Raw genomic sequence first — 56,257 nt, 5'->3', positions numbered from 1 at the left:
AATGGGCGTCGACGAGATCGTGGCGCGTGGCCACGACCGTGACACCGTCCACCGTATCGAGCATCTGCTCTACATCGCCGAATACAAGCGTCGGCAAGCGGCACCGGGCGTGAAGATCACCAAGAAGAATTTCGGTCGCGACCGGCGCTACCCGATCACGAACAGATTCAGGGATCGCGGATAAGACTCTGAGCCAGCATCGTGCGGTAGCGTCCGCCGGAAGGAACGGCCTATGACTGCGGTCGAGATCAGCTTTGACCTGTCGCGTATCGATTTCGGCAGGACGTCAGAAGTCATCAAGGCGAGCTATTGGGGGGCGCAGCGGAACGACGATCTCAATCGCCGCGCCTTTGAAAACTCGCTCTGCTTGGGTGCCTATTTAGACGGGCTGCAAGTAGGCTTTGCCCGCGCGGTCACCGACTATGCCTGCTTTGCCTATGTGTGCGACGTCATCGTCTGGCCGGAACATCGCGGTTCGGGCATCGGCAAGAAGCTGATGCAGGCGCTGCTCGATCACCCCGACCTTGCGACTGTCACAGGCTGGAGCCTGCGCACCAGCGACGCGCATACTTTGTACAACAAGTTCGGATTCGAGGTTTCGAGCGACGGCATGTACATGCGCCTGGCGCGGCAGCCGGCCACCCGCGAATAAAGCACATGTCGTACGTAGCCTTCGTCCGCGACAATCCGCGCTGGCTCGCCAGCGGGTTTTTGCTCACCTTCTTTTCGACGTTCGGCATGACATCGTTCATCGCGCTGTCGGCCGGCGACATCCGCCGCGATTATGGGCTGTCGCATGGCGAATTCGGCACGCTTTACATGTTCGCGACGCTCGCCAGCGCGTTGAGCTTGCCTCGGCTTGGCCAGATCGTCGACCGCTACAGCGTGCAGAAGGTGGTGCTGTTCGTTGTTCCGATGCTGGCGCTTGCAAGCGCGTCAATGGCGCTGTCCCAGCACCTCGTCCTGCTGTTTGTGACCATCTATCTCCTGCGCCTGTTTGGCCAGGGCATGATGGTGCATTCAGCCTACACCGCGACCTCGCGCTGGTTTTCGGCCCAAAGGGGGCGGGCGCTTTCGACAGTCATTCTTGGGCATAACGCGGGCGATGCGATCATCCCGATGGGTTTTGTGCTGCTCGCCACCTCGGTTGGCTGGCGCAACGGCTGGCTGCTGGCGGCCGCAGCTCTGGCGTTGATCGCGGTGCCGGCAATCGCGTTGCTGGTGGCTACAGACCGAAAGCCGCGCTCGTCGGATCCTGTGGCGCGCCGGATCGATGCGCGCGACTGGACGCGGGCCGAAGTGGTCCGCGATCCAATTTTCTACCTGTTGCTGCTCGGCGTCATGGTGCCAGGCTTGATCGTGACGACCTTGTTTTTCCATCAGGTCTATTTGGTGGAACTGCGGGGCTGGTCGCTCGAAGTCTTTGCTTCGTCCTTTGTGGTGACGGCGGTGGTCAATGCCGCCTTCACGCTGATCGTCGGCCAGCTGATCGACCGTTTTTCCGGCGTATCGCTGCTGCCTTTCGTATTGCTGCCCTTGGGCTTCGCCTGCTTGTTGCTGGGCCTCGTCGACGAGCAATGGGGTGCCTTTGGCTTCATGGCGCTGCTCGGCGTTTCGAACGGTCTGTCGACGACGTTGTTCGGTGTGGTCTGGCCCGAAGTCTATGGCCTCAAGCACCTTGGCTCGATCAGGGCGCTGATCGTCGCCGCTGGGGTGTTCGCCTCTGCAATCGGGCCGGGCCTGACCGGGTTCCTGATCGACGGCGGAACGAGCTATCCCGGCCAGATCGTGGCCATGGGGCTTTACTGCTTTGCCATTTCATTTGTCCTGCTGCTGGCTTCGCGCCGGGTGCGCGCGCGAAGCCAGGTCTCGGCTGTGCCTGTCGAAGCTTGAGGGGAACCAGCTTACTTTGCCGAAAAGCTTTCGACGGTCTTGCGGCGGTCATAGACGTGGTCGACCAGTCCCCACTCCTTGGCTTCGTCTGCGGTGAAGAAGAAATCGCGGTCGAGCACGCGTGTCACTTCCTCCTCCGTCCGGCCGCAATGCTCGGCGTAAAGGCGCGTCATCCGACGCTTGAGCTTGATGATGTCCTCGGCGTGGCGTTCGATGTCGGAAGCCTGGCCGCGAAAGCCGCCTAGTGGCTGGTGCAGGACTACACTCGCATTGGGCAAAGCGATGCGTCGGCCCGGCTCGCCGGCTGCGAGCAGGAAGGAAGCCATGGACCCCGCCGTGCCCATGCACAGCGTGGAAACCGGGCTGCTGATGAAGCGCATCGTGTCGTAGATGGCAAAGCCGCTCGTCACCATACCGCCGGGCGAGTTGATGTAGAACGAGATTTCGCGGTTCGGGTTTTCGGATTCCAGAAACAGAAATTGGGCGCAGATGAGCGAAGCCGAGTTGTCATCGACCTCGCCGTTGAGGAAGACAATCCGCTCACGCAAAAGCCGGGAAAAGATGTCGAATGAGCGTTCGCCGCGTGGCGACTGCTCCACCACCATAGGGACGAGTTGCATCGTGTCGCGCATGCGCGAAATCCTTTCCATCATTGGTGTGTTTTTGGGCTTAGGCGGCGAGGCGCATCAGCGGTGGGCTGTTCGAATTTGCAGGAGCCATGACGCTTCGCCCAGCGTCAACGCTGTGGGTCAGGCGGAACGAGGTTCCGCCATCAGGGTTCAGCGACAGGTCGAAGGTGACGAAGCTTTCCGGTTCGGTCGTTGCCTTATCGCTCCAGGCGTAGCGCACGCGGGAATAGGGCAGGGCCTCGACGATCCGATAGGCCGGTCCAGCCTCGTCACGGTCACCGATTTCAACTGCCGGAACATCCAGCCATGTCGCGACAAGCTCAGGCACGGTCAGCGCCCGCCAGACCTTTTCCGGAGCGGCCTCGAGTTCGCATTCGACGACGATGTCTTCGTCGCTTCCGTCCTGCTGCCGGGCGTCCATCATTGGTCCATCTCCTTGAGCAGCGTCTTCAGCCTCTCGACACGCTCCGGCCAGAAGGCGCGGTAGCGGGTCAGCCAGTCGAACAGCGGCCGCAATCCGTCGGGATTGACGGAGTAGTTCACATGCCTGCCGGCACGTTCCTCGTTGACCAGGCCCGCACTACGCAGCACGGCGATGTGCTGTGAAACGGCCGGCTGGGAAATCTCCAAGCCTTCCCGCAACTCGGTGGCATTTCTTGCCCCAGCGATCAGACGATCGAGAACTGCGCGGCGAGTCGGGTCGGACAGGGCTCGGAAAACATCGAATTCATTCATGTTTGTGAGATAAGCACGGACTTATCTGTTGTGCAAGTGGCCCGTTTTTTCGTTTCGTTTCTGGCACAACAGGCTTCGGTCCAGAGTGGGGCTTGGCTAAGCAAAAATGCTCGGTTATAAGCAACCTCTTCGCGGCCACTAGCAGGGAGGTCTGAATGCCAGAATATGACATGTCCTCCCGAGGTTCGAACCGGGGTCACTGACCCGGCGAACAGCTTCCGGCGTTCTGTATTTCCGACGCCCCGCATCGCGACTTCCTGATTCAGCAAGAATTATTCGTCGCACCTTTGAACATCTTTCTTTAGGGACGGCGTCGGCTTCCGGCGCCTCAATGGCATCATGGCTCGTTTTCGTATTGATCTGCGCGGCGGTGCTTTTCGCAGCGTATTAGGCTTCACTTTCAAGCACTGGCGCCGTCAGCCGGTGCGGATCGTCTTGATTTCGGCGACCGTGCTCATCTCGACCATGGCCGACGTCTTGACGCCGCTCTTCGCGGGCCGGCTGATTGACGCTGTCGCAAGTGGTGCGGCGACAAACGAGGTGGCCTGGAACGCCGCCCTGTCGGCGTTCTTCACGCTGCTCGCATTGGCGACCGGTTCGCTGGTGTTTCGCCACATCACCTTCATCGCCATCATCGACCTGACATTGAAGATGATGTCCGACATCGCCCAGAACGCGTTCCATCGCGTTCAGCGCTTTTCGACCGACTGGCACGCCAACAGCTTTGCCGGATCGACGGTGCGCAAGGTGACGCGGGGCATGTGGGCGCTCGACCTGCTCAATGACACCCTTTTGCTGGCGCTTCTGCCGTCCATCGCGATGCTGGTTGGCTCGACAATCCTGCTTGGCTGGCACTGGCCGATGATGGGTCTTATCATCGCCGCTGGCTCGATCATCTTCATCGTCCAGACGGTGGTGATGTCGTTGGGCTTTGTCGCGCCGGCCGCAAGCCTTGCCAACCGTTGGGACACGCGCCTTGGCGGTTCCTTGGCCGATGCCGTCAGCTGTAATCAGGTGGTCAAGGCTTTTGGCGCCGAGGAGCGCGAGGAAGGGCGGCTCGCCAAGGTGATCGCCAAGTGGCGCAACCGCACGGCGCGCACCTGGGCGCGTGGTACGATCAACGGCACGGCGCAAAACGTCACTCTGGTTCTGCTGCGGGCTGCAATCATCGGCTTTGCGCTGATGTTGTGGTCCAACGGGCAGGCAACTGCCGGCGATATCGCTTTCGTCTTGACCTCGTTCTTCCTGCTACAGGGCTATCTGCGCGATGTCGGCATGCACATCCGCAACCTGCAGCGCTCGGTCAACGACATGGAGGAGCTTGTCGACATCCAGGGGCAGCCGCTCGGCGTTGCTGATCGTCCTGGCGCCAAGCCGATCCAGATCCGCGATGGCGGCATTGAGTTCGACAATGTGACGTTCCACTATGGCACGCACGCGCTGCCGCTCTACCGGGACTTCTCGGTGTCGATCAAGCCGGGCGAGCGCGTCGGTCTTGTCGGTCACTCCGGCTCGGGCAAGACGACGTTCGTCAAATTGATCGAGCGGCTCTACGATGTCGGCGGAGGCCGGATCACGATCGATGGGCAGGACATCGCCAAGGCGACACAATCGTCTTTGCGTTCGCAGATCGCGATCGTCCAGCAGGAACCTATCCTGTTTCACCGTTCGTTGGCCGAAAACATCGCCTATGCCCGGCCAGGCGCGACGCAGGCCGAGATCGAGCATGCGGCAAAGCTTGCCAGTGCGCATGATTTCATCCAGCGCCTGCCCAAGGGTTACGGCACGCTGGTCGGCGAGCGCGGCGTCAAGCTGTCGGGTGGCGAGCGCCAGCGTGTTGCGATTGCCCGCGCCTTCCTGGCCGATGCGCCGATCCTGATTCTCGATGAGGCGACGTCGAGCCTTGATTCGGAATCGGAGGTGCTGATCCAGGAGGCCATGGAACGGCTGATGGTCGGTCGCACGACGCTGGTCATCGCGCATCGGCTGTCGACCGTGCGTTCGCTCGACCGCCTTCTGGTCTTCGATCGCGGCGAGATCGTCGAGGAAGGCCGCCACGAAGCGCTGGTCCGGCGCGACGGCGGCATCTACCGCCGCCTGTTCGAACGTCAGGCGCTCGAGCTGACCAAAGGGCTCGTCTGAGTAGTTATGGGCCGCGAGAAATCGCGGCCCATTCGTCAGTTTCGGGCAGCTGTGGCCCTCATTGGTAGGCTCATATTCAAGCTGAGCTTGCGTTGTTTCTGAAAGGCGGGTCCGGTGGCGCTGACTTGTCAACAAACGAGCCTTCCGCTACGCCCCAATGATGACAGTTACAGTTCGCTTCGCTCCTTCGCCAACCGGCCGCATCCACATCGGCAATACGCGCACGGCCCTGTTCAATTGGCTGTTCGCCCTCAAGCACAAGGGGCGCTTCGTCCAGCGCTTCGACGACACCGACGCCGAGCGTTCGCGTCAGGAATTCGCCGACTCGATTTTGTACGACCTGCATTGGCTTGGCATCTTCCCGGACCAGACCGAATACCAGTCGCGCCGCTTTGCCAGCTATGATGCTGCGGTCGACAAGCTCAGGGCGGCTGGTGTGCTCTATCCGTGTTACGAAACGCCAGAGGAGCTTGATCTGCGCCGCAAGGTCCGCCGCACACGCGGCCTGCCGCCGGTCTATGGCCGCGAGGCGTTGAAGCTGACCAATGAGGAGCGTGCTGCCTATGTGCAGGACGGCCGCAAGGCGCATTGGCGGTTCATGCTGCCGAACTTCAAGTCCAACCCGTTTGAAACCGAGCGTACCGAGGTCCACTGGAGCGATCTGGTTCGCGGCGAAGAGACCGTCGACCTGGCGTCGCTCTCCGACCCGGTTCTGGTGCGCGAAGACGGCACATATCTCTATACGCTGCCATCCGTGGTGGATGACATCGAGATGGAGATCAGCCATGTCATTCGCGGCGACGACCATGTCACCAATACCGGCGTGCAGATCGCTCTATTCCGCGCGCTCGGTGCTGAGCCGCCGGTGTTCGGCCACCACAATTTGTTGACGACCGCCTCTGGCGAGGGCCTCTCCAAGCGCACCGGCGCATTGTCGATCGAAAGCCTGCGCGAGAGCGGCATCGAGCCGATGTCGGTCGCTTCGCTGGCGGTGCTGGTCGGCACATCCGAAAATGTGACGGCGGTTACCAATCTTGGCGACCTTGCCGAAAAGTTCGATCCGGCGGCGACTTCCAAATCGGCCTCCAAATTCGATCCTGACGAACTGGTAGTCCTCAACCGCGCGCTGCTGCACCACATGTCATTTGCCGAGGTGCGCGATAGGCTTCTGTTACTGGGCGTCAGTGGCGAGCATGCCGAGGCATTCTGGATGGCTGTGCGCGGCAATCTCGATCGGCTGTCAGACGCAGCATCGTGGTGGCGCATTCTGCGCGAGGGGCCACAGCCGGTGGCCGAGCTCGCCGACGAGGACCGCGAATTCGTCGGTCAGGCGCTGGACCTTTTGCCGGAAGAGCCATGGGACGCCAATGTCTGGAAGGACTGGACAGGTGCGGTGAAGAAAGCAACGGGCCGCAAGGGCAAGGCGTTGTTCATGCCGCTCAGGCTTGCGCTCACCGGGCTGGAGTCGGGCCCGGAACTCGCAGACCTGTTGCCGCTTGTGGGTCGGGAAGGAACGTTGGCCCGACGGCCCTGACCTTGCGGTCGGGATCGGGCGCCGGCCGAGGCGCGATCGTCGCGGGGACTTCCTCCACTGGCTTTGCCTGTGGGGCGCTCGGGACCGGGCGTCCTTCACCGGCGATGACGGAAAAGTTCCTGTTCTGGCTCACATTGCAGCCGCATGCCGGCACACGCGGCAGATCGACCCGTTTGTAGCGGTAAGCCGTGGACAGGTTTCGATAGGGCTGGCCGGAACGGGCCGAAACCATGCTGTCTTGTGGCTGGCCTTCGTTCAGGTGATAGAAAAGCTCGATCTCAGTTCCCGGGCAGCTCGCTTCGCAGTTCTTCTCATCACGCTGGAAATCCTGGAGACCGGCAGCGTTGGACATGGGAAAGAAGTATCCGTCGCAAGTTCGCACACACAACGTGCGGTACTCGCCGATGGCTTGTTCCTGGCTTCGGCTGATCACGATGTGCTGCGGATAGCTCTCGGTGGGGCTCAGGCTTTGCGCACTGCCGCCGCGAATGATCGTACCACCGATCTGGTCGTCGAGCGGTTCAGTGTCGGTGGCAGCATCTTCTTGCCCGTCGTCCTGGTCGTTGCAGCCAGCCAGCTGCATCGCATCGAGAATGCGGATGCGTTCGCGCCGCGTGCTTTTGTTCGGCCGCGCCGGCTGTCGGTCGAGATTGCCGAGATTGTTTTCCATCTCGGCGATTTTGGCGTTGAGGGCGGCGCATTCGGCAATCATGTCGCCCGCAATGGCACGGCCGCAGCCGAGATCCGAGGCCTTAATGCGGGCAAGGTCGATCTGGTCTTCCTGGGTGTTAGCGGCAGCCGCGAATTCGTCCGACTGCACGAAACTGCCGGGAGGCTGCAGGCGGGCGAGTTCCGTCTCCAGTTGGAGGCATTGCGGCGAGGCGACGAACGAGGTTCCGCTCGTCAGGATTGCCAGGGCGACCGCAGCCAACCAGGTCGAGCCTGCCCGCCTTACTTCGCTTCCGYCGCGCCTGAACATGCCTCTCCCTAGCGAGTCGACTCAACTCTGGCGACGACGAGGTTAACCGTTTGCCTGGAAGCGGCTAACCTCGATTTAGATCAGGCCGTCGCGTGCGCCCGCTGCGACGCCTCGACTACGGCCAATGCCGTCATGTTGACGATCCCGCGCGAGGTGACGGAAGGCGTCAGGATATGGGCTGGCTGGGCGGTGCCGAGCAGGATCGGGCCGACATGCAGCGCGTCCATCATCGTCTTGACCGTGGTCAGCGCGATGTTGGCGGCGTCGAGATTGGGGAAGACCAGCAGATTGGCTTCACCCTTCAGCGTCGAATGTGGATAGACGCGCTGGCGCAACACCTCGGAGAGTGCGGAGTCACCGTGCATTTCGCCGTCGCTGGCCAACTCAGGGGCGATGCGCTTCAGGATAGCTGCTGCTTCGCGCATCTTTTGAGCGCTCAGCGAATCGCGCGAGCCGAAGTTCGAGTGCGACAAGAGCGCGGCCTTGGGTTCGATGCCGAAGCGGCGGATTTCGTCGGCCGCCAGCATCGTCATCTCGGCGATCTCTTCGGCTGTCGGGTCGACAGTCACATAGGTGTCGGTGAAGAACAGCACGCCGCGTTGCGTGATCAGCATGGACAGTGCGGACAGGTCGCGGTCCTTGACGCCGTCGCGGGCGCCCACGATCAGCGTGACGTTGCGCAGGTGGCGCTCGAAACGGCCCTCCAGCCCGCAGATCATGGCGTCGGCGTCGCCGCGCTTGAGCGCGATCGCCGCAATTACCGTGTTGTTGGTGCGCACCATGGTGCGTGCAGCCTCAGGCGTGATGCCCTGGCGGCCACCAAGGTCGATCAGATGGTCGACATAGTGGCGGTAGCGCGGGTCGTCCTCGGGGTTGATGACCTCGAAGTCGATCCCTGGACGGATACGCAGGCCGTAGCGCTTGAGCCGCACTTCGATGACGTGCGGACGGCCGATCAGGATCGGCTTGGCCAAACCTTCCTCCAGCACCACCTGGGCAGCGCGCAGCACGCGCTCGTCTTCGCCGTCGGCGTAGATGACGCGCTTGGAGGTTGCCTGCTTGGCATTGGAGAAGATCGGCTTCATCACCAGGCCGGAGCGGAAGACGAAGCGGCTGAGCTTGTCGACATAGGCGGTGAAGTCGGTGATCGGGCGGGTCGCCACGCCGGTTTCGCAGGCAGCCTTGGCCACGGCCGGCGCGATCCGCAGGATCAACCGGGGATCGAATGGCGAGGGGATCAGGAAATCAGGGCCGAAGGTCGGCGTTTCGCCGGAATAGGCGCGCGCGGCGACGTCGGAGGGTTCTTCCCGCGCCAGCGCCGCGATCGCGCGCACGGCGGCCATCTTCATTTCTTCGTTGATTGCGCGCGCGCCACAGTCGAGCGCGCCACGGAAGATGTAGGGGAAGCACAGCACGTTGTTGACCTGGTTCGGGAAGTCCGACCGGCCAGTACAGATCATCGCGTCGGGACGGGCGGCTCGCGCCTCTTCCGGCATGATCTCAGGCTTTGGATTGGCGAGTGCCAGGATCAGCGGCTTCTCGGCCATCTGGCTGAGCAGTTCGGGCTTCAGCACGCCGGCGGCGGACAGGCCCAGGAATACGTCGGCACCGCCGATGACATCGCCCAGCACGCGGGCGTTGGTGTCCTTGACGTAAGGGTCCTTCCAGCGGTCCATTTCCTCGACACGGCCCTTGTGGGCGACGCCGAAGCGGTCGGTGACCCAGATATTCTCGACCTTGGCGCCAAGCGATACCAGGAGGTTGAGGCAGGCAAGCGCCGCCGCACCCGCGCCGGACGTCACGATCTTGATATCCTCGATGTTCTTGCCGGCAAGCTCCAGGCCGTTCAGCACCGCGGCCGCGACAATGATCGCGGTGCCGTGCTGGTCGTCATGGAAGACCGGGATGCTCATCTTGGCCTTGAGCTGCTCTTCGACGTCGAAGCACTCAGGCGCCTTGATGTCTTCGAGGTTGATGCCGCCGAAGGTCGGCTCCAGTGCCGAGATGGTGTTGACCATCTGGTCGATCTCGGGCGCGTCGATCTCGATGTCGAAGACGTCGATGCCGGCGAACTTCTTGAACAGGACGGCCTTGCCTTCCATCACCGGCTTGGATGCCAGCGGGCCGATATTGCCGAGACCGAGCACGGCGGTGCCGTTGGAGATCACAGCAACGAGATTGGCACGGCCGGTATAGTCGGCGGCGGTTTCGGGATCGTCCTTGATGGCGAGGCAGGGCGCGGCGACGCCGGGCGAATAGGCAAGCGCCAGGTCGCGCTGGTTGCCGAGCGGCTTGGTCGCCTGGATTTCGAGCTTACCGGGAACCGGGTACTTGTGGAAAAAGAGCGCGGCCTGATCGAGATCGGAGAGCGCTTCCTTCTTCTTGTCGTCCCCGGCCATTTTTCGCTCCTTACAGATTCCGCTTCAAAGGCCGTTATTAGCACGACCCTGGCATTTTTCGAGGTGTCAACGGCTAGATGGCAGTTGAATCACTTTCAATTGTTGGAATGGCAATCATTCCAACCGCTTGACGTAATTTGCTGAGATGTCGTTTCAGCTTTGGTGGTGCTCAGAACGAGCTGACATAGAGCCCGCCGTCGACCGGAATGTTCTGGCCGGTCATGTATCCGGCATGAACCGAGCACAGGAAGGCGCAGATCTGGCCGAATTCCTCCGGCGTGCCAAGCCGGCCAGCCGGAATTTCAGCGCTCAATCTAGCGCGTCTCGCCGCCCCTTGCGCCGGGTCTTCGATGCTGCCCGGCTCATGCGGTCCGCGCAGGCGGTCGGTGTCGAGCTTGCCCGGCAGCATGTTGTTGATCGTCACGTTGCGGTCGGCGACAGTTCGCGCCACACCCGCCAGGAAGGCGGTGAGACCGGCGCGCGCCCCCGACGACAGGTCGAGGCCGGGGATTGGCGTGTAGACCGACAGCGATGTGATGTTGACGATGCGCCCGAAGCCGCGCTCGGCCATGCCGTCGATCACCGCTTTGACCAGCTCGATCGGGGTGACCATGTTGTTGGTCACGCCTTCGAGGATCTTGGCGCGGTCGAGTTGGCGGAAATCGCGGTAGGGCGGCCCGCCATTGTTGTTGACCAGGATGTCGGGAGACGGGCAGGCGGTGAACAGCGCCTTCTGCACCTCGGGATCGGACACGTCGCCGACGATTTCCGTCACCTTCACGCCGAATCGCTGGCGGATCTCCGTCGCCGTGCGGCTGAGCGCTGCGGCGTCGCGGCCATTGACGAAGAGCTCGCAGCCCGCTTCGGCGAGTGCGATCGCGCATCCCTTGCCGAGCCCACGGCTCGACGCGCACACGATGGCCTTCTTGCCCCGGATTCCGAGATCCATGATGTCTGTCTCCTGTCGGTGATGGCGCACCCTATGTCCAAGGGGCGGCTGCCGCAACCGTCATACGCCTGTTGCATGAATCTGGGCATAGCCAGCGCGACAGCAACGGGTCAAATGCCATGTCCGGCACCAGCACACGCAGATTCCGAGCGCTTTTCATCTCCGACGTCCATCTCGGTTCGAAGGCGGCGAAGGCCGAGTATCTGATCGACTTCCTGCGCCATCACGAAGCCGAAAGCATCTATCTCGTCGGCGACATCGTTGACGGCTGGCGTCTGCGCCGCGCATGGCATTGGCCGCAGGCGCACAACGATGTCGTGCAGAAACTGCTGCGCCAGGCCCGCAAGGGCACTGCGATCACCTATATCGCCGGCAATCACGACGAGTTCGCCCGCATGTTCCAGGGCGTGCATTTCGGTGGCATCGTCGTTGCCGACCGCGCCATCCATGAGGCCGCCGACGGAAAGCGCTTCCTGGTCATCCATGGCGATCAGTTCGATGCCGTGGTGCAGAACGCGCGCTGGCTCGCTTATCTCGGCGACTTTGCCTACGACGCGGCCATGGCGCTCAACCGCCTGGTGGCACGCTTCCGCCGCACCTTTGGCATGCCCTACTGGTCGTTCTCGGCCTGGGCCAAGGTCAAGGTCAAGAAGGCGGTCAACTTCATCGGCGCCTTCCAGGATGTGCTGACTGACGAGGCGCGGCGTTCGGAGGTCGACGGCGTCATCTGCGGCCACATTCACCACCCAGTGATCGAAAAATTTGGCGGCATCGACTACATCAACACCGGCGACTGGGTCGAAAACTGCACGGCGGTGGCCGAAAACTTCGACGGCACCTTCGTCATCCTGCGCTGGCCGCATGTCCTGGCCGGCAAGCTCGTCAACGAACCCTTCGTTCCCATGGTCGTCGACCAGCGGGTCGACAAGGCCGCCTGAGCGGACACTGGCCATGTGTGTTTCCAATTACGTCTCGCGCCACCGCCGAGAGGGCCCAGGTCACGCTGAAATCGATTCGCTTGGCGGAGCGCAGCCTGTGCATAAGCGGGCGCAACGTCTCGGCGCAGACGAACGTCCGGTGGTCGGGGTGATGGCGCATGGCAGACACAGCATCAGGCGCGTGGTCCAACCTTTGCTCTGTTCGACAGACCCGGCGGCTTTCGTGCGGCTGGCACCCATGGTAATGGGTCAGGCAAATCGGTGAGGCTTGTTTGGTTCGGGTCGCGCCCGGACCCGCATATCTGCCATGAAGCTTCCCCCACTCACGCCAGAACAGCAGATCAAGCCGCAGCGCTTCGAACTGCGTATCTCACTGCTTTTCGCGGCACTTTTCGTGCCGATGGGCGTGCACCTGCCATATTTCCCGCTGTGGCTCGAAGCCAAAGGGTTCGACCCCGAGCAGATCGCCATCGTTTTGTCGGCGCCTATGTTCCTGCGCGTCATCACCACGCCGCTGATCGCTGCTATGGCTGATCGCGCCAAGGATCGCGCCAACGTCTTCATCTTCCTCGCGGCGTCGGCTTTGCTGCTGTCACTCGGCTACTTCCTGGAGCCGACCTATCTCGTCGTGCTCGCGGTTTCGCTCGCACTTTCGGTGGTGTGGACGCCGCATTCGCCGATCGCCGATTCGCTGGCGCTCTCGGGTGTTCGCCGCTTCGGTTCGGATTATGCCGCGATGCGCATCTGGGGCTCGATCGCCTTTCTGGCCGGCAGTCTTGGCGCGGGTTTTGTCCTGTCGCTGACAGGGGCCGATGCCGTGCCGGCAATTATCTCCATCGGCCTGCTCGGCTGCTTCCTGATGTCGTTCATCACGCCGCGCCTCGGCCGGCCGAGACTTGCCTCGCCGCTGTCGGCGACCGACATGCAGCAGGCCGCGCCCAAGCTGTTCAACCGTTACTTCCTGCTAATGGCCGGCGGCACCGGCGTCATCATCGGCAGCCACGGCTTTCTCTACGGCTTCGTGTCGATCTACTGGAAATCGCTCGGCATCAACGAAACCGTCGTCGGCCTGCTCTGGAGCTGGGGCGTGGTCACCGAGATCGTGATGTTCATGTTCTTCACGCGCCTGTTCGGCTCCAAATCCACAGCCTCGGTACTGATTTTGGCCGGCATCGGCGCGATCGTGCGCTGGGTCGCCTATCCGTTGATCTGGCCGCTCGGGCTAGGTGTCCCTGGCTTCTTCGCCGTGCAGAGCCTGCATTCGGTATCGACAGCTCTGGTGCTGATCGGTGTGCAGAAGCTGATTGCCGAGTCGGTGCCTGAAGAGCGTACCGGAGCGGCCCAAGGCGTCGCCTATTTCGCCAATGGCATGTCGATGGCGATCGTGACGCTGCTTTCAGGCCCGCTCTACCAGCGGTTCGGCGTCGACGGGTTTTATTTCATGGCCGTCGTTGCTGCGTGCGCGATCGTGCTTGTGGTTCTGGCGTCCCGCTCAGCCCCAAAGCTCGGGCAGGGGCGGCGACACCGTTGAGCCCTCGTAGATAAGCCGCGGCGAGCGGTCGCGCGCCAGAAGCAGCGGGCCGTCGAGGTCGACGAATTCGGCGTCCTGGGCAAGCAGCACAGCAGGCGCCATGGCGAGCGACGTGCCGACCATGCAGCCGACCATCACCTTGAAGCCAAGGGCGCGCGCTTGATCGCGCAGTTCAAGCGCGGCCGTCAGCCCGCCCGATTTGTCGAGCTTGATGTTGACCGCATCGTAGAGGCCCTTGAGCTTGCCAAGATCGGCCGCGATGTGAACGCTCTCGTCAGCGCAGATCGGAATCGGACGCGCAATGCGGCCAAGGATCTGGTCAGCGCCGGCTGGCAGCGGCTGTTCGATGAGTGCGATGCCGAGTTCGGCTGCCGCGGCAAGGTTCGCGACGATATTGGCATCAGTCCAGCCTTCATTGGCGTCAAGGATGATGCGGCTGTTGGGGGCCGCTTCGGTGACGGCGCGGATGCGGGCGATGTCGTTGTCGCCACCGATCTTGACCTTGAGCAGCGGCCGCGACGCGTTGGCGCGTGCTTGTGCCGCCATCGCCTCCGGCTCGCCGAGCGATAGCGTGTAGGCGGTCTCAAGTGCACGAGGCGAGGCAAGCCCGAGCCGCGATACGACTGACAGGCCGCTTGTCTTCGCCTCCAGGTCCCACAGCGCGCAGTCGACGGCGTTGCGGGCAGCACCCGCCGACATCAGCGTCAGCAGATCGGCGCGGGAGGCGCCGTTCTCGATCTCGCGGCGCGCCTTTTCGATCTGCTCCCGCACGCTCTCCAAGGTCTCGCCATAGCGCTTGTAGGGCACACATTCGCCACGCCCGATTAAGTCTGATTCGGCTATCGTGCAGGTGAGGACTTCGGCTTCGGTCTTGGAACCACGCGAGATGGTGAACGTTCCGGCGATGGGAAAGCGCTCATCTACGACCGAAAGGACACGCGACATGAAAATCTGCTCCGTTCAACTGCTTGGCGTGGTTGCGAAAATCGACATGCCGCAGCCGACGCGTTAAGTAGTGTGCCATGTTCACCATCGGCAAACGGGAAGCAAGCGGCGGGGCAGCCGACGGCCGAGATCACCGACCGCAAGTTGCTGTGGCGGAACGCGAAGGCGTGCTTGCCTGCGTGTTCACCGGCATCTGGACCACCCGCACGGTTGCTTTCGTCGACGCCGAAATGCGCAAGATCGAGGCGCGCAAGGGCTTTGCGACGCTGGCACTCGACCTTTCCGGCATAGAGAAGATGGACACCGCCGGTGCCTGGGTCATCGACCGACTCGTCAGTGCCAATGAGAAAAAGGGCGTTGAGGTCCAGATGGAGGGCCGCAGCGATGTAGCCAAGATCCTTCTCGGTGCGGTCAGCGACGCGGTGCGGCGGGACGGCGAATCGGCTGGGGCAGGCGCACCCAATGTTGTCATCCGCTTGCTTGAGGCCATGGGTCGCCGCGTCTATGAGATGCGCGACGATTTCCTCGCCTCGATGAACATTCTTGGCGCGACCATCCGCGGCGCCCAGATGAAGCTCGGGCGCGGGCATGCCGTCAACCCGGCCGCCATCTTCAACCAGATCGATCGTATGGGCGTCGGCGCCATTCCTGTGGTCGTTCTGATGTCGGCCATCGTCGGCGGCATCGTCGCCCAGCAAGGCGCCTACCAGCTCAGCTATTTCGGCGCGGACATCTTTGTCGTCGACCTCGTTGGTGTTCTGGTGCTGCGCGAACTCGGCGTGTTGATGACGGCGATCATGATCGCTGGCCGCTCGGGCAGCGCAATCACTGCCGAGATAGGCTCGATGAAGATGCGCGAAGAAGTCGACGCGCTGACCGTGATCGGCCTCAACCCGATCGGCGTGCTCGTTTTTCCACGGCTGGTGGCCCTGGTCATTGCATTGCCATGCCTCACCATCATTGCAAATTTCGCGGCACTCGGCGGCGGCATGCTGGCAGCCTGGCTCTATTCCGACATCCCGCCCGCGGCCTTCATCGACCGCCTGCGGCTGGCAATCGACCTCAGCACCATCTCCGCCGGTCTGATCAAGGCGCCGTTCATGGCGCTGATCATCGGTACCATCGCCTCGGTCGAGGGCATGAAGGTTGGCGGTAGCGCGGAATCGCTTGGCCGTCATGTCACTGCATCGGTGGTCAAGTCCATCTTCGTCGTCATCATTCTCGATGGCCTGTTTGCCATGTTCTACGCAGCGATCAGTTTCTGACATGGCAAGCCGCGCAAAGACCGTTCAGGTGGAAAGCCAAATCCAGGACGCCCCGGGCGAGGTGCTGCTTTCTGTGCGTGACCTGACGGTCGCCTTCGAGGACAAAGTCATCCTCGACAAGCTCGATCTCGATATCAAACGTGGCGAAATCCTCGGCTTCGTAGGTGCTTCAGGTTCCGGCAAGTCCGTGCTGTTGCGTACGATCCTTGGTCTGGTCCGCAAAAGGTCCGGCACGATCAAGCTGTTCGGGGTCGATCTTGAGACGGCAAGCGAAGAAGAGCGGCTCAGGATCGACATGCGCCTCGGCATGTTGTTCCAGCACGGGGCGCTGTTTTCGGCGCTGACCGTGTTGGAAAACATTCAGGTACCGATGCGCGAATATCTCGATCTGCCGAGGAAGCTGATGGACGAACTCGCCATGCTCAAGGTCGAGTTGGTGGGGCTGCCGCCGGATGCGGCATGCAAGTTTCCCTCCGAACTTTCCGGCGGCATGATCAAGCGCGCCGCCCTGGCGCGCGCGCTGGCTCTCGATCCCGACATCRTCTTCCTCGACGAGCCGACGTCTGGTCTCGATCCGATCGGCGCGGCCGAGTTCGATGAGTTGGTCGGCAAGATGCGCGACACGATGGGGCTGACCGTCTACATGGTCACGCACGACCTCGACAGCCTGTTTTCGGTCTGCGACCGGGTTGCCGTGCTCGGCAACAAGAAGGTTCTGATCGAAGGCACGATCAACGACATGCTCAAGAGCGAAGAACCGTGGGTAAGATCCTATTTCCGCGGAAAGCGGGCGCGGCAGCTTGATCTTGTGGCCAGGGCATAGAATGGAATGATGTGATGGAGACCAGGGCCAACTACGTCATCGTCGGCATCTTCACGCTGTTTTCGATCCTGGCCGCCTTTGCTTTCGTCTACTGGACGGCGGCAATCGGCGATCGCGGCGAAACGGTGACGTTGCGCGTGCGCATTCCTGGCTCCGCGTCGGGATTGGCCAGGGGCAGCTTCGTGCTGTTCAACGGCGTCAAGGTCGGCGATGTCCGCCGCGTCTATCTCGACGTCACCAACCCCCAGGTGGCCATTGCCGACACCGAGATCGACAAGATGACGCCGATCACCCAGTCGACCCAGGCCGATATCGGCCTTGCCGGCCTGACGGGCCAGGCCAACATCGAGCTCAAGGGCGCCAATATCAAGGAACCGAATCTGCTCGACCAGGCCGAAGCGGAAGGCAAGATCGCCGAGATCGTCGCCAATCCGTCCGCCGTCACCAACCTGCTGCAGACAGCCCAGGACATCTTCAAGCGCGCCGATACCGTCCTGACCAATCTCGAAGGCTTCACCAACGACGTCCGTGGCCCGCTGACCGAAACCGTCAACAATGCGCAGAAATTCTCCGAGTCGCTGGCGCGCAATGCCGATGGCGTCGACAAGTTCCTGGCGAGCGTGAGCGCGCTGTCCGAGGAGCTGTCAGGTGTTTCTGGCAAGCTCGACGGCACGATCACCGCTGCCGAAGGGCTGCTCAAATCCGTCGACCCGGAGAAGGTGAAAAACATCGTTGCCAGTGTCGACACCTTCACCAGGAACCTCAGCGCGCAAAGCGACCAACTCGATGGCATCGTCAAGGGCGTCAACACTGCTGTCGCTTCGATCAACGATTTCGCCCAGAACACCCAGCAGACGCTGACCAAGGTCAACGGCGTGCTTGAAGGCGTCGACGCCGCAAGCGTGCGTGCATCGCTCGACAACATCCGACAGGCCAGTGAAAACGCCAACAAGGTCGCCGCCGACGTGGCCAAGGTCACCGGCAAGTTCGGCAACCGCGCCGAAGACATCGACCAGATGATCTCGGACGCCAAGCAACTGACTTCGCGCCTGAACCAAGCTTCGGTGCGCGTCGACGGCGTGCTCGCAAAGGTCGACACGCTGCTCGGCTCGGGCGAGGCGAATGGTGTGATGTCCGATGCCAGCGCGACTTTGAAATCGTTCAAGCAGGTTGCCGACACGCTGAATTCACGGCTCTCAACGATCATGGACGGGCTTTCGCGCTTCTCGGGTCAGGGACTACGCGATGTCGAGTCGCTGGTGCAGGACAGCCGCCGTTCGATCAGCCGTATCGAACAGGCGGTCTCTGATCTGGAGCGCAATCCCCAACGCATCATCACAGGCGGCGAAGGCAGCGTGCGCGAGTTTGACGGACGGGTGCGTCGTTGACATCGCCGGCATGCCACAGCATGAAAGTGCCTGAGGGTGGTTCGCGCAAAGCGCGGTTTGAGTCTTGTTCGGGGACAGCACGTGAAGGCTGCTAGATCAACATTGCTGCTCACCGCAGCCGCGCTTGCGCTGTCTGGCTGCACCTCGTTGTTCGTTGCAACGCCGCCGCCGCTCGACACCTACGAACTTACCGCGCCTGCTGTGACTGGGCGCGGCGGCTCGAGCCATCGCCAGATCCTTATCGCCGAGCCCTCCGCGCTCAAGTCGCTCGATGGTCAGAGCATCGTCATCACGCCTTCGCCAGGTTCCATCCAGTTCCTCAAGGGCGCGCAGTGGTCGGATCGGCTGCCGCGCATCGTGCAGGCGCGTCTCGCGGAGACATTCCAGCGCGCCGGCGGCTTCATCGGCGTAGGCAAGCCCGGCGAGGGCCTTGCGATCGACTATCAGGTGATCGCCGAGTTGCGCAGCTTTGAGATCAAGGTCGATGGCGGCGAACGCGCCGAAGTCGAACTGTTCGTCAGGCTCCTCAACGATCGCAACGGCCAGGTGCGCGCCTCGCGTGTCTTCACCACCAGTGCGCCGGTCTCAGGTGCCGGCAACGATGCCTACGTGGCTGCCCTCGACCGTGCCTTCGGCCAGGCTGCTTCCGAAATCGTCAAGTGGACTGAAGGGCTGATATAAGAAGGCAGTGGGGGAATAGGGCAATAGGGCAGTAGACGCCTCAAGCCGCTCCCCTAAGCCAATCCCTGTTTAGTCGCACTCCTGTTCTTGGCGTTTGCCTGGAATACGCGCAGTCGCGCGCGTCGCGAGATGCCCCGCTACTCCGAAGTATGAAACGCAGATAGCAAAAGGGCAGTAGGTACCGAACCTACTGCCCTACTGCCTCAATGCCGTATTGCCCTGCAGCCGCCTTACTTAAGACGACCCGCCGCATGTGCCAGCATGGTGTAGACCTTGCCCGTATCCGAGGTCAGGTAGGTCTTGGTCATGATGTTGTCGCGGTCGTTGCGCGAAACGTCCTTGAGTAGCTTCTCGAAATCGTCGCAATAGCGGTCGACGGCAGTGCGGAACTCGCCATCGGACTGATATTTGCGGCGGATTTCGTCGAAGGTCTGCTGGCCCTTCAGCGTGTAGAGGCGGCGGGTGAAGACATCGCGCTCGCCGCGACGGTAGCGATCCCAAAGCTCGATCGAGGCGTCATGATCGATGGCGCGGGCGATATCGACCGACAGCGAGTTGAGCGACTCGACCACATGCATGGGTGAACGCTGTGCCGGCACGGCGACCGGTTGGCCTGCTGGACGCCCCGACTGTTCCTCACGCGATGCACCGGTCAACAGGTCGCGGACCCATCCACCTTGCTGGCCGCGGCTGGCCGGTTCACGCGCCGGCTGCTGCAGCGGCTGGGCGGGAGCGGGGCGATCGATATCGAGCGTGCCACGCAGGGCCGTGCCACCGAGCGGTGCTGGCGGCTCGCGGCGCTCGGGCTGAGGGGCAGGACGGCGCGCCGGCTGCGGCTGCGGGTTGCGCAGCGAGGCATCTGAGACATCGACGGTGCGGCCGGACTTGGCAACGATCGCCGACAGCTCCTTGAGCGCATTGATCTGCTCGGAAACGGCACGGCGGATGGCCGTGGTCGACTCCTTGGCCTCCGCAGGCATGTCGAGCACGCCCTTCTTGAGCTCGGCGCGCGTACTTTCGAGCTCGCTCTTGATGGAGCCAGCAGTGCGGCGCATGTCCTCGGTGGCGTCGGCGAAGCGCTTGGTCGCGGTTTCGACGACATCGGCGATGGCGATGCGAATCTTGTCCGCCGATTCCATGGTCTTGCCTTCGGCGTTTTCCAGCGTCTGGCCGACAAGGCGCTCGAACGACTGCATGACGCGTTCAAGGTCTTCCGACTTCTTGACCAGGCCGACGGCGAGGTCTTCGAGCGACGACTGGCGCTCGAGCGTGTGCTCGAGGTTGCTCTGCGCCGAAGACAGCAGGTTGGACGCGCTCGACAGCAGGCGGCTGTGCTCGTCGAACTTGGTGGCGATTGAGGCCACCTCGCGCAACGTGGTCGACGACAAGTCAGTCAGGCGATTGGTGTTGGTATCCACCAGTCGCGCAGCGCTGGAGAAGGTCTGTGCGGCCTTTTCAGTGGTTGCGGCGAAGTTGGAGGTGCTGCCAGTCAGACGATCGTCGACATTGGCGAGGTTCGCCGCAGCCTGATCGATCAGGTTGCCGAGCTGCGAGCTGGATGCCGTCATGCGGCCGATGAGGTCGGCCACGCTATCGGCAAGCGTCGAGCGAGCGCCCTCGACGGCAGACAGGGTCTCGGCGGTGCGGTTGGCAAGCGCCTCGACAAGCACTGCGTTTTCGGCGCGCAGCTTTTCGGTGGCACGCGCGGTGACTTCTTCCATGCTGCGGTGCAGGTCGTTGCCGCTTTCGGCGAAACGATCGACCAGCGGACGGGCGGTCTCGTCGAGGATCTTGGCGATCTCGTTCGAACGCTCAACCAGCATGGCGTTGAGTTCACGCGTGTTGGTGCCGATCGCGCGAGCGGCCTCGTTGGTGCTCTGGCCGATATGCTGGCCGACCGCCGTGAAAGTCTCGGCGACCACATTGGCGCGGGCGACGAGCTGTGCTTCGGCCTGGGCGACCTGCTCGTTGAGCTTCTGGCCCATCGATTCCGCACCGTAGGCGAGGCGGGCTTCGGCACTAGTCAGGTGTTCGCCGATGCGGGCCGCAACACCTTCGGCGCCGGAGGCGAGCCGCTCATCGACATTGGCCAGCGTCTCTTCGATGGCACGAGCGCGGGCATCGAGATCGGCTGAGGTGCGATGGGCGCGGGCAACGACGCGCTGTTCGGTTTCGGTGAACGCGTTGGCGATTAACGCGGCATGCTCGCCGATGCCCGAGGTGCTCTCGGCGATGCGGGCGGCAAGCTGCTGGCCGGCTTCGTCGAATGCCTGGCCGATCTCCGAAGCGCGTCCCAGCAGCGACTGCGACGTGTTGTCGACGCGAGCAGCAATCTTGTTGTCGGCGTCATCAAATGCGCGGCTGATCTCGCTGGCGCGGCCAAGCAGCGAATCCGCCGTCTTGTCGACACGCGCGGCAATCCGGCTGTCAGCTTCTTCGAAGGCACGGCTGATCTCGCCAGCACGGTTAAGCAACGAATCGGCAGTCTGATCGACGCGAGCGGCGATCCTGCTGTCGGCTTCCTCGAAGGTCCGGCCGATTTCGGCGGCGCGGCCGGCAAGCGCTTCTGCCGTTTGCGTGGCGCGGGCAGCGAGCCGTTCATCTGCCTGTTCGAAGTTGCGAACGATTTCACCGGCACGGCTGCCAAGCGTTGCCGAGCTGTCGGCGACACGGGCCGCGATACGCTCGTCGGCTGCGTCGAAGATGCGGCTGAGCTCGCCGGCACGGTTGCCAAGCGAATCCGCGCCTTCTGCGATGCGCGAGGCGAGCTTTTCGTCGGCTGTGTCGAAGATGCGACCGAGTTCGGCGGCACGGGCAGCGAGTGCGTCGGCGGATTCGCCGATGCGCATGCCGAGCCGTTCGTCGGCGCTGTCGAAGTTGCGCAGGATGTCGCCGGCGCGGGCCGACAGCGCATCCGCCGTTTCGATGGCACGCGCGATCAGCGAACGGTCTGCCGTATCGAAGGTGCGGGCGATTTCGCCTGCCTTGGCCGACAGCGTGTCGGCGGTTTCTTCGGCACGTGCCAGGAGTGCGTTCGAGGTTTCATCGGCGCGCGCGGCAAGACGGCGGTCAGCGTCTTCGAAGGTACGGGCAATGTCTTCAGTACGCGCGAGCAGCGCGGTCGACGTCTGTTCGGCGCGCTCGGCGATGCGGCGGTCGGCGTCGGTGAAGGCGCGGCCCGCTTCTTCGTTGAGCGCTGCGGTCACTTCCATGACCTTTTCGCGCAGGGCGCCTGCCACGAAGACCGCGCTCTTTTCGAGCACGCCACGGACATTGTCGACGCCCAGCGACAGGGCGCGTTCCATGGAGCTGGTGCGCTCTTCGATCACGCCGGTCTGGCGACGGAAGGTTTCCTCGATCTTTTCGATGTCGCCAGCAATCGCATCGGAAATGTCGACGCGGCGTGCTGCGATCTGGTCGATATGGCCAGCGATGGCGAGATCGATATCGCGACGTGCATCGCCGAGTTTGCCGAGATCTTCGTCAAGCGCGCGGGCCATGGTGTCGCGACCTTCGGCGAGCTTGCCGACATGGCCAGCGACGATGTCGTCGATGCTGGCGCGGCTGTCGTTCAGCATGGCAAGATCGGCTTCGAGCGCCTTGGTCAGCGTATCACGGCCGGCGGCCAGCTTGTCGACCTGGCCAAGCATCATGCCATCGATCCTGGCGAGATCGGCTTCCAGTGCGCGGCGAAGGATGTCACGGCCTTCTGCCAACTTCTCGACCTGACCGGCAACGAGGCCGTCGATGCCCGAGCGGCTGTCGGCCAGCTTGGCGAGATCGTCTTCAAGTGCCATGGACAAGGTGCCACGCTCGGCAACCAGGCGCTCGGCATGGCTTGAAACCAGGCCCTTGACGCTGTCGAGATCGGCTTCGAGCGAACGTGCGAGCATCGCACGGTCTTCGGCAAGCTTCTCCGACTGCGAGGCGACCGTGTTGCGGATGGCGTTGAGGTCAGCTTCGAGCGCGCGCTTGAGGATGTCGCGGCCCTCGGCCAGCTTCTCGACCTGGCCGGCAACGAGGCCGTCGATGCCCGAGCGGCTTTCGGCCAGCTTGGCAAGGTCGTCTTCCAGTGCCCGGGAGAGCGCGCCGCGCTCGGCGACCAGCCGTTCGGCGTGGCCCGACACCAGGCCCCTGACATTATCGATGTCGGTTTCAAGCGAACGTGAAAGCATCACGCGATCTTCGGCGAGCTTCTCGGAGTGCGACGTGATCGTGCTGTGGATCGTGTTGAGGTCGGTTTCGAGCGCGCGCTTGAGGATATCGCGGCCTTCGGCAAGCTTTTCGACCTGGCCGGCGACAAGACCGTCGATGCCTGCGCGGCTGTCCGCCAGCTTGGCGAGGTCCGACTCCAGGGTCTGGGAGAGCAGGACACGCTCGTCAGCGAGCTTGCCGGCGTGGTCCTCGATGAGGCCATGGACCGCGGCGATATCCATCTGGAGGTTGTTGGAAAGGCCGGCGCGATCGGCTGCCATCTTCGACGAATGGCCATCGACAAGCGCCTTGATGCCGTCGAGGTCGCTCTCGAGTGCTTTGGACAGGCCAGCACGGTCAGCGGCGATCTTGGACGAATGATCGTCGACCAGCGTCTTGATGCCGGCGAGGTCGCTCTCGAGTGCTTTGGACAGGCCAGCACGGTCAGCGGCGATCTTGGACGAATGATCGTCGACCAGCGTCTTGATGCCGGCGAGGTCTGTCTCAAGCGCGTTGGCGAGGATGGCGCGGCCTTCGGCGATCCTTTCGACCTGACCGGCGACGAGGCCGTCGATGCTGCTGCGGCTGTCAGCGAGTTTGTTGAGGTCGGCTTCAAGTGCACGCGAAAGAATGTTGCGGCCTTCGGCCAGCTTGCCGACATGGCCAGCGACCATTTCGTCAATATTCGTACGAGCTTGCACCAGTTTCTCAGAGTCTTCAACGAGTGCCTGTGCCAACTGTTCGCGGCCATGCGCCAGTTGCCTGAACTGGCTGCTGAGGGTGTCGTCGATAACCTGACGCGACTGGTCCAGCTTGCGCATGTCATCATCAAGGGCTTGCGTGATCAGGCTGCGGCCTTCGGCGAGCTTCTGAACCTGGAAGCCGACTGCGGCCTCGATGCTGGCGCGACCCTCGGCGAACTTGCTGAGGTCGTCCCTGAGTGCTGCGGCCATGCGGTCGCGCGCTTCGGACAGTTTGCGGGTGTGGTCTTCGACCGCCTGCTCGATGCCGACACGGGCGTCGGAGAGGCGCTGGATGTCGCCGTCGAAGGAACTCGACACCTGATGACGAGCAGCTTCCATGCGGCCGGCGAAATCGCTGGCGCGGGTTTCGAGCATGGTCGAGGTCGAGGTGATGATATCGGCGAGGTCGGTGCCGATCTGGGCCTTGCCCTGGTCGATCACCGCAGTCAGCGAGTCGCGTCCCTGGACGAAGGTCGAAGCGATCTCGCGAGCACGTTCGACTAGCGTCTCATTGATCTGGCGGGCGCGCGCTTCGAGCGCCGCATTGAGCTTGGCCGTGCCGGTGTCGAGTGCCTCGGCGCGCGTCTGGAATTCGCCGATCAGCGCCTGGCCACGCTCGGCCAATGTACGTTCGATGCCGTGCAAATTGGCTTCAAACTCGGAGTTGAGCGTCTTGGCAGCGCCGCCGAGGAGAGAAACCATGCCTGAGGTCCGGTCGTCGAGCATATCCGTCAGCGAACGGGTCGCTTCGTCAGTGCTCTGGGTAAGCTTGGCGATGCGCGTGTCGAGCAGGCTGGCGAAGGCCTCGCCCGAGGTCGACAGGCGGTCGCCTAGCGTGTCCATGCGATTGTCGATCGCCTCAAACAGGCCCATGCCGCCTTCGTTGATGCGGTCAATAAGCGTGTCGCCGGAATTGGTGATCGTCATCGACAGCTTGGTCGAGGCGTTCAGGATGCTATCGCGGATGATGTCGCTTGCCGAGCCGAGCTCGTCACGCAACGTCTCATGCGCGCCGGAAATCGAAGCCCGAACACGTTCGGCATGCGAGACCACGGCTTCGCGCTCGTTGCCAAGTCCGTCGACCAGCGAGCGGATACGGGCAGCGTTTTCCGAATAGGAACGCTCGATCTGGTTGACTTCGGAGTGAACGAGGGTCTCGAGTTCGACAGCGCGGGCGAGCGTCCGCTCGATGCCTTCGCCCATGGCAGCCACTTCGCGGCGCACGGCCTGGCCGACCATCATGACGCGATCCTGCGCCATGTTTTCCGGCTCGGCGAGGCGGAAGGCCACTTCAGTCATCGATTGGGCGGCAATACGCATTTCCTGGGCGCGGCGGATCATCGCAGCAAAAGCCCAGAACAGGGCGATCGGAACGATGGTAGCGACGACGAGCATCAGCAGGCCGGGGCGTGCCAGTGCGTCGTCTACCGAGCGGATGGTCCAGATGCTGGGCGTGACGATGCGGTCGGCAAGTGCGACTGCGCCAGCAACCCAGGCAACGGACACCACTCCGACCATCCAGTAGATGGTGCTGGAGGCGCGACGGTTGAGGCCGTGCAGCAGCGACTTGTAATCTTTCTGGCGGTCGTCATTGGCCGGCTTGAAGCCTTCGGGCTGCAACGGCTTGGTCTCGACGGGGCGCAATTGGGCTGGGGGCTCGGCAACAGGGCGCGCGGCAGCAGGTGCTGGCGGGGCCTTGGGCGCCGCGGGCTTCTGCTTGTCGCTTTCGCGCGCCAGTTCCTCAGCTGCCTGGGAAATCTGTGCTTCGAGATCGTCCATCGACGCGGCCATGTCGAGGCCGCCTTCGCCGCCGCTCAAATCGAAGTCGAGCGCCTGCTCAAGCTCCTTGGCTACGTCGAGATCGAAGTTTTTTGTCGGAGTGGATTTCTTCGCCATGCCTACGCTACCCTGTACTAAAGACGCGGAATCTCTGGACTTTTTGTCCTATTTTTGACCACGTCCGAGGCTCAATATGGACCGCCCGTATCGTAGTGACACAATCGGGTAAAGAAAACATGCATTCGCCCTGATACGTAAAAGTTTAAATATAAGGTTAACACTGACGTGATTGCTGGCCCCAACTCCGCAGGCTTTCGGGCTTTGTCGGGTTAACGGGTTATCCACATGGTCGCCCTAGGTTACCAACCCATGGGCGAGTGGCGAGGCAAGGTTGAATGGTAACGCGCGAAACCGGTTCCGTGGCTTTCGGGATGCCGGGAGGAGAATCTTCGGCCGCAGCACATGCCCGCCCCATCGACCTCGAACATCTGGCTCGGCAGACAATTGGTGATCGCGACGTCGAGCGCGAGGTGCTCGACATGTTCGTTCATCAGGCCTTTTCAGTTCGTGATGCGATCGTCACGGCGGACCTGGCGGAGCGCCTCAGGCTTTGTCACGCCCTCAAAGGGGCTGCGCGCGGCGTCGGTGCATTCCCGATCGCGGACTGTGTCGCCAAGATCGAGACGCATCCAGACGATGCCGGATTGATAAAGCGGCTAGCCCGTTTGATCGACGAAGTGCGGGATTTCATCTCAGCGATCAGCCGCTAGATCGCAAACCCGACATCAGGCGGCGCTTTCGCGCGGCAGTTGACTTGCACGGTGGAGTGATTATCTGCCGGGTGACTTTTCTTAGGAACGAGYATGACCAAGCTGACCTACATCGCCCATGACGGCACGCGTTTCGAAGTCGAAGCCGAAAATGGCTCGACCGTGATGGAAAACGCCATCCGCAATGCGGTGCCTGGCATCGAGGCCGAGTGCGGTGGTGCCTGCGCCTGCGCGACGTGCCATGTCTATGTCGACGAAGCATGGACCGCGATCGTCGGCGAGCCAGAGGCGATGGAAGAAGACATGCTCGACTTCGCCTATGAGGTGCGCCCGAATTCGCGCCTGTCGTGCCAGATCAAGGTCAAGGACGAGCTCGACGGCCTCATCGTCACCGTTCCGGAACGCCAGGGCTAACCTTTCAGCTCTGCGCCGCGCTTGGCATGGCGCTACATGTCATGCACATTCTCCATTGCATGCGTGAGCGGCGAGGCGGCTTTGAGCGACATCACCACTACCGACGTCCTGATCATCGGTGCCGGCCCGATCGGCCTGTTTGCCGTGTTCGAACTTGGTCTGTTCGACATGCGCTGCCATCTGATCGACATTCTCGACCGGCCGGGCGGGCAATGCGCCGAGCTTTATCCGGAAAAGCCGATCTACGACATTCCAGGCTACCCTTCGATCGGCGCGCAGGAACTGGTCGACAAGCTTCTGCAGCAGATCTCTCCCTTCAAGCCGGACTTCACCTTCAACCGCATGGTCACGGCACTGGAGCGGCTGGAAGGCGGCGGTTTCCGCGTTACCACCGATGAGAATGAGGTTTTCGAGGCCAAGGTTGTGGTGATTGCCGCCGGCGGCGGCTCGTTCCAGCCCAAGCGCCCGCCAATCCCCGGGATCGAGGCCTTTGAGAAATCGAGTGTCCGCTATGCAGTTCGGCGCATGGAAGAATTGCGCGGCCATGATGTGGTGGTGGTTGGCGGCGGGGATTCCGCTTTGGACTGGACGCTCAACCTGCAACCCATCGCGCGGCGCGTCACGCTTGTCCATCGCAGGCCGGAGTTCCGGGCAGCACCAGACAGTGTCAACAAGATGCATGCGCTTCGTGATGCCGGCACCATCGATCTGGTGATCGGGCAGGTGTCGGCGCTTTCAGGCGAGGGCGGCGAGCTGCGTGCGATCACGATCAAGGGGGCGGAAGGCGATGTCGATATCTCGTGCACGCGGCTGTTGCCGTTCTTCGGGCTGACGATGAAGCTCGGACCGGTGGCCGGCTGGGGCCTCAATCTTCACGAGAACCAGATTCCGGTCGATACCGAAAAATTCGAGACATCGGCGCCCGGCATTTTCGCCATCGGCGACATCAATTGGTATCCGGGCAAGCTGAAGCTGATCCTGTCGGGCTTTCACGAAGCGGCTTTGATGGCCCAGGCGGCCAAGCACATCATAAGCCCCAAGGAGCGCATCGTCTTCCAGTACACGACGTCGTCGACCAGCCTGCACAAGAAGCTCGGCGTTCCTGACTAAAGGAGCCGCTGATCAGCTTCTGATCTTGCCGGCGTCGATCCGCTCCAGGCGATAGCGCAGCAGCCTGATGATGCGGCTCTCAAAATTGATGCCTTCGATGCGATCGAACTCTTCTTGCGCGCGGTCATGGTCAGTGAGAATGCGATTGCTCGTCGCCTTGGCCTTGGCGGCCGCGATGTCGCACGACTTCTGCCTGCCGATCGCTTTCAACGCGTTTTCGAGTTCGCGCGCGTGATTTTTGGCAATCACCACGTGGCTTTCCTCGTGGCGCTTGATGTCGGCCGATAGCGTGTTCCAGATCAGCTTGACGTCCTGAGGCGTCTTGCCGCTCTGGCGCCAGCGCGGCAAGATCACCTTGGCCTTGACGGTGACCTGGGCCGAGACGATGGCACAGCCACCTTTGACCTCGGCATAGCCGATGCGGCTGGTGAACTCCATTTGCGTCGCGCCTGGATGCCGGCCGCCGGTGCTTTTGACCTCGGGGCCGCGAGTCATCAGCTGATGTTCGATCTCGTCGAGCGTCTTACCGGTGATGGTGAAATAGCTGTAGGATTTCGAAACGGTTGCCGCCTGGGCGGGGAGGCAGATGCCCCCGGCAAGCAAGGCGGCGAGGAAGAGATGCTTCATTGTGTTGCCTCTTGGCCTACCTTGCGTTAGGGGCGATGGCGGCGCATGGAAAATGCATTGTGCCGCAGAAATGACCGTGCAGCGAGTTGAAGCTGCAAGCGTTGATATTTCGTGACGTGGTCTGTCCTCTGGAATTCTTTTGTGGCGACGGCATGACCGACAAACGATGGCAATTGGCGCATGGGCGCCATATCGACCTCGGCGACAGGGGGCTTGTGATGGGCATCCTCAACGTCACGCCTGACAGTTTTTCCGATGGTGGTGCGTTCATTGCGCCCGAGCTCGCGCTTGAGCAGGCCCGCCGCATGGTTGCCGAAGGTGCGGTGATCGTCGACGTCGGTGGTGAATCGACACGGCCCGGAGCCGCGCCCGTCTCCGCCACCGAAGAGCAGGATCGCGTGCTGCCGATTATCGCTGCGCTTGCCAAGTCGAGCGAAACGCTGATTTCGGTCGATACCTATCGCGAGGAGACGGCGCGGCTTGCTGTTGACGCTGGGGCGCATATCGTCAACGACGTCTGGGGCCTCCACCGCGAACCCGGTATCGCCAAGGTTGCCGCCGAAGCCGGGGCAGGGCTCGTCATCATGCACACCGGCCGCGATCGCGACAAACTGCCCGATGTGATCGACGACCAGTTTCTTTTCCTCCGCCGCTCGCTTGAGATCGCTGGCGAAGCTGGCGTGAGCGACGCGCAGATCATGCTCGATCCGGGTTTTGGCTTCGCCAAGGATTCGGATGAAAATCTTGACCTCATGGCGCGGTTCTCCGAGCTTTCCGAGCTTGGCTATCCGCTGCTCGCCGGAACGTCGCGCAAGCGCTTCGTCGGCCACGTCACTGGGCGTGACGCTGCCGAGCGCGATGCCGGGACGGCGGCGACCAGCGTCATACTCCGCATGCAGGGCGCGCATATATTTCGCGTCCATAATGTCGCAATCAACGTGGACGCGCTGGCATTCGCCGATGCTATGCTGGCGCGCCAGACCAACCTGCCGGGACGCTGACCCAGATGTATCTTATCCGTATGAAAAACTGCGCCTTCTTTGCCCGGCACGGCGTGCTCGACGAAGAAGAGACACTTGGCCAGCGCTTCTATGTCGATGCCGAGCTGACGGTCGATCCGGACCGTCCGCTGGAAGACGACTCGATGCAGAGTACCGTCGACTATGGCGTCGCCTTCCAGGTCATTGAAAAGATCATCACCGGCCAGCGCCGGTTCCTGATCGAAGCGCTGGCACAGGAATGTGGCAGGGCGCTTGCCGCGCGTTTTCCGCAGATCAAGCGCGCTGAAATCACGGTTCGCAAGCCGAATGCCCCAGTGCCCGGCGTTCTGGATTACGTAGAGGTGACCGTTGTCTGGCCAGGTTGAGGAGCGAGCCTTTCTCAGCCTCGGCGGCAATCTCGGCGATCCGGCGAAATCGATGGCTGCAGCACTGCATCTGCTCGACGCCAGCGGCAGTACGCATGTGGTTACTGTCTCCTCGCTTCATCGCACGCCGCCCTGGGGCAAGGTCGATCAGCCCGATTTCCTGAATGTCACCGCAGAGGTCGCGACCTCGCTGGCGCCGCTCGAACTGCTGGATTTGTGCCTTGAGGTTGAACGCAGGCTCAAACGCGTACGCGTCGAGCGCTGGGGGCCACGTCTCATCGACATTGACGTACTGTTGCTCGGCAACAGCAATGTCAGCGATGTCGGGCTGGAAATCCCGCATCCGCGCATGCTCGACCGGGCGTTCGTGATGGTGCCTTTGGCCGAAATCGCGCCAGATCTGATGCTCGCGGGCAAGTCGGCGACCGAATGGGCCGCAGCGCTTGATAGCGCTGGCATCGAAAGGCTCGATTCCGGCCGCGACTGGTGGCGCGACCTGGGCGAATATTAAAGCCCGAGGGCCGCGGCGATCTTCGGCGCGGCTTCGGCCCAATCGTCTGCAATGACGATGCCGTCCGGCATGGGCGGCAGCAGCAGCCGCATCTCGCGATAAGACATCAGATTGAACAGATGTGCGTCGGCAACCGCATCGCGCACCGAAACGAGGTTGTGCGGAATGTCGTCGACAAAGGCGACCTGGCGGCCGCTTTCACCCCGCAACTGCCTGAGTGCAGGTCCTTTCGCCGTTTCCGTCGTCAAGAGCGGGTAGGGGAAGCCGAGCGCGTCGAGATGCAGTCGCCTGACGTCGCGATGGCGATGCGGCATCGCCGTCAGCATCACGACCTCGGCATGGCCCGCCAGGTCGGCCACGGCCTCGGCGGCACCCATTGCCGCTGTCTGCCATTCGCGCTGGGCGTGGAAAAAGCCGTCGAGCAGGGCAGATACCGCGGCTTGTTCAAGCGCGACCTGGGTCTTTTTGTCGACGATGTTGCCGGTCAGGCGGAAGGACTTTGCCAGGAATACCAGTCCCTGCGCGTCGAGGAAGCGCATGAAGGGAACCATGAACTCCAGCAATACGTCGTCGACGTCGAGCACCAGTAGCGGGCGTGTGTCGCGGGCAAGCTCCGCGATCTGTCGTGCGGTTTCAGGATCTTCGCTCATGCCGAACGCTCGTGATCGTCGTCTCCAAGTGGCAGCGCACGCGCGGCGCTGCTGACGTCACCGGGTGCAATTCCGGTTTCTTGCGAAAAGCGCAGCAGCGTCGGCTCATGGGCCAGGAGGAACTGCAGGACGCCGGTGAGGAAGCCGGGTTCTTGCGCCGCACGGCGGATATGCTGGGCTTCGATACCGGTGATGGCCAGGAAACGCGGCAGAAGCTCGGGGTCGGAGGCGACGAAAGCCAGGGCCTGAATGGCCAGAGCCTGAGCGTTCTCTTGCGATTGCTGGTTCTTTTGCATCGGATTTCCGCTTTGTTCCACTTGCCTCGGGAGTAGCCGCTAGCGGGTCGCGCGGCAACGGGTAAAGCAGCTGCGCAACGATCCGTGATTTGGCAGGGGCGTTTTACGTTTCGTAATGTTCTTGAGTTAACGTCGGATTCGGGGTTGGTGTGCGCGTCGGGTGCGCATGATGATTGCCGCCGAGACGCGGTGTGCAATCGAGGCGGAATGCTATGGCTAAGAAAGTGATGATCGTCGAGGACAACGAGCTCAATATGAAGCTCTTTCGCGACCTCATCGAAGCAAGCGGCTACGAGACCGTGCGCACGCGCAACGGCTTGGAGGCGCTCGACCTTGCCCGTACGCACAGGCCTGACCTCATCTTGATGGACATCCAGCTGCCGGAGGTTTCGGGGCTGGAAGTCACCAAATGGCTGAAGGAGGATGACGACCTCCACACGATCCCGGTCATCGCCGTCACCGCTTTTGCCATGAAAGGCGACGAGGAGCGGATCAGGCAGGGTGGTTGCGAAGCCTACATTTCCAAGCCGATCTCGGTACCGCGCTTCATCGAGACGATCAAATCCTATCTGGGCGATGCCTGATGTGCTCGCCGGCTCGCTCGAGGTACTAGGCATGACCGCGCGCATCCTCGTCGTTGACGACATTCCGGCCAATGTGAAGCTGCTCGAAGTCAGGCTGCTTGCGGAGTATTTCGAGGTGCTGACCGCCTTCAACGGTCCCGACGCGATTGCCGCCTGCGAGGACGGCAAGGTCGATGTCGTCCTGCTCGATGTGATGATGCCCGGCATGGACGGCTTTGAGGTTTGCCGCCGCCTGAAGGCCGATCCAGCCACCGCGCATATTCCTGTGGTAATGGTCACCGCACTCGATCATGTCACCGATCGCGTGCGCGGGCTCGATGTCGGTGCGGACGACTTCCTCACCAAGCCGGTCAACGACCTGCAATTGATCACGCGGGTGAAAAGCTTGGTCCGTCTCAAGGTTCTGACCGATGAGCTGCGCCTGCGCGCCTCGACCACCCACAGCATCGGCGTGGATGAGCTTCTGGCTCGGCGCGACCTGCTACAAGGCGCTTTGCCGAAGGTGTTGTTGATCGACGAGATGACGTCGTCAGCCGCTCATATTTGCGCGCTGCTGGATGGTGCTGCCGAGGCGCATATCGCCGCCGACCCGCAATCCGGGATCTTCAACGCTGCCGAAGGGACCTATGAGTGCGTCATCGTGTCGACCGGGTTTTCGGAGTTCGATCCGTTGCGGCTGTGCTCGCAGCTGCGCTCGCTCGACCGCACCCGCTCGCTGCCGATTGTGCTGTTGGTCAACAAGGGCGAGGATGAGCTCATCATTCGCGGCCTCGAGCTCGGCATCAATGACTATCTGGTGCGTCCGCTCGACCGGCAGGAACTGATTGCACGGCTGCGCACCCAGGTGCGCCGCAAGCGCTACAACGAAGAGCTCAGGCAGAGCGTCAGCCAGACGATCGAAATGGCGGTGACGGATGGCCTGACGGGGCTGCACAACCGGCGTTATCTCGACAGCCACCTGCCGCGCCTTGTCGAGCGCGCGGCTGGGCGTCRCAGGCCGCTTTCTCTGATGATCACCGATCTCGACCGCTTCAAGCGGATCAACGATACCTTTGGTCATGACGGCGGCGACGAGGTGCTGCGTGAGTTCGCGCGGCGCCTGAAGAAAAGCGTTCGCGGCATTGATCTAGCTTGCAGATTTGGCGGCGAAGAGTTCGTCATCGTGATGCCGGACACGGAAGCAGCGCTTGCTGAAATGGTTGCCGAGCGCATCCGCGCGGAGGTCGCAAAGACGCCGTTTGCGATCGGCGGCGCCGAGATGGGGGTGTCGGTGACGGTCAGCGTCGGCGTGTCGTCGCTCTTGCCCGAAGGCGATACCGTTTCTGGGCTGATGAAGCGTGCGGACCTCGCGCTTTACGATGCCAAAACACGCGGCCGCAACCGCGTGGTCGCGCGCGCCGCCTGACCGTGAATCGCGTTAAGCTACTCCATGAGGTTAAGCTAAATTATTTACCTTAACCCAAGTGACTGGGTAGCCGTGGTTAAGAAAGTGTTGATCTTCAAGCAATCTTGGGCGACTGTGGCGTGGAGAAGAAGGACGGGCGTCGGCACGAGGATCATAGGCCGGAGAGCCCAATTCATACCCCATGATGCTCAGGTCCGCCGCATCTCCTGGGTCCGTGGGGTCGGCCGGTCGGCACTGGCACATAGTGGCCTCCTCGTACCGCTGCCAGACGCCGACCGGCCCCCTTATCTCTATTTAAAACAAATCAATTTCCTACCGTAGTTTCACCGGCTTGAGACATCCGGAGGATTCGGATTAGCTGGGTTCATGCGTTTTTTAGCTACACTCCTGTTTCTGCTGTTTTCTCCAGCCGCCTTCGCGCAGGAATGCGTTGTGTTGCTGCATGGCCTGTCACGCAGCGACACGTCCTTTCTGCTGATGGAAGAGACATTGGGCGCCTTCGACTATGCCGTCGTCAACGACACCTATCCTTCGACCGAAGCCCCGATCGACAAGCTTATCGCTTACGTCGATGCATCTGTGGCGAAATGCGGGAAGGCCAGCAAAGTCAATTTCGTGACCCATTCGATGGGCGGCATACTGGTGCGGGCTTGGCTGATGCAGAACCGTCCCGAAAATCTTGGCCGCGTCGTCATGCTCGGGCCGCCCAATCACGGCTCAGAAGTGGTGGACACGTTCGGGAGCCTCAGGCTCTTCGAAATGGTCAACGGGCCGGCAGGGGTCCAGCTCGGCACCGGGCCGGACAGTCTTCCCAACAGGCTTGATGCTGCCGATTATGAGCTCGGCATCATCGCCGGCGACCGCTCGATCAATCCGATCCTGTCGGGCATGTTCAAAGGCCCGAACGACGGCAAGGTTTCGGTCGCAAGCACCAAGCTTGAAGGCATGAGAGACCACATCGTCCTGCCGACGACGCACACCTTCATGATGAACAATCCGCTGGTGATCGCGCAGACGCTGAACTTCCTCCGCCATGGACGGTTCGATCACGACTTGACGCTTCGGGAATTGTTGCGTCGCGTGTTCGGAAACTGAACCCGTTGGTGCTGCCTATCCTCAGCACTGGGGCCGCGTAACACGTCCGGATGGGCCCTTGTCCACGAAGGGCTCAAGGAGAAATCATGCTTCGTTATATTGCCATCTTTGCCTTGATTGCCGCCTTGGCTACCGTTGCGATGTCGTTCTACCAGCCGCCCATGCGACTGATGCCGGCACCTGCCGTGTTCGTCGATGGCCCGTCGAATGCCTTTTCAGCCAATTCGTCTTTGACGCCCGATCCCCGGATCGAGCTGTTTTATGCCACCAACCGGCTGCCGGTCGGTCCCCGTGACAGCCGCCTTTATGCCGTCGTGCCCGGTCGCGACCTTCATACTGGCGTGGCCACGGTGCGCATTGGCCGGGAGGGCACGACCTGGGACAAGATCTACGCGTGGTCCACCGGCGCCAGCGAGGATCGGCGGCCATTCCTGCATCTCGAAAACATGAATGAACAAGCCACGATCGAAGACGCCGATCCGTTGTCACCTGAAGCCCGGGCGTGGTTCGCGCAGATCAACGAAGCGCTCAAGAACAGCCGCGACAAGGATATCATCGTCTACGTGCACGGTGCCAACACGACCGTCGAGCGCGCTGCCGGCCAAGCTGCACAGCTTCACCATTTCACCGGGCGCAATTCGGTGGTGGTGCTGTTTGTCTGGCCCACGGCCGAGAATTTCCTGCGCTATTCCAGGGACATGGTAACCGCCTTTGGCGCCGCACCGCATCTGGCAAAGCTGGTCGAGCTTTTGTCGCAAAATACCGACGCCAGGAATGTCAACGTCTTCACCTATAGCGCCGGCGCCACCGTGGGCAGCGATGCGCTGGCGATCGTCGGTCGCGATGCGCAGCAGCCGGGAGCGCAAGCCACGCGGCTCGGCGAAGTCTATCACGCCGCACCGGATGCCGACTTCCGCGGGTTCGTCGACGATATGCGCGACTATGCCGGCATGGCCGAGCGGGTGACAGTGGCCGTCAATCTGAATGACAGCGCGCTCAGGCTGTCACAGGTGATCAACCGTGCTTCGCGGGCCGGCCGGCCGGATATGAGGGAGCTGGATCCCGAAGCGTCGCGCTGGCTGCTGGACGCAACCAAATCATATGGCCTCGAACTGTTACGGGTGCGGCCGGAAAACATTCCCGGCCTGTCGAACCGTTCGCATACGTTCTGGTACGACGATCCGTGGGTGAGCAGCGACGTGCTGATCACTTTGCTCTTCCACCTGCCTGCGAGCGAACGCGGATTGGGCGCCGGCGAGGCGCCTTCCGGGTCTCACTATTGGACGTTCACGCCGGACTATCCCGACCAGCTGGCAAAAGTGATGGCGCGGCTGCGGCAGCAAGGTCAGGTGCCGGCAGCCACAGCTCCATAAGGGCGAGCAGCAACGCGCTCGGTGCCGCAGGCCAAGAGAATCAACGCAAACAAAAACGCCGCCCGAAGGGCGGCGTTTTTGAATTCCTGAAGGCAACCAGATTACTTGATCTTGGTTTCCTTGAATTCGACATGCTTGCGGGCAACCGGGTCGTACTTGCGGAACGACAGCTTTTCCGTCTTCGTGCGGCTGTTCTTGCTCGTCACGTAGAAGAAACCGGTGTCGGCGGTCGACAGAAGCTTGATCTTGATGTTTGCAGCCTTGGCCATGATTCTCGTCCGTTAGTTATCTGGAGTTGCACCCGCCTCAGGACGGGAAAACAACCCGGACGCGGAAAACCTGCGGGACACATAAAGAACGTACCCGGAAAGTCAAGCCTTGGAGCGTTATCACCGCGATTTCGCGGCAATTCGGCCCAGTCCGATGGCGATATATCCGCCAAAGAACACGGCGAGCGCCCAACCGAATCCGTTGGGGCCGAAGACGTCCATGAATATGCCGATTACCTGTGGTCCCAGAATCATCCCAAGGCCGTAGCAGAAGATGAAGGCGGCGTTGGCCGAGGCAAGGTCGCGGCCTGAAAGCTGTGCGCCTAGATGGGCTAGGCCCACCGTGTAGAGCGCAGCAACCACGCCGCCCCAGACAAACAGCATGCCAGCCATCAGGTGCCAGTTGACCGTCAGAAGCGGCATCGCGAGCGTGCCGGCTAGGCCGACGAGCGCGCAGATCAGCAAAAGCTTGCGGCGATCACCAATGCGGTCACTCAGCATGCCGATGGGAATCTGCAGCATGAAATTGCCAAGGCCGATCATGGTCAGCAAAAGGGCAGCTTCGGCCTCGGAATAACCGACGCGTTGGCCATAGATCGGAAACAGCGCAAAGCCGCCTGTCTCGACGGCGCCGAAGACGAGCACAGCGGCGGTCGCGGTCGGCACGATCCAGATGTAGCGGAAGAAACCACCTTTGCCGCCCTCGGAAACGATCTTGGGGCTTTCGCTACGCGCCAGAAGCACCGGAATCGCAGCGATCATGACGAAGCCGAAGGTCAGTCCGAACGGCAGGAAGCCGGTGCTGCCGATCTGCGAGAAAAGCCATGGGCCTGCGGCGAAGCCGAGCGACAGCACGGTGGCGTAGATGCCGAGCACCAGGCCGCGCCGAYGCGGCGGSGCSSAKGTGCTGATCCAGAACTCGGAGAGGATGAACAGCACCGTSAGCGCAAAATGCAGCACGGCGCGCAAGGGAAACCACATCCAGAAGGATTGCGCGAAATAAAAGCCGACAAAGGCAACCGCGCCGAGCAGAATCATGGCGAGCATCGTCCACACGACGCCAAAACGCATGGCGATCGGCGTGGCGAGCGGTGCGGCTGCAATGGAGGCAACGCCGGCGATCGCCGTATTGAGGCCGATCATCGAGGGCGAATAGCCGCGCGACTCAAGGATGACGCTGAGCAGCGGTATGCCCAGTCCGATTGCGATACCGACAACGCTGATCGAGGCGATCGCTGCTGAAATCGAGCGCCAGTGTACGCGTTCCACGCTTTCAGCCTGGTGGATGGTCTCGGTCATGCAAAGCCTAAAGGATGTCGCGGCGGAAGCGTTGGTTGAACATGCGGTAGAACGGCACTTCGCCGCCTGGCTTGAGGTCAGGGTCCACCGAAAGCCGCTGCCGGAGATCGCCGAGAACCGACTGGGTGATMGCCGGTATGTCGGCCTGCATGGCGTCTGCCAGTGGCAGCCAGACCAGTTCTTCCAGTTCGTTGGTCGGCCCGCCATCGGGCAGTTCGACCGCGACGTCACTGCGCCATGCCGACAAGAAGCGCGTGTCGAAGCGGCGGACTCGTCCTGGAGGGGTGACCGCACGCGCGATGAAGCGCAAGGAGGCCAAGGCAGGCGCTACGCCATGGTCGGCAAAACCCTGCCAATCGGCCTTGGTGGTCGAAAACGCAGCGCGCCGGCCGATCAACAGTCCCGCTTCCTCATAGGTCTCGCGAATCGCTGAAAGCGCTATCGCCCGGGCGCGAGCGACGCTGACGCGGCCAGTGCCGGCGCGCAGCTTCTCGGCTTCGTCGGGATGCAGCTCATCGGCGACCGCGATGCGGCTGTCTGCTGGGTCGGTGCGGCCGCCTGGAAAGACGAATTTTCCAGGCATGAAGGCATGCTTCATGTGGCGCCGGCCCATCAGCACCAGCACGTCGTTGCCCTTGCGGTCGAGCAGGATCAGCGTGGCCGCGTCGCGCGGCCGCAAGGGGGCAGCGCTCTTGGCCATCTCCCTGGCTTCGAGCCTGTCGAGTTCTGCTTTGCTAATGCCATCCATCGCGGCTGTCCTAACGGAATGTCGGAGCGGACGGAAGCGCTTGCTTGCCGCAGGGCATTGCGCCAGCGCTGGTTCAGGCCTCGGGATGCGCCTCGATCACGTCGTCTTCGCCACCAAAGCCGTGCATGTACAACGCCCATTGCATGCCGACGACCGCGCCCTTCATCGGTCGCAGCAAGGCGAGTGCGGAGAAGATCGTCAGCGGCACCCAGATCAAGAGATGCTGCCACAGCGCCAGCGTGCTGGTCGACTCGACGGCCATGAAGGCGCCGACGACGATATGGCCGACGATGACGACCACCAGATAGGCAGGCAGGTCGTCGGCGCGGTGATGAAAGATCTCTTCGTGGCAGACGTCGCAGCGGTCGACGGTCTTGACGAAGGAAGCAAACAGCTTGCCCTGGCCGCAATTCGGGCACTTGCCGAACAGGCCGCGCTTGATCGCCTGCCACACCGGGCGCGGCTCACGCGCGACCTGCTCGTGGTCGCCGCCGAATACCTGTTCTTCCATCGTCATCTCCTGCCGCGCGGTCCTCGCCGCGGTTGGGAGGCACGCGCACGCGTTCTTTGCCCCTTGGTCTTGTGGAACGACCGTTTCGAACCGGGCAGGGGCTTCGGTTCGGTCAGCATTTCAAAGCGCATGGCACCGGCCAGCGGGGCGATCTCGACCAACTTGACTTCGACGCGGTCGGCAAGTTGATAACCCTTGCCGGTGCGCTCGCCGAAGAGGGCGCGGGCGGCTTCGTCGAAGTGGTAATAGTCGTCACCCAACGATGACACGGGGATGAAACCATCGGCGCCATATTGCGGCAATTGGACAAATAGTCCCGCCTTGACCACGCCCGAGATGCGCGCGTCGAAAATCTCGTCGACGCGCTCGGCCAGAAAGCCCGCGACCAGCCGGTCGACAGTCTCGCGCTCGGCGGCCATGGCACGGCGTTCGGTCTGCGAAATCAGGCCGGCGATCTCTTCCAGTCGCGCTTCCTCGGAAGACGTCAGTCCGCCTGCACCCAAGCCCAGCGAGCCGATCAGCGCGCGATGGACGATCAGGTCGGCATAGCGGCGGATTGGCGAGGTGAAATGCGCGTAGCGGCGCAGATTGAGACCGAAGTGGCCGATATTGTCGGGGTTGTACTCGGCCTGGCTCTGCGAGCGCAGCACAACTTCGTTGACCAGCTGCTCGTTGTCTTCACCGCGCACGCGTTCGAGAATGCCGTTGAACTGGGCCGGCCGCATCTCGGCGCCACGTGCCAGTGACAGGCCGATGGTCTGGAGGAACTCGCGCAGCGATTCCTGCTTGGCGAGCGAAGGGCCGTCGTGGATGCGGTAGACGAGCTTCTGCTTTTTGTTTTCCAGCGTTTCGGCTGCCGCGACATTGGCCTGGATCATGAACTCCTCGATCAGCTTGTGGGCGTCGAGGCGATCGGGAACGATGACACGATCGACAGTGCCATCCGGCTTGAGCAGGATCTTTCGTTCGGGCAGGTCGAGTTCGAGCGGCTGGCGGCTGTCGCGTCCGCGCTTGAGGACGTCATAAGCTGCCCAAAGCGGCTTGAGAATCGTCTCCAGGATCGGTCCGGTCTTGTCGTCGGGCATGCCGTCGATGGCAGCTTGTGCCTGCGGATAGGCAAGGCGGGCCGACGACCGCATCATGATGCGGTGGAAGGAATGCCTGACCTTGCGGCCTTCCGCCGAAAACGTCATGCGCACGGCAAGTGCCGGACGGTCGACGCCCTCGCGCAGGGAACACAGATCATTGGAGATGCGCTCGGGCAGCATCGGCACGACGCGGTCAGGGAAATAGACCGAATTGCCGCGCTTCAGCGCCTCATTGTCGAGTGCCGTGCCTGACCGGACATAGGTCGCGACGTCGGCGATGGCGACGGTGACGATGAAACCGCCTAGGTTTTTCTCATCGGTATCTGCCACAGCATAGACCGCGTCGTCATGGTCCTTGGCGTCGGCCGGGTCGATGGTGACCAGCGGCAGTTCGCGCCAGTCTTCGCGCTTGCCGTCAAGCGTTGCCGGCTTGACTGCCTCGGCCTCGGCGATCACTTCGGCAGGGAAGATGTGGGGTATGTCGTGGGCATGGATAGCGATCATCGAGACCGCCTTCTCATTGGTCAGCGAACCCAGAACCGAAACGACCTTGGCACGCGGCAGGCCGTAGCGGCTGGCCCGTTCGGGAACGACTTCGACGAGGTCGCCCTCCTTGGCTCCGTTCTGAGAATCCTTGTCGACAACAAGCTCAGGCTGGCGGCGTTCGACCGGCTCGATGCGGAAGGTGCCGTCTTTCAGGATTCGGAAGATGCCGAGTGCGGTGTCGCTGCGCTTTTCGAATATCTTCATCACGCGCGCGGTGTAGGCCGGCTCGTTGTCGTCGCCGAGGTGATCCTCAATGGGGAAGGTCTTCGCCAAGACGCGGTCGCCAACGCCGGGAGTCGGGCCATTGCCGCCGCGCGACAGCTTGATGGCGACGATCGGGCCATCAAGCTGCTCGGAGGCGCGCGCCAGAAGCGTGCCTTCGGCGTCTCTGCCAAAGATGTCGAGCACGGCGACATGTTGCAAAGCACCGACGCGCGTCAGCCGCTTGCGGCTCTTTTCGAGCAGGCCTTCGTCCTGCAACTCACGCAGCAGGTGCTTCAGCCAGATGCGATCGTCGTTCTTGAGCGCGAAAGCCTTGGCGATGTCACGCTTGCCACTGCGGTCTGGATTCTCCGCGATATAGCGCAGAATCTCGTCCCGCGACGGGCGATAGACGTCCTTGCCACGGACCTCGTCGCTTGCGGCGCGTCTGGTGCCGGCGTTTCGTCCGGTGATCTTTCGCGCCAAGGTGCGTCAGTCCTTCTTTTTGGTCTTGCTGGCGGCGGTTTTCTTAGCTGCGCTGCTGGCCGGTTTTTTGGCCGCCGCGCGGGCCGGCTTCTTGGCCCCGCCGCCTTTCGCTTCTTTTTCAGCGATCAATGCAAGTGCGTCTTCCACCGTAACAGTCGCCGGATCCTTGCCCTTCGGCAAGGTAGCGTTGACCTTGCCGAAATTGACGTAGGGACCGTATTTGCCATCGCGCACGGTGATGTTACCGCCGCCGGCTGGATGCTCGCCCAGATCCTTGAGTGCTGCCGGCGTTCCGCCGCCCCGGCCACCTTTGCCCTTGGCCTGCTTTTCGGCAATCACGGTCACGGCGCGGTTCAGGCCGATCGAGAACACGTCCTCGATGCTTTCAAGATTGGCATAGGCGCCGTCATGCAGCACGAACGGACCGTAACGGCCGAGACCGGCCGAGATCATCTTGCCGGATTCGGGGTGCTGGCCAACGTCACGTGGCAACGCCAGCAGAGCGAGCGCCTTTTCGTGATCGATGGATGCCGGCGTCCAGCCCTTGGGAAGGCTGGAGCGCTTGGCTTCCTTGCCATCGCCGCGCTGGATGTAAGGCCCGAATCGCCCGCTGCGCAGCGTGATCTCTTCACTGGTATAGGGATCGGTACCCAGCACCTTGGTGCCGTCTTCGAGACCGCCATTGTCGCCATTTGCGCCGGGGCCGTCGAGCTGACGGGTGAAGCCGCATTCGGGATAATTCGAACAACCAACGAAGGCGCCGTACTTCCCGAGCTTGAGCGACAGGTTGCCGGTACCGCATTTCGGGCAGATACGCGGGTTCGAGCCGTCCTCGCGTTCGGGGAAGACCAAAGGCGCGAGTTCTTCGTTCAGCGCGTCGAGAACGTCGGTGACGCGCAGTTCCTTGATCTCGTCGACCGCGCCGGAAAAGTCCTTCCAGAAATCGCGCAGCACGTCGCGCCAGGCGAGCTTGCCGTCGGAGACTTCGTCGAGTTTTTCTTCGAGCGAGGCGGTGAAGTCGTATTCCACGTAATTTCGGAAAAAGCTCTCCATGAACGCGGTCACAAGCCGGCCCTTGGGCTGAGGCATGAGCTTGCGGTTTTCGATCTTCACATAGTCGCGGTCTTCAAGCGTCTTGAGCGTCGCGACATAGGTCGACGGCCGGCCAATACCGAGCTCTTCCATCTTCTTGATGAAGCTCGCTTCGGAGTAGCGGGGCGGCGGCTCGGTGGTGTGGTGCGTGGCGTTGATGGCTTCGCGCTTGAGCACCTCGTCGGCGCGGATCTCGGGCAGGCGACGGGTTTCTTCGTCCTCCGAATCCTCATCCTTCTGCTCGGTATAAGCGGCGAGGAACCCATCGAAGCGGGTGACGGAGCCTACGGCGCGCAGACCGGCGGTCCTTGCGCCGTTGCGCGCCTCGATCTCGACGGTCGTGCGCTCAATCTCGGCCRGCTGCATCTGACTGGAGATGGCGCGTTTCCAAATCATCTCGTAGAGCCGTGCCTGGTCGGCATCGAGAAACTTGCGCATCTCGCTCGGCGTCCGCGAAAAATCAGTCGGCCTGATGGCCTCGTGCGCTTCCTGGGCGTTCTTGGCCTTGGTCGTGTAATGGCGCGGCTTTTCGGGCAGGTACTTTGCACCGAACTCCTTGCCGATCGCCTCGCGGGCGGCCTCGATCGCTTCGGGCGCCATTTGCACGCCGTCGGTACGCATATAGGTGATCAGACCGGCGGTCTCGCCACCGATCTCCATGCCTTCATAGAGCCTCTGCGCTACCTGCATGGTACGGCTTGCGGAGAAGCCGAGGCCCGAGGATGCGGCCTGTTGCAGCGTGGAGGTGGTGAAGGGCGGTCCCGGATTACGCTTGGTCGGCTTGGCTTCGACCGACAGTGCCTTGAAGCTCGCCCCGTCGAGCATCGCCTTGATGTCGTCGGCCATTGCCTGCGAGGAGATGTCGAGCTTTTGCAGTTTCTTGCCGTCAAAGACGGTAAGCCTTGCGTCGAATTTTTCCGCACGCGGCGTGCCAAGTATGGCTGCGACCTGCCAGTATTCTTCGCGCACAAAGCGCTCGATCTCGGTCTCGCGGTCACAAACGAAGCGCAACGCCACCGACTGGACGCGGCCGGCCGAGCGGGCGCCCGGCAGCTTGCGCCACAACACAGGCGAGAGGGTGAAACCAACCAGATAGTCGAGTGCGCGGCGCGCCAGATAGGCGTCGACCAGCTGAGGGTCGATCTCGCGCGGATTGGCGATGGCCTCGAGCACGGCCTGCTTGGTGATCGAGTTGAAAGCGACGCGCTTGATCGTCTTGTCCTTGAGCACGCGCTTTTGCTTCAGCACCTCGAGCACGTGCCAGGCGATGGCTTCCCCTTCGCGATCCGGATCGGTTGCGAGGATCAGGCCGTCGGCCTCCTTGACTGCCTTGGCGATGTCGCTCAGCCRTTTCGACGACGCAGCGTCGACCGCCCACGACATGGCAAAATCGTCGTCCGGCTTGACCGAGCCGTCCTTCGCGGGCAGATCGCGGACATGGCCGAACGAGGCCAGAACCTTATAGTTCCGACCCAGATACTTGTTGATGCTTTTCACCTTGTTCGGTGACTCGACGACAACGACGTCCATATGTGGCTGATTTTCCAGTAAAGCGCCAAAACAACGACTACGGCGCGTGGCGAAGAATTTTCAATTCGCACGTCACATGGCCGCGCTTTTCGGTTCGGTCAAGGGGAGGGACCCAAAAACGGCAGTGGACGGCGGGAATACAACCTAGGGTATATTGATAGTCTGCATTGCAATTGTTAGTAGATTTGCTACATTTTTGCCATTGCCGGTTGAGCCTGTTTTCCGTGTCTGCTTCGGCTCTGGATCGGCATTGAATCTCACGCTTCAGTACGCGGCGGCAGAGGGAAAGCCACTGATGCACAAGCTGGCGCAACACAAAGGCGAGCCGAAACGCTGGACTACATCCAGTCGATGCTGGGCCAACTCCGTATCATGGCGGATGCCGAACGTTGCGGCATGCTCGCCTATCTGATCGAGATGGCCTATGTCGAGGCTGGCGATGTCATCCGCAGCGAGCGGCCATCATCTAGCGTCGGGCTCAACAAGGGAAACACGTCCGCCTGAGTGGCGCTCGAGCCGACCGGCAAGATCGAGTTCCAGAAGGATCATGAAAATCTGCGCCGGGTGCAGCCCGGCGTGGCGGATCAGCTCGTCGACTTCGACGGGTACTGGCCCCAGCGCCTCGATGACGCGGGCGCGCTCGCTATCTGCCGGCGGCGGTGTCGCAGCAAAGTCTGGCGGCTCTTCCAGGCTGGTCGGCAGCAAGGGCTTGCCTCCCACAAGCGGCACCAGCGCCTCCAGGATGTCACCGACCTCCGTCACCAGTGTTGCACCATCCTTGAGCAATCCGTTGGTGCCGGCGGCGCGGGGGTCGAGCGGGGACCCGGGCACGGCAAAGACCAGCCGTCCCATTTCCCCTGCAAGACGCGCACTGATCAGCGATCCCGAACGTTGCGCTGCTTCGACCACAACCAGCCCAAGCGCCATGCCGGCGACGATGCGGGGGGGTAGTCGTGCTCGCCGATGGCGACAAAGCGCGCCCCGCATTTGCGAGCCAGCTCCAGTTCCGCTTCGGCCTCGGCGACGGAAGGAGTGCGAACCAGCCGGTTCGCCCCGCCCGACATCATGATCTCGGGCAGCATTTCGATTGCGGTTTCGGCGGAGCCAAAACGGTCGATCAGCCCGCGAAAACTAGCCGGGCCGACATTTGGGGTGCGAATGAGGCGCAGCCAATGAAGCCGCTGCCGGTCGCTGAGATGCGGCCCGGCGGCGGGTTGGCTCATCCCTTTGACCCGATCCGCGATTCTGTGCCGGCAAGCAGCCGTGAGATGTTGGCGCGGTGCCGGAAGAAGACGATGACGCTCATCAACGCCAGCAGGCTCGCGGCCTTGGGCATGTCGATCATGTAGAGTGCGATCGGCACCGCAACGGCTGCGGCCAGTGCGGCGAGCGACGAATAGCGGCTGACGAAGGCGACCAGCAGCCAGGTCACGGCGAAGACCAGCGCGCCGGTCCCCGACAGGCCAAACAGCACGCCAAGATAGGTGGCGACGCCCTTGCCGCCCTTGAAGCCGAGCCAGACCGGATAGAGATGGCCAATGAACGCGCCAAAGCCTGCAGCGATGGCGGCATCGTGGCTCCAGTATGCTCCGACAACCACAGCTACGGTGCCCTTGAGCGCGTCGAGCAGCAGCGTTGCAGCTGCCAGTTTCTTGTTGCCTGTGCGCAGCACGTTGGTTGCGCCGATATTGCCAGAGCCGATCTTGCGCACGTCGCCGAGGCCGGCCGCGCGCGTCAGCAGCAAACCAAATGGAATCGAACCCAAGAGATAGCCGAACACGGCAGCGGCAATCAGGACATGCAGCGCCGTCGGAAAAATGTCATCCGGCATCAAGATACGTCTACTCCCCCGTGGCCCGTCAGGCCGAAAACACTGTGCGTCCAGCGACCAAGGTTTTCAAGACCTTGCCTTGCAGCCTGGCGCCTTCGAAGCAGGTGTTCTTGGAACGTGAGCGAATGTCGGCCTCTCGTACCACCCACGGCTCGTTGAGATCGACGAGCACCAAGTCGGCAATCGCGCCAGGCTTGAGCGTGCCGCCGGGCAGGCCGAACAGTTTTGCCGGTGCGGTCGAAAGCGCTTCGATGATGCGCAACAAAGGCACGTCATCATTGTGATGCAGGCGCAATGCCACGGCCAGCAGCGTCTCCAGTCCGATCGCGCCGACGGCGGCATCGGCGAAAGGCAGGCGCTTGGTGTCGACATCCTGCGGGTCATGCGAGGAGACGATCAAATCGATGGTGCCGTCCTTCAGCGCCTCGACCATGGCGATGCGGTCTTCCTCGGCACGCAAAGGCGGCGCCAGGCGGAAGAAGGTTCGATATTCGCCGACATCGTTTTCGTTGAGCGACAAGCTGTTGATCGAAACGCCCGAGGTGACCTTGGCCCCGTCAGCCTTGGCGCGCAAAACAGCGGCTGCCGCCATGGCGGTCGAAATCTTGGCGGCGTGGTAATTGCCACGCGTCAGACGGGCGAGCGCCAGATCTCGTTCGAGTGGAATGGTTTCGGCCTCGCGCGGAATGCCCGACAGCCCGAGCCAGCTGGCGTAGAGCCCTTCGTTCATCACGCCCGACGAGGCAAGGTCTGCGTCCTGCGTCTCATGCGCGATCACCGCGTCGAAGTCGCGTGCATAGGTCAGCGCCCGGCGCATCACCATCGAACTGGCGATCGTGTGGCGGCCGTCGGTGAAGGCGACGGCACCTGCTTCGCGCAGCAGGCCGAACTCGGCCATCTCGTGGCCTTCGAGCCCCTTGGTAATGGCCGCAGCCGGAAAGACGTTGACCGATGCGGTTTCCTTGGCGGTCCTGAGTACAAACTCTACCAGTGCGACATTGTCGATCACCGGGTCCGTGTCGGGCATCATCACGATGGATGTGACACCACCTGATGCAGCGGCGATGCTTGCCGAGGCAATCGTTTCGCGGTGCTCGCCACCTGGCTCGCCGATGAAGACACGGCCGTCGATCAGGCCAGGCACGATAGCCTTGCCAGCGCAGTCGATGACTTCTGCGCCGCTGGGAATGCCCTGGTTGAGTGCGTCGGCACCGGCCGCGACGATCCTTTTGCCATCGACGATGACCGAGCCGGTCTCATCAATGGCGCGCGAGGGGTCGACGATGCGGGCGCGCTGGAAAACCGTGATGCTCATGCGTTGTGTCCGTCGCGATTGCGGCGTGGGTCGAGCAGTGCTTCCATCACCGCCATGCGGACGGCGACGCCCATTTCCACCTGTTCCTGGATCACGCTTTGCGGACCGTCGGCAATTTCCGAGGCGATCTCGACACCGCGGTTCATCGGGCCCGGATGCATCACCATCGCGTCAGGCTTCGCGGCCTTCAGCTTTTCAGCATCGAGGCCGTAGTAGCGGAAATACTCGCGCACCGAAGGCACGAAGGCACCGGCCATGCGCTCGCGCTGCAAGCGCAGCATCATGACGACATCGGCGTCCTTGAGGCCGTCGGCCATCGACTGCGTCACCTCGACGCCCATCTGGGCAATGCCGGAAGGCAGCAGCGTCGAGGGCGCGACGACACGGACGCGCGCACCGAGCGCATTGAGCAACAGGATGTTGGAGCGTGCGACGCGCGAATGCAGGATGTCGCCGCAGATCGCCACCGTGAGGCGGGCAAGGCGGCCCTTGGCGCGGCGGATGGTGAGCGCGTCGAGCAGTGCCTGTGTCGGGTGTTCATGCGCGCCGTCGCCGGCATTGACCACCGAGCAGCCGACCTTCTGCGCAAGCAGGGCTGCGGCTCCCGCCGACTGGTGGCGGATAATCAATATGTCGGGCCGCATCGCGTTCAGCGTCATCGCCGTGTCGATCAGCGTCTCGCCCTTCTTCACGGAAGAGCTTGCCACCGACATGTTCATGACGTCGGCGCCGAGACGTTTTCCGGCGAGCTCGAAGGACGACTGCGTCCGCGTCGAGGCTTCGTAGAACAGATTGATCTGGGTTCTACCGCGCAGCGTCGACGTCTTTTTCTCCGATTGGCGCGAAATCGACACGGCCGCGTCGGCGCGGTCGAGCAATATTTCGATATCCAATGGGGAAAGGTCGCGGATGCCAAGAAGATGGCGGTGCGGGTAGGGCGGCAGGGACGAAAGGTCTGTCATCTCAAGGCGGTGCTATAGGCTGTGCTTAAGTGACCCGCAAGCCGGCATTTCAATGATGAAAGTTCTCCCACGGGATTTTCGTCGTTTCCAAGCTGGGCCATAAGCTATCGATAAGCATTTCAGTTATAAAGCCGGCCATGGCYGCGGATTCGTGCCCGTCGCCCACACCGATGAAGGACAAGGCGTGACGCAGGACGTGCCGAACCAGCCCCCTCCGCTGACGGGCAGCAATGCCTGGCGCGGCGATCCACTGCTGATCCAGATTGCAGAGAGCTTTTCCGAGCCGGTCCGCCGCGACCTGGACGGGCTGGGCCGTTTCGTTTTGAACCAGGAKGCGCAGGACCTTGCGCGGCTGGCCAACAGCGAGGTTCCGAAGCTCAAGACGCACGACCGTCAGGGCCGACGCATCGACCAGGTCGAGTTCCACCCAGCCTATCACGCGCTGATGCGGCGCTCGATAACAGGTGGGCTGCATTCTTCAGTGTGGGAAAACGGCGGGACCGAAACCGGACGCCGCCACCAGGTGCGTGCCGCACGCTTTTATCTTACGGCGCAGCTCGAATGCGGGCATCTGTGCCCCATCACCATGACCAACGCTTCGCTGGCCGCATTGATGGCGAGCCCAAAGCTGTTTCGCGAATGGGCGCCGCGCGTCACCACCCGCAAATATGATCAGGCGCAAAAGCCGCCGATCGAAAAGGCTGGACTGACGCTCGGCATGGGCATGACCGAAAAGCAGGGCGGCACCGATGTGCGCGCCAACACGACCAAGGCTGAGCGCGCCGGGGGCAGTTTTTACCGGCTCAGCGGCCACAAATGGTTCATGTCGGCACCGATGTCCGACGCTTTCCTGATGCTGGCGCAGGCACAGGAAGGGCTTACCTGTTTCCTCGTTCCGCGCATCCTCAGCGACGGTACGGCCAACGGGCTGGAATTCCAGCGCCTCAAGGACAAGCTCGGCAACCGCTCGAATGCTTCCGCCGAGGTCGAAGTCCAGGGCGCCATCGGCGATCTGGTCGGCGAGCCCGGCGGCGGCATCAAGACCATCATGGACATGGTGACGCTGACGCGGCTCGACTGCGCGGTTGCCTCGTCGGCTCTCATGCGAGCGGGGCTCGCGGAAGCTGTCCACCACACGCGCCATCGCCAGGTGTTCGGCGCCAATCTGGTCGACCAACCTTTGATGCAGCGCGTGCTTGCGGACATGGCGCTCGATGTGGCTGGCGCGACCGCGCTTGCCTTCAGGTTGGCGCGCTCCTTCGACGAAGCTGCTTCCGATCGGGGCGAGGCGGCCTTTGCGCGCGCCATGACGCCGGTGGTCAAATACTGGGTTTGCAAGATTGCACCGGGTCTTCTTTATGAAGCGATGGAGTGCCTCGGCGGCAACGGCTATGTCGAGGAAGCGCCACTGGCGCGCTACTACCGCGAGGCGCCGGTCAACGCGATCTGGGAAGGCTCAGGCAATGTCATGGCGCTCGACGTGCTGCGCGTGCTGGAGCGTGCGCCAGGCCTGTTCGAGGATGTCCTTGCCGGCATCGAACGTGACCTCGGCGCGGGTGGGCGCAGYATATCAGGCGTTCTCAGGGCCGCCATGCAGGTTGCGAAGTCCGACGAAGGCTCGGCACGCATTCTCACCGAACAGCTCGCCATTTCGGCAGCAGCCGCGGAGCTGCGTCGCATGGGAGCAGGGCGCATCGCCGATGCCTTCATTGAGACCCGTCTCGCCGGCCAATGGCGCGGCACTTACGGCATGCTCGATGCCCGCCACGATTCGCGGCTGATCATCGATACGCTTTATCCACAGGTCGGCTGAGAGCTGAAGTCGCGTTTCGCGGTGGCCGGGGCGAGGCTGGCGCCAGCCTTTGATCTGTTAACCTTAATGAATGGTTTACGTTGCATGACGTGAACGCAGGGCTCACTGTCTTTGCAAAGAAGCAGGATTCCCGATGCGGGCCTTTGCCACCCACTTGCCGGACACTGATGTCGCGAAGTCGCGTGCGGAGGAGTGCGTCTGATGCGCTATATCTTTGCAATTTGGGCAGCACCGCTGGTGCTTTTCTGGGGCTGGTACTTCGCGTCGATCAACGACATGCATTTCGGCTACTGGATGCTCTCGCGCCGGTTCAATCTTGCCATCTTCGAACTCTACGGCGAATTGCTCGGCGTCGATCCCGCGACGATCCCATGGATGATGGCCAAGGCATTCTTCGTTGACTCGCTGATCATTCTGGCGATCTGGGCATACCGCCGCCGCAAGCTCATCGCGGAGAGGGTCCGCGTATTGCGGGCGCGCTACTTTTCAGCCGAATCGGCGCCTAGCGTCTGAAGCCGGTCAAGCACACCCTGCAGGATGAAGGCGGCTGCGGCCGAATCGATGCGCCCGTCTCGTTTCTTGCGTGACACATCCATCTCGATCAGCACGCGCTCAGCCGCCACAGTCGACAGCCGTTCGTCCCAGAACATGAATGGCAAGTCGGTCAAATTGGCTGCGTTGCGCACGAACGAGCGCGATTTTTGCGCCCGCGGGCCTTCCGAGCCGTTCATGTTGATCGGCAAGCCGATCACGATCGCGCCGGTGTTTTCCTTGGCCAGCATGGCCAGCAGTGCCGCGACATCGAGCGTGAACTTCTTGCGGATGATGACCGGCCGCGGATGCGAGAACGACAGGCCGCGATCTGATACCGCCACGCCGATCGTCTTGTCGCCAAGGTCGAGCCCAGCCAGCGTCTTGCCGCCGGCAAGCAGTGCAGGCAATTCTTCAATGGTGGCGATGGCCAAGCGGCGTTCCTTTTGACACAGAGCATGAACGGAGCCGGTTTTCGGAAAAGTTCATGCTCCACCAAGAATATAGAGCTCATTCCGATTCATTCGGAATGGAACAGGCTCCAGCCCCTTTGACAGAGGCTTGGCGCGTTCTATCCTTCAGGCAACGAAATTGCGAGGAGTGCCGAAACGATGAAACTGACCTGGTACGGACATTCGGCTTTCCGCATCGAAGTGGCTGATGCCAAGATCCTGATCGACCCGTTCCTGAGCGGCAATCCTTCCTGGGGCAAATCCTGGGAGCAAGCGGCGGAGGGCGTCACCCATGTGCTGTTGACCCACGGCCATGACGATCATATCGGCGACGCCGCTGCCATCTTGAAGAAGACGGGCGCCATGCTGGTCGCCAATTTCGAAATCTGCATGTTTCTCGTGGGCCAAGGCGTCAGTGACAAGCAGATCAATCCCGGCAATATCGGCGGCACCGTCGATTGCGGCAGCTTCACCACCACCTTCGTTGCCGCCCAGCATTCGTCTTCGGCCAGTGTGCCTGGCGGCACCAACACCTATCTCGGCAATCCTGGCGGCCTGGTGCTGCATTTCGCCGAAGAGCGCACGCTCTACCATATGGGCGACACCGACATCTTCTCGGACATGGCATTGATCAACGAACTGCACGAGCCGGCCATCGGTATCGTGCCGATCGGCGACCGCTTCACCATGGGTGGTGCGGTGGCAGCCCTTGCCTGCCGGCGTTTCTTCAAATTCGAAACGGTCGTGCCGTGCCATTTTGCCAGCTTCCCGATCATCGACCAGACGGCGGAAAAATTCGTCGATGGCCTCGAAGGCTCGGGCGTCGATGTGGTGCTTCCAAAAGTAGGTGTGGCTATAGACATTTAATCGCGCGCCGCAGGTGGCGGGATGGGGGATTGGCAATGAAAAACTGGCGATCTTTCGTAGCGTTTTCAGCTTTCGTGTTCTCCACCTCGGCGGCATCCGCCGAGGACGTCATCAAGGGCGTCTATCTGCAATCCGAGGAACTCTGCGCCCAGGCCAAGAAAGAATCGCTGCAGACGGTGATCGATGCCGGGAGCTTGGTGCTGTCGGCACGCGGCATCGAAAGTGTCGAATACAATTGCGAATTCCTTAACGTCACCAGGGCAACGCGCTCGCCTGCATGGGCGGTGACCGCACTTTGCCAGGAGCCGGGGCATCTGTTCCCCGACATGCTTTCCATCCTTGAACTGAGCCCGACGCAACTGGAACTCTCTTCGGTCCGCGACGTCGATCCCGAGGGCGGCGAGACCGACAATGCCGGGACTTATTACCTGTGCGACGGCGTCACCATGCCGTGAGCATGATCATCCATGTTGCGCGCGCCGCGCTGCGCCGTTATAGCCCGACCAGACCAATTTACCGGCTTTCCGGAGTTTTTCGATGACCGTTGATCTCAAGACCGTCAAGCGCGTTGCGCATCTTGCCCGTATTGCGGTGAGCGAGGACGATGCCCAGCGCATGACCGGCGAATTGAACGCGATCCTGGGCTTCGTCGAGCAGCTCAACGAGGTCGATGTCTCCGGCGTCGAGCCGATGACGTCGGTCACGCCGATGGACATGAAAAAGCGCGTCGACGCCGTCACCGATGGCAACAAGGCCGCCGACATCGTCGCCAACGCGCCAGCCACTGACGAGAATTTCTTCCTCGTGCCGAAAGTGTTGGAGTAGGCCTTGGTCACCATCGCTGTTGAAAGCCCGTTGCAGGACGAAGTTCGCGAGCTTGTCGCTGAGCTGAACACCGTGCTGCATACGCTCTCGCCGCCGGAAGCCTGCTATCACCTCACCGTCGAGCAGATGGCCGATCCATCTGTCAYCGTCTGGATCGCGCGCGATCAGGGCAAGGTGGTGGGGTGTGGGGCTCTGAAGCGGCATTCGGCCGGCTTAGGCGAAGTGAAACGCATGTTCACACGGCCGCAATGGCAAGGCCAGGGCGTCGGCAAGACGATCCTCGCCGAAATCATCAACACTGCGGCGTCCGAGAAGCTCGACACACTTGTTCTTGAAACCGGCGACCAGCATCCTGCCGCCTGGGCCGTTTATGAAAAGGCGGGCTTTACCCGCTGCGGCCCGGTGCTCGACTATCCGGATTCGCCTTATTCCGTGTTCTATCAGAAGCAGCTTTCGGCTGCGTGACCCGAAGTGATTTCGCCATGACCGAACTGACCAGACTGACGATTGCCGAAGCGCGCGAGAAGCTGCGCGGCAAGGAGATTACGGCCTCCGAGCTGACCGAAGCCTATGTCTCTGCCATCGAACAGGCCAATCCGATCTTCAACGCCTACATCGCCACCACGCCCGACAAGGCGCGCGACATGGCCAAGGCTTCCGACGCCAGGCTCGCCAGGGGCGAGGGCGGCGCGCTTGAGGGCATCCCGCTCGGCATCAAGGACCTGTTCGCCACCGAAGGTGTGCACACCCAGGCCTGCAGCCATGTGCTCGACGGCTTCAAGCCGCGCTACGAATCGACAGTGACGGCCAATCTTTGGGCCGACGGCGCGGTCATGCTGGGCAAGCTCAACATGGACGAGTTCGCCATGGGCTCGTCCAACGAGACCTCCTACTACGGCCCGGTGATCAATCCTTGGCGCGCGGGCGGCTCGAACAAGCAGCTGGTGCCGGGCGGCTCGTCCGGTGGTTCGGCTGCCGCAGTCTCGGCTTTCCTGTGCGCTGGCGCCACCGCCACCGACACCGGCGGCTCGATCCGCCAGCCGGCGGCCTTCACCGGCACGGTCGGCATCAAGCCAACCTATGGCCGCGTGTCGCGCTGGGGCACGGTCGCCTTCGCCTCGTCGCTCGATCAGGCCGGCCCGATCGCCCGTGACGTGCGCGATGCAGCGATCCTGCTCAAGTCGATGGCGTCGGTCGACGCCAAGGACACCACCTCCGTCGACCTGCCGGTTCCGGATTACGAAGCGGCGATCGGCAAGTCTCTCAAGGGCATGAAAATCGGCATTCCCAAGGAATACCGCGTCGAAGGCATGCCTGACGATATCGAGGCACTTTGGCAGAAGGGCATCGCCTGGCTCAAGGATGCCGGCGCGGAGATCGTCGACATTTCGCTGCCGCACACCAAATACGCGCTGCCGGCCTACTACATCGTGGCGCCCGCCGAAGCTTCATCGAACCTCGCCCGCTACGACGGCGTCCGCTACGGCCTGCGCGTGCCGGGCAAGGACATCATCGAGATGTACGAGAACACCCGCGCCGCCGGCTTCGGCCGCGAGGTCAAGCGCCGCATCATGATCGGCACCTATGTGCTGTCGGCGGGCTACTACGACGCCTATTACCTCCAGGCCCAGAAGGTGCGCACGCTGATCAAGCGCGACTTCGAACTGGCTTTCGCGGCTGGCGTCGACGTCATCCTGACGCCGGCAACGCCGTCGGCAGCCTTCGGCGTCGCCGACGAGGACATGGCCGCCGATCCGGTCAAGATGTACCTCAACGACATCTTCACGGTGACGGTGAACATGGCCGGCCTGCCTGGCATTGCGGTTCCCGCCGGCCTCGACGGCAACGGCCTGCCGCTCGGTCTCCAGCTCATCGGCCGGCCGTTCGATGAAGAAACGCTGTTCCAGACTGCTCATGTCATCGAGCAGGCAGCAGGACGTTTCCAGCCGGAGAAGTGGTGGTAGGCGCATAGCGCCTGCCTTGAATGGATGTTCTTTTACCTCTCCAAAATCTTCTGGTTCTTCGCCCAGCCGCTTAATTTTGCGATCTTCCTGCTTGCGGCCGGGCTCGTTGCCAGTTTCTTTGGCCGCCGGCGCTTCTTTCGCACCACGGCTTTCGTGTCCTTGTTGATCCTGGCGCTTGCCACCTGGACCTCACTCGGCTCGCTGATGCTCAACCCGCTGGAAGAGCGTTTCCAGCGCCCGGCAACGCCGGCCAAGGTCGACGGCATCGTCGTGCTCGGYGGYGGTTTCGAAGGCGCSATCAATCTTGYGCGCGGCGGCTATGAGCTSAACWSCGGTGGCGACCGCATGGTCGAGACCGCRATCCTTGCCCGSCGCTATCCTGACGCCAGGATCGTCGTTTCAGGCGGCAACGGCGCGCTGACGCTGGACGGCGAGGGCGACGCCGACACCGCACCGCGCCTGCTCGAAGCGCTTGGCGTGGCCCGCGACCGGCTCATCCTCGAAAACCGTTCGCGCAACACCTACGAGAATGCGCAGTTCTCCAAGGAGCTCGTGACGCCCAAGCCAGGCGAAACCTGGCTGCTCGTCACCTCGGCCTTCCATATGCCGCGATCGATGGCGTTGTTTGCCAAGGCCGGATTTCCGGTCGTTGCTTGGCCGGTGGATTACCGCACATCGGGTCAGGAGGGCATTGGCCTGTTCACCGATAATCCTGCCGATTCGCTGCAGAACACCACGATGGCGATACGCGAATGGGTCGGCCTGCTGGCCTATTGGCTGTCCGGCCGGATCGACCGGCCGTTTCCCGCACCTGGATCCTGAATCAGGACCGCCTGGCGAGCCTCCGAAAAGAACTGGCGCCTGATCAGCACGGCGAGCAGCACGACCGTAGTGACGAAGAACACGCGCGCGTCGACGAACCAGCCGAGATAGCCGATCGAAAAGAAAACGCCCCGCAGCCCGGCGTTGAAGTGCTTGCCTGCAAGCTGGTTCATACGGGTTGCCCGCATCACAGCGAGATCAATCTCAGCGTCTGGCTCGCTACGGCTGCCGATCTGGGGCACCGCACCGATCAGGATCGAGCAGTAATTGAACAGCCGGTAAGCCCAGCCGAATTTGAAGAACGAATAGGCAAGGATGATGATCAGGCCGATTACCTTGATCTCGAACAGCGGGCGCGCCGTTGCTCCCGCCAGCGGCACGTCGCTCAAGATGGCGAGCACGCGGTCGGACGCGCCGAGCAAGGCAAAGCAGCCGCCAACCGCAATCAGCGAGCTTGAGGCAAAAAACGCGGTGCCTTGCTGCAAGCCGTTCATGATCGAGGTATCGACGATCCTGACCTCGCGCCGTGCCATCGTTGCCATCCAGGCGGCGCGTTGGGCATTCATTGCGCGCGTCAGCGACAGGCGCTTGACGATATGCCCCTCGGCGCCAAGCGCATGAAATATCCAGCCAGCGAGGAAAAATGCCAGCGCTGCAATGTCGAGGCCGCTCAACGGGCCGGTCATAGAGAAGGAATCGTTGATCATTGGCGGGAAACTAGCACGGCTATCCGTCGGATTTCGAGTGTGCCCACCTGCCGTGGTGTCGTCACAGGTGTTTAAGATCCATGAACGACAAATTTGGCATAAGTATCTGATTTAATTAAAATTGAGTTGATGGCGGCATGGCTGCCATGCAGATTTCGCCATGCTTTCGCCATTTTTTGCAGTTGCGAAGGCGACGGCAAAGTCGTATCCAGCACTCCCACTCGGGACGAGCTGGAACAGCGGACATACCKCCGGCTCACCGAACCACAAGGGTTTTGCGATACATCATGGATGACGGCGTTCAGAAATCCTGCTGGGGCCTTACGGCCAAGGCAGTGATTGGCTTTGCGGTTTTTCTTGTTCTTGCCTGGCTGGTTAGCAGCGGCGCTGAAAATGCAGCGGTCGTGGCAGCAGGCTGATCAATAACCCTTCAGGATTGGATACAAAAAGCGCGGTTCAGGCCGCGCTTTTTTGCATCGTGGCCTTGCGTAAATCAGCAGTTTTTTCAAATGTTGCGCGCTGAGCAGACCACGTCGGATGGCGTCTAGCGGAAAGCGTGAAAAGGGCGGAATGATCGTATACATATGCGATACAAGTAGCCGTCGCAGGGAGTGAGATTTGTTTCTTTCGGTATTCGACCTGTTCAAGAT

Annotated in this window: 54 protein-coding genes and 1 pseudogene (1 of these 55 cut by a window edge); 31 read left to right on the top strand and 24 right to left on the bottom strand. The window is 62.1% G+C overall.

What is annotated here, in order from left to right:
* The 3 genes in view from AC1DWF_RS03570 to AC1DWF_RS03560 are tightly spaced (at most 48 nt apart) and all read left to right on the top strand, a layout consistent with a single transcriptional unit that may run on beyond the window.
* A protein-coding gene (locus tag AC1DWF_RS03570) for an NAD+ synthase (protein WP_476785270.1) crosses the window boundary here: on the top strand, window positions 1-184 show its 3' end. Its footprint begins 1,529 nt before the window's first position; the window shows 184 of its 1,713 coding nt (coding positions 1,530-1,713); the start codon falls outside the window, past its left edge; the stop codon is at window positions 182-184.
* A 48-nt stretch (window positions 185-232) separates the two neighbouring features.
* Window positions 233-652 carry a GNAT family N-acetyltransferase gene (locus tag AC1DWF_RS03565; protein ID WP_476785269.1) on the top strand — a complete coding sequence of 140 codons (420 nt, stop codon included), beginning with the start codon at window positions 233-235 and terminating at the stop codon, window positions 650-652.
* 5 nt (window positions 653-657) lie between these two features.
* Window positions 658-1,893 (top strand): MFS transporter, encoded by a 1,236-nt coding sequence (locus tag AC1DWF_RS03560; RefSeq protein ID WP_476787603.1) that lies wholly within the window; start codon window positions 658-660, stop codon window positions 1,891-1,893.
* 11 nt (window positions 1,894-1,904) lie between these two features.
* On the opposite strand, the gene AC1DWF_RS03555 is transcribed toward AC1DWF_RS03560, so the two are convergent.
* The 3 genes from AC1DWF_RS03555 to AC1DWF_RS03545 are packed head-to-tail and all read right to left on the bottom strand — an operon-like array spanning window position 1,905 to window position 3,257.
* Window positions 1,905-2,525 (bottom strand): ATP-dependent Clp protease proteolytic subunit, encoded by a 621-nt coding sequence (locus AC1DWF_RS03555; protein ID WP_476785267.1) that lies wholly within the window; start codon window positions 2,523-2,525, stop codon window positions 1,905-1,907.
* Between the two features lie 37 nt (window positions 2,526-2,562).
* Window positions 2,563-2,946, bottom strand: a complete 384-nt coding sequence (locus tag AC1DWF_RS03550; RefSeq protein ID WP_476787602.1) for an SRPBCC family protein — start codon at window positions 2,944-2,946, stop codon at window positions 2,563-2,565.
* Complete coding sequence (locus AC1DWF_RS03545) at window positions 2,943-3,257, bottom strand: ArsR/SmtB family transcription factor (RefSeq protein ID WP_476785331.1); 315 nt, start codon at window positions 3,255-3,257, stop codon at window positions 2,943-2,945. The genes AC1DWF_RS03550 and AC1DWF_RS03545 overlap by 4 nt, the downstream gene beginning before the upstream one ends.
* A gap of 339 nt (window positions 3,258-3,596) precedes the next feature.
* Between AC1DWF_RS03545 and AC1DWF_RS03540 the strand changes: the two genes are divergently transcribed.
* Entirely contained in the window at window positions 3,597-5,399 is a 1,803-nt protein-coding gene (locus AC1DWF_RS03540; RefSeq protein ID WP_476785332.1) for an ABC transporter ATP-binding protein, read from the top strand.
* 160 nt (window positions 5,400-5,559) lie between these two features.
* A complete protein-coding gene (gene gltX / locus AC1DWF_RS03535; RefSeq protein WP_476785335.1) occupies window positions 5,560-6,933 on the top strand; it encodes a glutamate--tRNA ligase in 1,374 nt (457 codons plus the stop codon).
* On the opposite strand, the gene AC1DWF_RS03530 is transcribed toward gltX, so the two are convergent.
* The 3 genes from AC1DWF_RS03530 to AC1DWF_RS03520 all read right to left on the bottom strand — a co-directional run bounded on the left by AC1DWF_RS03530 (window position 6,851) and on the right by AC1DWF_RS03520 (window position 11,260).
* Window positions 6,851-7,912: a DUF2865 domain-containing protein gene (locus AC1DWF_RS03530; protein WP_476841458.1), complete on the bottom strand. Its 1,062-nt coding sequence runs from the start codon at window positions 7,910-7,912 to the stop codon at window positions 6,851-6,853. The two genes, gltX and AC1DWF_RS03530, sit on opposite strands and share 83 nt — an antisense overlap.
* Window positions 7,913-7,992: 80 nt before the next feature.
* On the bottom strand, window positions 7,993-10,311 hold the full coding sequence (locus AC1DWF_RS03525; protein WP_476787600.1) for an NADP-dependent malic enzyme: 2,319 nt from the start codon (window positions 10,309-10,311) through the stop codon (window positions 7,993-7,995).
* Between the two features lie 169 nt (window positions 10,312-10,480).
* Window positions 10,481-11,260 (bottom strand): SDR family oxidoreductase, encoded by a 780-nt coding sequence (locus AC1DWF_RS03520; protein WP_476785119.1) that lies wholly within the window; start codon window positions 11,258-11,260, stop codon window positions 10,481-10,483.
* Between the two features lie 119 nt (window positions 11,261-11,379).
* Between AC1DWF_RS03520 and AC1DWF_RS03515 the strand changes: the two genes are divergently transcribed.
* Complete coding sequence (locus AC1DWF_RS03515) at window positions 11,380-12,198, top strand: UDP-2,3-diacylglucosamine diphosphatase (RefSeq protein ID WP_476785118.1); 819 nt, start codon at window positions 11,380-11,382, stop codon at window positions 12,196-12,198.
* 307 nt (window positions 12,199-12,505) lie between these two features.
* Window positions 12,506-13,729: an MFS transporter gene (locus AC1DWF_RS03510; protein ID WP_476785117.1), complete on the top strand. Its 1,224-nt coding sequence runs from the start codon at window positions 12,506-12,508 to the stop codon at window positions 13,727-13,729.
* Here the strand turns inward: AC1DWF_RS03510 and dgcA are convergent.
* Window positions 13,691-14,674 carry an N-acetyl-D-Glu racemase DgcA gene (dgcA, locus tag AC1DWF_RS03505; protein ID WP_476785116.1) on the bottom strand — a complete coding sequence of 328 codons (984 nt, stop codon included), beginning with the start codon at window positions 14,672-14,674 and terminating at the stop codon, window positions 13,691-13,693. The two genes, AC1DWF_RS03510 and dgcA, sit on opposite strands and share 39 nt — an antisense overlap.
* Window positions 14,675-14,751: 77 nt before the next feature.
* Here dgcA and AC1DWF_RS03500 point away from each other — a divergent pair, with 77 nt between their 5' ends.
* The 4 genes from AC1DWF_RS03500 to AC1DWF_RS03485 all read left to right on the top strand — a co-directional run bounded on the left by AC1DWF_RS03500 (window position 14,752) and on the right by AC1DWF_RS03485 (window position 18,831).
* On the top strand, window positions 14,752-15,939 hold the full coding sequence (locus AC1DWF_RS03500) for an MlaE family ABC transporter permease (protein WP_476787599.1): 1,188 nt from the start codon (window positions 14,752-14,754) through the stop codon (window positions 15,937-15,939).
* Window position 15,940: 1 nt separating this feature from the next.
* Window positions 15,941-16,762 carry an ABC transporter ATP-binding protein gene (locus AC1DWF_RS03495; RefSeq protein WP_476841457.1) on the top strand — a complete coding sequence of 274 codons (822 nt, stop codon included), beginning with the start codon at window positions 15,941-15,943 and terminating at the stop codon, window positions 16,760-16,762.
* A 14-nt stretch (window positions 16,763-16,776) separates the two neighbouring features.
* A complete protein-coding gene (locus AC1DWF_RS03490; RefSeq protein WP_476786022.1) occupies window positions 16,777-18,150 on the top strand; it encodes an MlaD family protein in 1,374 nt (457 codons plus the stop codon).
* Window positions 18,151-18,231: 81 nt separating this feature from the next.
* Window positions 18,232-18,831 carry an ABC-type transport auxiliary lipoprotein family protein gene (locus tag AC1DWF_RS03485; RefSeq protein ID WP_476786021.1) on the top strand — a complete coding sequence of 200 codons (600 nt, stop codon included), beginning with the start codon at window positions 18,232-18,234 and terminating at the stop codon, window positions 18,829-18,831.
* Window positions 18,832-19,061: 230 nt separating this feature from the next.
* Here AC1DWF_RS03485 and AC1DWF_RS03480 read toward each other — a convergent pair whose 3' ends face one another.
* Entirely contained in the window at window positions 19,062-25,664 is a 6,603-nt protein-coding gene (locus AC1DWF_RS03480; RefSeq protein ID WP_476787598.1) for a coiled-coil domain-containing protein, read from the bottom strand.
* 278 nt (window positions 25,665-25,942) lie between these two features.
* Here AC1DWF_RS03480 and AC1DWF_RS03475 point away from each other — a divergent pair, with 278 nt between their 5' ends.
* The 3 genes from AC1DWF_RS03475 (at window position 25,943) to AC1DWF_RS03465 (ending at window position 27,841) form a co-directional block, all read left to right on the top strand.
* Window positions 25,943-26,317, top strand: coding sequence for an Hpt domain-containing protein (locus AC1DWF_RS03475; protein ID WP_476784465.1), 375 nt, complete (start codon window positions 25,943-25,945; stop codon window positions 26,315-26,317).
* 93 nt (window positions 26,318-26,410) lie between these two features.
* Window positions 26,411-26,731 carry a 2Fe-2S iron-sulfur cluster-binding protein gene (locus AC1DWF_RS03470; RefSeq protein ID WP_476784466.1) on the top strand — a complete coding sequence of 107 codons (321 nt, stop codon included), beginning with the start codon at window positions 26,411-26,413 and terminating at the stop codon, window positions 26,729-26,731.
* Between the two features lie 36 nt (window positions 26,732-26,767).
* Window positions 26,768-27,841 carry an NAD(P)/FAD-dependent oxidoreductase gene (locus AC1DWF_RS03465; RefSeq protein WP_476787597.1) on the top strand — a complete coding sequence of 358 codons (1,074 nt, stop codon included), beginning with the start codon at window positions 26,768-26,770 and terminating at the stop codon, window positions 27,839-27,841.
* Between the two features lie 12 nt (window positions 27,842-27,853).
* Here the strand turns inward: AC1DWF_RS03465 and AC1DWF_RS03460 are convergent, their stop codons facing one another.
* Window positions 27,854-28,468 (bottom strand): DUF922 domain-containing Zn-dependent protease, encoded by a 615-nt coding sequence (locus tag AC1DWF_RS03460; protein ID WP_476787596.1) that lies wholly within the window; start codon window positions 28,466-28,468, stop codon window positions 27,854-27,856.
* A 152-nt stretch (window positions 28,469-28,620) separates the two neighbouring features.
* Between AC1DWF_RS03460 and folP the strand changes: the two genes are divergently transcribed.
* The 3 genes from folP to folK are packed head-to-tail and all read left to right on the top strand — an operon-like array spanning window position 28,621 to window position 30,345.
* Window positions 28,621-29,469, top strand: a complete 849-nt coding sequence (gene folP, locus AC1DWF_RS03455) for a dihydropteroate synthase (RefSeq protein WP_476785759.1) — start codon at window positions 28,621-28,623, stop codon at window positions 29,467-29,469.
* A gap of 5 nt (window positions 29,470-29,474) precedes the next feature.
* Window positions 29,475-29,834, top strand: a complete 360-nt coding sequence (folB, locus tag AC1DWF_RS03450) for a dihydroneopterin aldolase (RefSeq protein WP_476785760.1) — start codon at window positions 29,475-29,477, stop codon at window positions 29,832-29,834.
* Window positions 29,818-30,345 carry a 2-amino-4-hydroxy-6-hydroxymethyldihydropteridine diphosphokinase gene (gene folK, locus AC1DWF_RS03445; RefSeq protein WP_476785761.1) on the top strand — a complete coding sequence of 176 codons (528 nt, stop codon included), beginning with the start codon at window positions 29,818-29,820 and terminating at the stop codon, window positions 30,343-30,345. The genes folB and folK overlap by 17 nt, the downstream gene beginning before the upstream one ends.
* Here the strand turns inward: folK and AC1DWF_RS03440 are convergent.
* Window positions 30,342-30,995, bottom strand: coding sequence for a hypothetical protein (locus AC1DWF_RS03440; protein ID WP_476785762.1), 654 nt, complete (start codon window positions 30,993-30,995; stop codon window positions 30,342-30,344). The two genes, folK and AC1DWF_RS03440, sit on opposite strands and share 4 nt — an antisense overlap.
* Window positions 30,992-31,291, bottom strand: a complete 300-nt coding sequence (locus tag AC1DWF_RS03435; RefSeq protein WP_476785763.1) for a DUF3572 domain-containing protein — start codon at window positions 31,289-31,291, stop codon at window positions 30,992-30,994. Before AC1DWF_RS03435 ends, AC1DWF_RS03440 begins: the two co-directional genes overlap by 4 nt.
* A gap of 212 nt (window positions 31,292-31,503) precedes the next feature.
* Between AC1DWF_RS03435 and AC1DWF_RS03430 the strand changes: the two genes are divergently transcribed.
* From AC1DWF_RS03430 to AC1DWF_RS03415, 4 genes are all read left to right on the top strand, one after another.
* On the top strand, window positions 31,504-31,875 hold the full coding sequence (locus tag AC1DWF_RS03430; protein WP_476785764.1) for a response regulator: 372 nt from the start codon (window positions 31,504-31,506) through the stop codon (window positions 31,873-31,875).
* A gap of 31 nt (window positions 31,876-31,906) precedes the next feature.
* Entirely contained in the window at window positions 31,907-33,280 is a 1,374-nt protein-coding gene (locus AC1DWF_RS03425) for a PleD family two-component system response regulator (protein WP_476841456.1), read from the top strand.
* A 366-nt stretch (window positions 33,281-33,646) separates the two neighbouring features.
* A complete protein-coding gene (locus AC1DWF_RS03420; RefSeq protein ID WP_476786597.1) occupies window positions 33,647-34,375 on the top strand; it encodes an esterase/lipase family protein in 729 nt (242 codons plus the stop codon).
* Between the two features lie 86 nt (window positions 34,376-34,461).
* Window positions 34,462-35,748 (top strand): alpha/beta hydrolase, encoded by a 1,287-nt coding sequence (locus tag AC1DWF_RS03415; protein WP_476787594.1) that lies wholly within the window; start codon window positions 34,462-34,464, stop codon window positions 35,746-35,748.
* Window positions 35,749-35,849: 101 nt separating this feature from the next.
* On the opposite strand, the gene rpmG is transcribed toward AC1DWF_RS03415, so the two are convergent.
* The 6 genes from rpmG to topA all read right to left on the bottom strand — a co-directional run bounded on the left by rpmG (window position 35,850) and on the right by topA (window position 43,518).
* Window positions 35,850-36,017, bottom strand: a complete 168-nt coding sequence (rpmG, locus tag AC1DWF_RS03410; RefSeq protein ID WP_250018653.1) for a 50S ribosomal protein L33 — start codon at window positions 36,015-36,017, stop codon at window positions 35,850-35,852.
* Window positions 36,018-36,137: 120 nt separating this feature from the next.
* Window positions 36,138-37,316 carry an MFS transporter gene (locus AC1DWF_RS03405; protein WP_476841455.1) on the bottom strand — a complete coding sequence of 393 codons (1,179 nt, stop codon included), beginning with the start codon at window positions 37,314-37,316 and terminating at the stop codon, window positions 36,138-36,140.
* A 7-nt stretch (window positions 37,317-37,323) separates the two neighbouring features.
* Window positions 37,324-38,064: an NUDIX hydrolase gene (locus AC1DWF_RS03400; RefSeq protein WP_476786637.1), complete on the bottom strand. Its 741-nt coding sequence runs from the start codon at window positions 38,062-38,064 to the stop codon at window positions 37,324-37,326.
* Between the two features lie 73 nt (window positions 38,065-38,137).
* Complete coding sequence (locus AC1DWF_RS03395) at window positions 38,138-38,575, bottom strand: DUF983 domain-containing protein (protein ID WP_476786636.1); 438 nt, start codon at window positions 38,573-38,575, stop codon at window positions 38,138-38,140.
* Window positions 38,576-38,577: 2 nt separating this feature from the next.
* Window positions 38,578-40,896, bottom strand: a complete 2,319-nt coding sequence (gene rnr, locus AC1DWF_RS03390) for a ribonuclease R (RefSeq protein WP_476787592.1) — start codon at window positions 40,894-40,896, stop codon at window positions 38,578-38,580.
* A gap of 6 nt (window positions 40,897-40,902) precedes the next feature.
* Window positions 40,903-43,518, bottom strand: a complete 2,616-nt coding sequence (topA, locus tag AC1DWF_RS03385) for a type I DNA topoisomerase (protein WP_476841454.1) — start codon at window positions 43,516-43,518, stop codon at window positions 40,903-40,905.
* A 351-nt stretch (window positions 43,519-43,869) separates the two neighbouring features.
* On the opposite strand from topA, the gene AC1DWF_RS03380 reads away from it, so the two are divergent.
* Window positions 43,870-44,022, top strand: coding sequence for a hypothetical protein (locus AC1DWF_RS03380; protein ID WP_476787590.1), 153 nt, complete (start codon window positions 43,870-43,872; stop codon window positions 44,020-44,022).
* Here AC1DWF_RS03380 and AC1DWF_RS03375 read toward each other — a convergent pair.
* The 4 genes and pseudogenes from AC1DWF_RS03375 to AC1DWF_RS03360 form a co-directional block, all read right to left on the bottom strand.
* Window positions 43,981-44,741 (bottom strand): annotated as a pseudogene (locus AC1DWF_RS03375) (DNA-processing protein DprA). The gene AC1DWF_RS03380 and the pseudogene AC1DWF_RS03375 overlap by 42 nt on opposite strands.
* Entirely contained in the window at window positions 44,738-45,349 is a 612-nt protein-coding gene (gene plsY / locus AC1DWF_RS03370) for a glycerol-3-phosphate 1-O-acyltransferase PlsY (RefSeq protein ID WP_476787588.1), read from the bottom strand. Before plsY ends, AC1DWF_RS03375 begins: the two are co-directional and overlap by 4 nt.
* Before the next feature lie 28 nt (window positions 45,350-45,377).
* Complete coding sequence (locus AC1DWF_RS03365) at window positions 45,378-46,664, bottom strand: dihydroorotase (RefSeq protein WP_476785792.1); 1,287 nt, start codon at window positions 46,662-46,664, stop codon at window positions 45,378-45,380.
* Window positions 46,661-47,626 carry an aspartate carbamoyltransferase catalytic subunit gene (locus AC1DWF_RS03360; RefSeq protein ID WP_476785791.1) on the bottom strand — a complete coding sequence of 322 codons (966 nt, stop codon included), beginning with the start codon at window positions 47,624-47,626 and terminating at the stop codon, window positions 46,661-46,663. The genes AC1DWF_RS03365 and AC1DWF_RS03360 overlap by 4 nt, the downstream gene beginning before the upstream one ends.
* Window positions 47,627-47,810: 184 nt before the next feature.
* On the opposite strand from AC1DWF_RS03360, the gene AC1DWF_RS03355 reads away from it, so the two are divergent.
* Window positions 47,811-49,439 (top strand): acyl-CoA dehydrogenase family protein, encoded by a 1,629-nt coding sequence (locus tag AC1DWF_RS03355; protein WP_476841453.1) that lies wholly within the window; start codon window positions 47,811-47,813, stop codon window positions 49,437-49,439.
* Between the two features lie 201 nt (window positions 49,440-49,640).
* On the top strand, window positions 49,641-49,952 hold the full coding sequence (locus AC1DWF_RS03350; protein ID WP_476786379.1) for a DUF6105 family protein: 312 nt from the start codon (window positions 49,641-49,643) through the stop codon (window positions 49,950-49,952).
* Here the strand turns inward: AC1DWF_RS03350 and ruvX are convergent.
* On the bottom strand, window positions 49,919-50,404 hold the full coding sequence (gene ruvX / locus AC1DWF_RS03345; RefSeq protein WP_476786378.1) for a Holliday junction resolvase RuvX: 486 nt from the start codon (window positions 50,402-50,404) through the stop codon (window positions 49,919-49,921). The two genes, AC1DWF_RS03350 and ruvX, sit on opposite strands and share 34 nt — an antisense overlap.
* A 177-nt stretch (window positions 50,405-50,581) precedes the next feature.
* Between ruvX and AC1DWF_RS03340 the strand changes: the two genes are divergently transcribed.
* The 6 genes from AC1DWF_RS03340 (at window position 50,582) to AC1DWF_RS03315 (ending at window position 54,900) form a co-directional block, all read left to right on the top strand.
* A complete protein-coding gene (locus tag AC1DWF_RS03340) occupies window positions 50,582-51,289 on the top strand; it encodes a metal-dependent hydrolase (RefSeq protein WP_476787586.1) in 708 nt (235 codons plus the stop codon).
* Between the two features lie 35 nt (window positions 51,290-51,324).
* Entirely contained in the window at window positions 51,325-51,744 is a 420-nt protein-coding gene (locus tag AC1DWF_RS03335; protein ID WP_476786376.1) for a hypothetical protein, read from the top strand.
* Between the two features lie 82 nt (window positions 51,745-51,826).
* Window positions 51,827-52,114 (top strand): Asp-tRNA(Asn)/Glu-tRNA(Gln) amidotransferase subunit GatC, encoded by a 288-nt coding sequence (gatC, locus tag AC1DWF_RS03330; RefSeq protein ID WP_476786375.1) that lies wholly within the window; start codon window positions 51,827-51,829, stop codon window positions 52,112-52,114.
* 3 nt (window positions 52,115-52,117) lie between these two features.
* The gene (locus AC1DWF_RS03325) at window positions 52,118-52,579 is read left to right on the top strand and encodes a GNAT family N-acetyltransferase (protein ID WP_476841452.1); all 462 of its coding nucleotides are present in this window, start codon (window positions 52,118-52,120) and stop codon (window positions 52,577-52,579) included.
* A 17-nt stretch (window positions 52,580-52,596) separates the two neighbouring features.
* A complete protein-coding gene (gene gatA / locus AC1DWF_RS03320) occupies window positions 52,597-54,078 on the top strand; it encodes an Asp-tRNA(Asn)/Glu-tRNA(Gln) amidotransferase subunit GatA (protein WP_476787584.1) in 1,482 nt (493 codons plus the stop codon).
* 24 nt (window positions 54,079-54,102) lie between these two features.
* A complete protein-coding gene (locus tag AC1DWF_RS03315; RefSeq protein ID WP_476841451.1) occupies window positions 54,103-54,900 on the top strand; it encodes a YdcF family protein in 798 nt (265 codons plus the stop codon).
* Here AC1DWF_RS03315 and AC1DWF_RS03310 read toward each other — a convergent pair.
* Complete coding sequence (locus AC1DWF_RS03310) at window positions 54,849-55,586, bottom strand: DUF599 domain-containing protein (RefSeq protein ID WP_476786329.1); 738 nt, start codon at window positions 55,584-55,586, stop codon at window positions 54,849-54,851. The two genes, AC1DWF_RS03315 and AC1DWF_RS03310, sit on opposite strands and share 52 nt — an antisense overlap.
* Before the next feature lie 308 nt (window positions 55,587-55,894).
* Between AC1DWF_RS03310 and AC1DWF_RS03305 the strand changes: the two genes are divergently transcribed.
* A complete protein-coding gene (locus tag AC1DWF_RS03305) occupies window positions 55,895-56,026 on the top strand; it encodes a hypothetical protein (protein WP_476841450.1) in 132 nt (43 codons plus the stop codon).
* A gap of 37 nt (window positions 56,027-56,063) precedes the next feature.
* On the opposite strand, the gene AC1DWF_RS03300 is transcribed toward AC1DWF_RS03305, so the two are convergent.
* A partial coding sequence (locus AC1DWF_RS03300) for a hypothetical protein (RefSeq protein WP_476786330.1) occupies window positions 56,064-56,257 on the bottom strand: 194 nt, incomplete at its 5' end.

Source organism: Aminobacter sp. P4_D5 (genome assembly GCF_056401815.1).
This window is presented reverse-complemented; position numbering and strand designations above follow the sequence as displayed.

Excerpts from the sequence above, each read along its gene's own strand:
- AC1DWF_RS03565 (WP_476785269.1), top strand. The coding sequence starts at position 233 with ATGACTGCGGTCGAGATCAGCTTTGACCTGTCGCGTATCGATTTCGGC.
- AC1DWF_RS03560 (WP_476787603.1), top strand. The coding sequence starts at position 658 with ATGTCGTACGTAGCCTTCGTCCGCGACAATCCGCGCTGGCTCGCCAGC.
- AC1DWF_RS03555 (WP_476785267.1), bottom strand. The coding sequence starts at position 2,525 with ATGCGCGACACGATGCAACTCGTCCCTATGGTGGTGGAGCAGTCGCCA.
- AC1DWF_RS03550 (WP_476787602.1), bottom strand. The coding sequence starts at position 2,946 with ATGATGGACGCCCGGCAGCAGGACGGAAGCGACGAAGACATCGTCGTC.
- AC1DWF_RS03545 (WP_476785331.1), bottom strand. The coding sequence starts at position 3,257 with ATGAATGAATTCGATGTTTTCCGAGCCCTGTCCGACCCGACTCGCCGC.
- AC1DWF_RS03540 (WP_476785332.1), top strand. The coding sequence starts at position 3,597 with ATGGCTCGTTTTCGTATTGATCTGCGCGGCGGTGCTTTTCGCAGCGTA.
- gltX (WP_476785335.1), top strand. The coding sequence starts at position 5,560 with ATGACAGTTACAGTTCGCTTCGCTCCTTCGCCAACCGGCCGCATCCAC.
- AC1DWF_RS03525 (WP_476787600.1), bottom strand. The coding sequence starts at position 10,311 with ATGGCCGGGGACGACAAGAAGAAGGAAGCGCTCTCCGATCTCGATCAG.
- AC1DWF_RS03520 (WP_476785119.1), bottom strand. The coding sequence starts at position 11,260 with ATGGATCTCGGAATCCGGGGCAAGAAGGCCATCGTGTGCGCGTCGAGC.
- AC1DWF_RS03515 (WP_476785118.1), top strand. The coding sequence starts at position 11,380 with ATGTCCGGCACCAGCACACGCAGATTCCGAGCGCTTTTCATCTCCGAC.
- AC1DWF_RS03510 (WP_476785117.1), top strand. The coding sequence starts at position 12,506 with ATGAAGCTTCCCCCACTCACGCCAGAACAGCAGATCAAGCCGCAGCGC.
- dgcA (WP_476785116.1), bottom strand. The coding sequence starts at position 14,674 with ATGTCGCGTGTCCTTTCGGTCGTAGATGAGCGCTTTCCCATCGCCGGA.
- AC1DWF_RS03500 (WP_476787599.1), top strand. The coding sequence starts at position 14,752 with ATGTTCACCATCGGCAAACGGGAAGCAAGCGGCGGGGCAGCCGACGGC.
- AC1DWF_RS03490 (WP_476786022.1), top strand. The coding sequence starts at position 16,777 with ATGGAGACCAGGGCCAACTACGTCATCGTCGGCATCTTCACGCTGTTT.
- AC1DWF_RS03480 (WP_476787598.1), bottom strand. The coding sequence starts at position 25,664 with ATGGCGAAGAAATCCACTCCGACAAAAAACTTCGATCTCGACGTAGCC.
- AC1DWF_RS03475 (WP_476784465.1), top strand. The coding sequence starts at position 25,943 with ATGGTAACGCGCGAAACCGGTTCCGTGGCTTTCGGGATGCCGGGAGGA.
- AC1DWF_RS03470 (WP_476784466.1), top strand. The coding sequence starts at position 26,411 with ATGACCAAGCTGACCTACATCGCCCATGACGGCACGCGTTTCGAAGTC.
- AC1DWF_RS03465 (WP_476787597.1), top strand. The coding sequence starts at position 26,768 with ATGTCATGCACATTCTCCATTGCATGCGTGAGCGGCGAGGCGGCTTTG.
- AC1DWF_RS03460 (WP_476787596.1), bottom strand. The coding sequence starts at position 28,468 with ATGAAGCATCTCTTCCTCGCCGCCTTGCTTGCCGGGGGCATCTGCCTC.
- folP (WP_476785759.1), top strand. The coding sequence starts at position 28,621 with ATGACCGACAAACGATGGCAATTGGCGCATGGGCGCCATATCGACCTC.
- folB (WP_476785760.1), top strand. The coding sequence starts at position 29,475 with ATGTATCTTATCCGTATGAAAAACTGCGCCTTCTTTGCCCGGCACGGC.
- AC1DWF_RS03440 (WP_476785762.1), bottom strand. The coding sequence starts at position 30,995 with ATGAGCGAAGATCCTGAAACCGCACGACAGATCGCGGAGCTTGCCCGC.
- AC1DWF_RS03435 (WP_476785763.1), bottom strand. The coding sequence starts at position 31,291 with ATGCAAAAGAACCAGCAATCGCAAGAGAACGCTCAGGCTCTGGCCATT.
- AC1DWF_RS03430 (WP_476785764.1), top strand. The coding sequence starts at position 31,504 with ATGGCTAAGAAAGTGATGATCGTCGAGGACAACGAGCTCAATATGAAG.
- AC1DWF_RS03420 (WP_476786597.1), top strand. The coding sequence starts at position 33,647 with ATGCGTTTTTTAGCTACACTCCTGTTTCTGCTGTTTTCTCCAGCCGCC.
- AC1DWF_RS03415 (WP_476787594.1), top strand. The coding sequence starts at position 34,462 with ATGCTTCGTTATATTGCCATCTTTGCCTTGATTGCCGCCTTGGCTACC.
- rpmG (WP_250018653.1), bottom strand. The coding sequence starts at position 36,017 with ATGGCCAAGGCTGCAAACATCAAGATCAAGCTTCTGTCGACCGCCGAC.
- AC1DWF_RS03395 (WP_476786636.1), bottom strand. The coding sequence starts at position 38,575 with ATGGAAGAACAGGTATTCGGCGGCGACCACGAGCAGGTCGCGCGTGAG.
- AC1DWF_RS03380 (WP_476787590.1), top strand. The coding sequence starts at position 43,870 with ATGCTGGGCCAACTCCGTATCATGGCGGATGCCGAACGTTGCGGCATG.
- plsY (WP_476787588.1), bottom strand. The coding sequence starts at position 45,349 with ATGCCGGATGACATTTTTCCGACGGCGCTGCATGTCCTGATTGCCGCT.
- AC1DWF_RS03365 (WP_476785792.1), bottom strand. The coding sequence starts at position 46,664 with ATGAGCATCACGGTTTTCCAGCGCGCCCGCATCGTCGACCCCTCGCGC.
- AC1DWF_RS03360 (WP_476785791.1), bottom strand. The coding sequence starts at position 47,626 with ATGACAGACCTTTCGTCCCTGCCGCCCTACCCGCACCGCCATCTTCTT.
- AC1DWF_RS03350 (WP_476786379.1), top strand. The coding sequence starts at position 49,641 with ATGCGCTATATCTTTGCAATTTGGGCAGCACCGCTGGTGCTTTTCTGG.
- AC1DWF_RS03340 (WP_476787586.1), top strand. The coding sequence starts at position 50,582 with ATGAAACTGACCTGGTACGGACATTCGGCTTTCCGCATCGAAGTGGCT.
- AC1DWF_RS03335 (WP_476786376.1), top strand. The coding sequence starts at position 51,325 with ATGAAAAACTGGCGATCTTTCGTAGCGTTTTCAGCTTTCGTGTTCTCC.
- gatC (WP_476786375.1), top strand. The coding sequence starts at position 51,827 with ATGACCGTTGATCTCAAGACCGTCAAGCGCGTTGCGCATCTTGCCCGT.
- gatA (WP_476787584.1), top strand. The coding sequence starts at position 52,597 with ATGACCGAACTGACCAGACTGACGATTGCCGAAGCGCGCGAGAAGCTG.
- AC1DWF_RS03310 (WP_476786329.1), bottom strand. The coding sequence starts at position 55,586 with ATGACCGGCCCGTTGAGCGGCCTCGACATTGCAGCGCTGGCATTTTTC.
- AC1DWF_RS03305 (WP_476841450.1), top strand. The coding sequence starts at position 55,895 with ATGGATGACGGCGTTCAGAAATCCTGCTGGGGCCTTACGGCCAAGGCA.